Below are 55927 nucleotides of genomic sequence, written 5' to 3' on the forward strand. Positions count from 1 at the left end.
GGTGCCCGGGGGTGTCGATCAGGTTGACCGTGACGTCGCCGCCCGTGGCCTCGGGGGCGTCGACGACGAAGGAGACGACCGCGGACTTGATCGTGATGCCGCGCTGCCGCTCCAGGGCGAGCGAGTCGGTGAGGGTGCTGCCGTCGTCGACGCGGCCGACCTCGTCGATCACGCCCGCGCGGTGCAGGAGCCGCTCGGTGAGGCTGGTCTTGCCCGCGTCGATGTGGGCGAGGATACCGAGGTTCAGATACCTCGTGCCGGGTCCGGCGGCCGGCTTCGGGTCAGCCTTGGCTTCGGTCCTCGGATTCGGGGTCGGAGCAGGTGAATGCGATGGCACGTAGCGTCATGTCCTTAGAAGAGGGGGTGTTTCCTTCCGGGTGGGACATGCGCGAACGCCGCATTTCTTCTCCTTGGTGATACTTGGCGGTGCTTGGTGAGGTCGGGTGACGCTGGGTGGGCTCTGGCGGCGCTGGTGGCGGTGGGGGACCTGGCGCCCTTGGTGAGGCACGCGTGGGCCGCGTCGGCTGCCCGCCGGTTCCGTGTTCCGTGCTTCGTGCCCCGTCAGTGGAGCAGGGCGCCGCCACTCGCGGCAACCGATTAAGGGCGGGGGCCGGGCACTCGCGAGGTCACCCCCGCGGGCCCGTCGGTCCCTCGGCCGGCGTCGCCGAGCGCGCCCGCGGCCACCGCGTCCTGCGCAGTCGCGGGGCGACTGCCGTGCGGGGCCCCCGCTTCAGCGGTCGTCGCCGTCGTCGGCGGTCCTTCCCGTCCCCACCGCTTCGACCTTCCGGCGCCCGGCCCACCACAGCACGAGCGCCGCGTAGCCGCAGATCATCACGACGTCCACGCAGACCGACACCGCGTCCATGTCGGCGGCCGTCTCGTCGGAGGCGAGCGCTCCGGCGATGGCGGCCGACAGGCCCATGGCGAGGAGGTTGCTGATCACGTGCAGTCCGATGGCGGCCTCAAGACCACCCGTACGCAGCGTCAGAACGCCCGTGACCAGCGCGAACACCACCAGGTCCAGGAACCCCCACGGAGTGCCCCAGCCATGGGCCGCCGCGAACAGCGGCGCCTGCGGCAGGATCGCCACCCACGGCGAGCGGCACCAGGCGCCGACCGCCTGGGTGAGCCAGCCCCGGAACACGTACTCCTCGGCCGCCGCCTGGAACGGCACCAGCACGCAGACCATCGCGAGGCCGAGCAGGAAGTCGGGGAGGCCCGCCCAGACCATGTCGTCCGTGCCGTCCCCCGAGGCTCCGGGGAGCAGCAGCATGACCCCGAGCGACGCGGCGACCAGCGGCAGCGCCAGGAGCAGACAGCGCACCAGCCAGTCCCAGCGCAGCCGCCCGACCACCGAGGACACCGTCCCGCCCGGACGCCGCTGGACCCAGCGGGCGGCGAGGAACACCACCGGCAGCAGCAGGGCCAGGGAGAGCAGGCCCTGTGCCATCTGCCCGATGCCGCCCCAGACGCGCAACCCGTCCTTGTCCACGGGCTTGCCGAGGGCCGCGCCCGCGATCTCCGCGCCGAGCAGCACGAGCAGCGCGGCGGCGACCGCGCCACCCAGCACCAGCGCGGTCCCGGCCACCGGCCGCCACCAGCGGTGCCTGCCGGTGACCAGGGCGAGACGGTGGTAGGGGAGCGGCGGTGACACGTACGGGGGTTCGGGCTCGTACGGATACGGGGCGTACGGCGGGTACGGTCCGGCGGGCGGGGCCGCCCAGGGGTCCGACGGCGTGGAGGCGGCGGGCGGGGCCGCCCAAGGGTCCGACGGTGTGGAGGGGGAGTGCGGGGACGTCATGCGTCCAGGATTCCGGCGGCCCGGCCTTCGCGCGTCGGCCGCTCGTACCATCATCGTCTCCGACTTGGGGCAGACGTGGGGACCTGGACATGCCGTTCTCGGGCACCGGGGCGCGGACGGCGGGCCGTTCGGCTGACGGCTCGGCGACCTGGGACGCGTAGGCCGTCCGTATCATCGAAGGCTGCGGGGGCCGCTTCATCGAGGGGCCGCTGCGCGGCGCCGCCAGGGAAGCGGCTCGGCGGCAGCCCGTCGTCCCCTGACGCCCCGACGCGCCCGTCCCCCTCCAGGAGCCCAGCCATCAGCACCGACACCCCATCAGGCGGCCCCGGCGGACCCCGGGCCACCCGTGTCCTGGTCGTCGACGACCAGGCCATCGTCCGGGCCGGGTTCGCCGCGGTCGTCGACGCCGAGCCGGACCTCGACGTGGTCGGGGAGGCCGGGGACGGTGCGGAGGCCGTGCGGCTCGCCGCCGAGCTGCGCCCCGACGTGGTCCTCATGGACATCCGCATGCCGGGGATGGACGGCCTGACGGCGACCCGGCTGCTCATGGGCGGGCCCGAGCCCGTACCGCGTGTCCTCGTGCTGACCACCTTCGACCAGGACGCCTACGTGCACGACGCCCTGCGCGCCGGGGCCTCCGGGTTCCTGCTGAAGGACGCCCTTCCGCAGGACCTCCTGGCGGGCATCCGGGTCGTCGCCTCGGGCGAGGCGATGCTCGCGCCCACCGTCACGCGCCGCCTGATCGACGCCTTCGCCGACACCGCGCCCGCCCCGGACCCCGCCCTCCTGGAAACCCTGACGCCCCGCGAGGGCGAGGTGCTGGCCCTGGTCGCCGCGGGCCACACCAACGCGGAGATCGCAGAGGCGCTGGGCGTCACCACCGGCACGGTGAAGTCGCACGTCAACGCCCTGCTCGGCAAGCTGGACCTGCGGGACCGGGTCCAGGCGACGATCCTCGCGTACGACGTCGGGCTCGCACGGCCCCGGCGAGCGGCGGGCTAGCCGGCGGGGCGGCGGGACACACCGCCCTGCCGGGAGGGCGGCCGCAAGGCAGACTGCACCGCATGGAGTTGATCGCGCGGGGACGGTCCGCCGATGTGTACGCCCTGGACGACTCCAGGGTGCTGCGGCGATACCGGCACGGGGGATGCACCGGTCTGGAGTCACGCCTGATGACGCATCTGGCGGCATGTGGGTATCCGGTGCCGCGGGTGTACGAGGCCACCGGCGCCGACATGGTCCTTGAGCGGCTGGCCGGGCCGACGATGCTGGATGAACTGGTCCGGCGCCCGTGGCGGGTGAGTTCTCTCGGCCGGGAGCTGGGCCGCCTGCACGACCGGCTGCACGCGCTGCCGGCACCGGAGTGGCTGCCCCAGCGGTTCAGCACGACAGATGACGACCGGGTGCTGCACATGGACCTGCACCCGGGCAACGTCATCCTGACCGGGCGGGGCCCGGTAGTGATCGACTGGTGCAACGCGGGAGCCGGGGATCCGGCTGCCGATGTGGCGATGACCATGGTGACCGTGGGCAGCGCGGACGTGCCGGGACTCGCCGCCCGTTTCGGACGGGGGCTGTTGCTGCGCGGTATACGCGGCGGCTGCCGGACCGACCCGGCAGGACGGATGCGGGAGGCCGCCCGGGCGAAACTGGGGGACCCGCACCTGACGCCCGCGGAGGCGGCGTGGCTGCGGCGGCACGCCCACGGCGGTGGGGGGCCCGGCGGGGGCCGCCGGGCGGACCGGTCAGGAGGCTGATCCGCGGCGGCGCGGGCGCGGCCCGCGAGACCCGACAGCCGGCCCCGCCCCGCCCTCGGCCGTCGACGGCGTGGCCGTGGAAGAAGACCGCACCCGGACCGTCATGGACGCCGTGCTCGGCGGGCTGCGGGCCGGGTGCGGGCAGGTAGGCAGCCAGACCCGCGAGAGTGCGGGTCAGGCCGCCTGGCCAGAGATCAGGCCTTCTTCGTCTCCCAGAAGATCTTGTCGATCTGGGCGATGTAGTCCAGCGCCTTCTGGCCCGTCGCCGGGTCCGTCGACGCCTTGGCGGCCGAGAGGGCCTTCAGGGTGTCGTTGACCAGCTGGTGCAGCTCCGGGTACTTCTCGAAGTGCGGGGGCTTGAAGTAGTCGCTCCAGAGCACCGACACGTGGTGCTTGGCGAGCTCGGCACGCTGCTCCTTGATGACCGTGGCGCGCGCCTGGTAGTGCGCGTCGTCGTTGCCGGCCATCTTCTCCTGCACGGCCTTGACCGACTCGGCCTCGATCCGGGCCTGGGCGGGGTCGTACACGCCGCAGGGCAGGTCGCAGTGCGCGCTGACCTTTACCGTGGGGGCAAACAGGCGGGAAAGCATGGAGCGGTCCTCCTCGTGATCGTCTTCTCAGGTGGGACATTACTCCGTGAGAGGCCGGATTTCGCGAGTGCCCCCATGGGCTTAGGACGAAAGTCCAGGGTCAGACTGGGACTGGTGGACGATGGGACCGGGGAGGTGCCGGCGATGCCGGAGCTGTCGCAGGAGACCGGACGTGGGAGGGCCGCCCTGCCGTGGGGCGCGGCCGAGGTGACGGGCCCCTCGATGGTGCCCACGCTGCGCCACGGGGACCGGCTGCTCGTGCGGTGGGGCGCACGCGTCCGCCCGGGTGACGTGGTGATCCTGCGTCATCCGTTCCAGCAGGACCTGCTGGTCGTCAAGCGGGCCAAGGAGCGCCGTGAGGGCGGCTGGTGGGTGCGCGGCGACAACACGTTCGCGGGCGGTGACAGCACCGACTACGGGGTGGTCCCCGAGGACCTCGTCCTCGGAAAGGTGTGGTTCCGCTACCGCCCGCCCACGCCGGGGCGCCGCTCACCGCTCGCGCTGGTGCGCTGGACGGTCTCGGCGGTGCGTCCCGTGCTCGCCGAGCGCTCGGTCTCCAGGCGCTTGCGGGCGCGGTAGGCGGCGACGTTGGCCCGGGTCGCGCAGCGGTCCGAGCAGTAGCGCCGGGAGCGGTTGGTCGAGGTGTCGAGATAGGCGTTGCGGCACGGCGCCGCCTCGCACAGTCCGAGGCGCTCCACGCCGTGCTCCGTGAGGTGGAAGGCGAGGCCCATCGCGGCGATCGCCGCGTACCCGGCGGTGGCGTTCGAGGGGTGGTCCGCCAGGTGCATGTGCCACAGCGGGCGCCCGTCGTCGTCCCTGTGGTCGTGCCCGGAGATCTGCGGGCTGACGGGGAACTCCAGGAGCAGGGAGTTCAGCAGGTCGACCGCGAGCGTCTCGTCGCCGCCGTCCGCCGCCTCGAACACCGCGCGCAGCCGCGCCCGGACCGACCGGAAGCGCGTGACGTCCGCGTCCGTGGCGCGGCGGGCCATCTGCGTGCTCGGCCCGAACAGCTCCCTGATCACTTCGACCGAGGTGAGCGTGTCCTTGTTGCGGCCCGGCTCCTCGCTGTTGACCAGGCGTACGGCGTAGTCCGAGTAATAGGCCAGTTCCACTTGTAGTCCTTACGAGGGCGGGCTATGGTCGACTCGTCGGCAAGTAATAGCCGTCTGCGGTACCAGGGTATTACGGAGCGGAGGGGTTTCGATGACGGAGACCGGTACGGAGACCGGTACGGGGACTGGTTCGGGGACGGGGACCGGCGCCGGGCCCGGCACCGACTGGCGCGCCTGGCAGGACAGCTGGGACCGGCAGCAGCAGTGGTACCTGCCCGACCGCGAGGAGCGGTTCACGATCATGCTCGACATGGTCGAGGCCGTGGTCGGGACCGCACCGCGCGTCCTGGATCTCGCGTGCGGTACGGGAAGTATTACGGACCGGCTGCTCAAGAGGTTCCCCGAAGCCACCAGCGTCGGCGTCGACCTCGACCCCGCGCTGCTGACCATCGCCGAGGGCACGTTCGCCGGGGACGAGAGGGTCACCTTCGTCACCGCGGACCTCAAGGACCCCGACTGGGCCGCCGCGCTCCCGCACGACAGCTACGACGCCGTGCTCACCGCGACCGCCCTGCACTGGCTCTACAGCGAACCGCTCGCGGCGCTGTACGGGCAGGTCGCCGGGCTCGTACGGGACGGCGGCGTCTTCATGAACGCCGACCACATGCCCGACCCGGCCACCCCGCGGCTGAACGCCGCCGAGAGCGCGTACCGCCACCGGCGGATGGACCGCGCCAAGGCCGAGGGCGTCCTGGACTGGAAGGAGTGGTGGCAGCTCGCCGCCCAGGACCCGGTCCTCGCCGGGCCCACCGCCAAGCGGTTCGAGATCTACGGGGAGCACGCGGACGGGGACATGCCTTCGGTCGAGTGGCACGCGCGGACGCTGCGCGAGGCCGGGTTCGCCGAGGCCCGTCCTGTGTGGGCCTCGCCCTCCGACGCGGTGGTCCTGGGTCTGAAGTAGCCGTCCACGGCGAGGGGCGGTACGGATCACCGATCCGTACCGCCCCTTTCGCGCGTTCTCACGTGCGGGTCCGCCGCCGTGGTCGCTCGCGCGGTTCCCCGCGTCCCCTGCGGGGAGCGGTTGCAACACCTGCGACAGGAACGGCTACAGCACCTTCGACAGGAACGACTGCGTGCGCTCCTGCCGCGGGTTCGTCAGGACGTCCCGGGGGTGGCCCGATTCGACCACCACGCCCTCGTCCATGAAGACGAGGCTGTCGCCGACCTCGCGCGCGAAGCCCATCTCGTGCGTGACGACGACCATCGTCATGCCGGATTCCGCGAGGTCGCGCATCACGTCGAGGACGTCGCCGACCAGCTCGGGGTCGAGCGCCGACGTCGGCTCGTCGAACAGCATCAGCTTCGGGTCCATCGCGAGCGCGCGGGCGATCGCCACGCGCTGCTGCTGGCCGCCGGAGAGCTGCGAGGGGTAGTTGCCCGCCTTGTCGGCGAGGCCCACGCGGTCGAGGAGCTGCCCGGCGCGCTCCCGGGCCTCGGCCTTGGCGACGCCCTTGACCTGGACCGGCGCCTCCATGACGTTCTCCAGCGCCGTCATGTGCGGAAAGAGGTTGAAGCGCTGGAAGACCATGCCGATGTCGCGGCGCTTGAGGGCGACTTCGCTGTCCTTGAGCTCGTACAGCTTGTCCCCCTTCTGCCGGTAGCCGACCAGGTCGCCGTCGACGTAGAGACGGCCGGCGTTGATCTTCTCCAGGTGGTTGATGCAGCGCAGGAACGTCGACTTGCCGGAGCCCGAGGGGCCGATGAGGCAGAAGACCTCACCGGTCTCGACCTCCAGGTCGATGCCCTTGAGCACCTCTACGTTGCCGAACGACTTGTGGACGTTCTCGGCCGTCACCATGGCGGTCATTGGGGCACACCTCCCGTGCCGCGGTTGCTCAGCGACAGCATGTTGGCCTTGATCTTCTGGAAGGGAGTGGCCGGCAGTGAGCGCGACGAACCGCGCGCGTAGTACCGCTCCAGGTAGAACTGCCCGACGCTGAGGACCGACGTCATGATCAGGTACCAGCAGGCGGCGAGCAGCAGCGCCTCCACGGTCGCGCCCGACGAGGTGCCGATGTCCTGCGCGTACTTGAGGAGCTCGTAGTACTGGACGGCGGCGACCAGCGACGTCGTCTTCAGCATGTTGATGAACTCGTTGCCCGTCGGCGGCACGACCACGCGCATCGCCTGCGGCAGGACCACGCGGCGCAGCGTCTTGTTGTGGCTCATGCCGAGCGCGTGCGCCGCCTCGGTCTGGCCCTCGTCGACCGAGAGCAGACCGGCACGGCAGATCTCCGCCATGTACGCGGCCTCGTTGAGGCCGAGGCCGAGCAGTGCCGTCAGGAACGGCGTCATGAAGTCCGACCACTCGTCCTTGTAGACGGGGCCGAGGTTCACGTAGTCGAAGACGAAGCCGAGGTTGAACCAGACGAAGAGCTGGACCAGCACCGGCGTTCCGCGGAAGAACCAGATGTAGAACCAGGCGATCGACGAGGTCACCGGGTTCTTCGACAGGCGCATCACGGCGAGGACGACGCCGCCGACGACGCCGATGAGCATCGAGAGGAACGTCAGGATCAGGGTCTCGCGGACGCCCCGGAGAATGCGGTCGTCGAAGAAGTTGTCGGGGATCGCGCCCCAGTTGATGTCGCCCTGCGAGAAGGCGTAGACGATCGTGGCGAGGACGCCGATCGCGAGGACCGCGGCGACGTAGCGGCCGAAGTGGCGGACCGGGATGGCCTTGATGGCCTCCGCCGGTCGCACCTTCGGGACGTCGTCCCCGGGGCCCTTCTTGGAGATGTCGGTGGTCACGTCAGTGGCCTTTCAGCGACTGGTTGCGGCGACTGGTTGCAGCGGTCATACAGCGATCACGTACAGCGGTCAGGGGGGGGCGACCCGCTGAGGTGATCGGTTGCGGTGATCCGTTGCGGTGACCAGTCGCGGCGACTGGGAGGGACTCGGTCACTTGCCGCCGTTGACGGCGGCCTTCTCGACCGCGCCGTCCTTGACACCCCACTTCGCGATGATCTTGCCGTACTCGCCGTTCTTGATGATCGCGTCGAGCGCGGCCTTGAGCGCGTCGCGCAGCTCCGGGTTCTCCTTCGACACGGCGATGCCGTACGGGGCCGCCTCGACCTGCTCGCCGACCAGCTCGAAGTCCTTGCCGCCGCCCGAGGTCTTCACCGCGTACGCGGCGACGGGGAAGTCCGACGAACCGGCGTCGGCGCCGCCGGAGCGCAGCCGGGCCTGGGCCTGCTGGTCGTTGTCGAACTGCTCGATCGAGATCTTCTTGCCGCCCTCGCACTTCTTCGACTCGGCCTTGGCCAGGTCGTGCGAGACGGTGCCGCGCTGGACCACGATCTTCTTGCCGCAGAGGTCCGCCCAGGTCTTGATCCCCTGGTCGTCGCCCTTCTTGGTGTAGATCGAGACGCCGGCGGTGAAGTAGTCGACGAAGTCGACGCCGCTGCCCACCTTCTTGCCGGTCTCCTCGTCGATGCCCTCCTGGCGGTTCTTGGTGTCCGTCATGGCCGACATCGCGATCTGGTAGCGCTTGGAGCGCAGACCGCCGAGGAGGGTGTCGAACGTGCCGTTCTCGAACTCGAACTCCACGCCGAGCTGCTTGCCGAGCGCCTCGCCCAGGTCCGGGTCGATGCCGACGGTCTTGCCGGACTTGTCCTTGAACTCGACCGGCGGGTAGGCGATGTCGGACCCGACCTTGATGACGCCCTTGTCGCGTATGTCCTTGGGGAGCTTGTCGGCGAGCGGAGCGTTGCTGACCGAGTCGCTGCTCTTGTCCTTGGTCTGGTCGCCGCAGCCGGACAGCAGCAGCGTGCCGGCGACCGCGATCGCGCCGACCGTCGCGATCCGGGACTTCGCGGACTTCGCTGCGGTCTTACGACAAAGGGAGCTTGCGGTCATGGTGGGTCCTCCGGCGGATGAGGGAGTTGCGGCGGATGAGGGGGTTGCCGATGAGTCGGGCACACACCTTCGGGTGTCGCGACCTCGTGTGATGACGGCATCTTGCCATTCGGACCGTCCGATTCTGGGTGCTCGCGATGTCAAAATCGGATAACGGGAAGAGTCCGAATCCCAACAGGCCGGTGCAGCGGGGATGAAAAGACCGCGGAGCGAATGAGCGCCAACCGGCCGATAAGCGGTGAATCTCGCCATGTGGACTTCGTGCGGGCGTGATTCCGGTCAATTGGGACGCTTAATATGGCGGCTTCCGGCCTCCGAGCCCCTCTTCGCCGGGCTGCAACCAATGTCACTCGCCCCTGCCCGCCGCTGTCAGGTAGAAAGAGTGGTTACACCCCTCATCCGGGGCTCAGGGCGCGTGTGCGGCGCGCCCGCGTGTCCGTACCTCCCCCCGCCGACAGGCAGGGAACGGACGCGGTGCCCGCCCGCTTCTCAACCAGGAGCGGACACCCTCAACGAATGATTAAGACTTAAGGGGTCAGACAAGTGGCAGCGGAGATCGTCAATCCTCGCAGCGACAGCAGTACGGATCACGAGGGCCCCGCGGGTGCTGCGGAACCCTTCGATCCGGCGTTTGCGCTGCACCGTGGCGGCAAGATGGCCGTGCAGGCCACCGTGCCGGTCCGCGACAAGGACGACCTGTCCCTCGCGTACACGCCCGGCGTCGCCAAGGTGTGCAGCGCCATCGCCGAGCAGCCGGAGCTCGTCAACGACTACACGTGGAAGTCGAACGTGGTCGCCGTCGTGACCGACGGGACCGCCGTGCTCGGCCTCGGGGACATCGGGGCCGAGGCCTCCCTCCCCGTCATGGAGGGCAAGGCCATCCTCTTCAAGCAGTTCGGCGGCGTGGACGCGGTGCCGATCGCGCTCGCGACCACCGACGCCGACGAGATCGTCGAGACCGTGGTGCGGCTCGCCCCGTCCTTCGGCGGCGTGAACCTGGAGGACATCTCGGCGCCCCGGTGCTTCGAGATCGAGCGCAAGCTCCAGGAGCGGCTCGACATCCCGGTCTTCCACGACGACCAGCACGGCACGGCCGTGGTGACGCTGGCCGCGCTGCGCAACGCGGCGAAGCTGACCGGGCGCACGCTCGGCGACCTGCGCGCCGTGATCTCCGGGGCCGGCGCCGCCGGTGTCGCCATCGCCAAGTTCCTCCTGGAGGCGGGGCTCGGCGACGTGGCGGTCGCGGACCGCAAGGGCGTCGTGAGCCGGGACCGAGAGGACCTCACCCCGGTCAAGCGGGAGCTGGCCGAGCTCACGAACAAGGCCGGGCTGAGCGGCTCCCTGGAGTCCGCGCTCGCCGGGGCCGACGTGTTCATCGGCGTCTCGGGCGGCACCGTCCCCGAGGCGGCCGTCGCGTCCATGGCCCCCGACGCCTTCGTCTTCGCCATGGCCAACCCGAACCCGGAGGTCCACCCCGACGTCGCGCACAAGTACGCGGCCGTGGTGGCGACCGGCCGGTCGGACTACCCCAACCAGATCAACAACGTGCTCGCCTTCCCCGGCATCTTCGCCGGCGCCCTCCAGGTCCGCGCCTCGCGGATCACCGAGGGCATGAAGATCGCCGCCGCCGACGCCCTCGCGGCCGTCGTGGGGGACGAGCTCGCCGCGGAGTACGTGATCCCGTCGCCGTTCGACGAGCGGGTCGCCCCGGCCGTGACGGCCGCCGTCGCCGCCGCCGCCCGCGCGGAGGGCGTCGCCCGCCGCTGAGCGCCCCCGCAGCGCCGTCCGCGCCCCCTGCCGTGGTCCTCGCGGCGGGGGGCGCGGCGCGTCCGGGCGCCACGGTGATGCCGTACGAGGTGCAGCGCGGCGCGTGTCACAGTCGTACGAGGTTCCGCCGTGGCCCGGCGGCGGCCTAGGGTCGGCGGCATGTTCGCTGCCTATGCCGCCCGAATCGACCGTGACCAGCCGCTCTCCGGCCTGGAGTTGGGGGAGCGCCCGGCCCCCGAGCCCCGCCCCGGCTGGTCGACCGTGAACGTCCGAGCCGCCTCCCTCAACCACCACGACCTCTGGTCGCTGCGCGGGGTCGGACTCGGCGAGGAGAAGCTGCCGATGATCCTCGGCTGCGACGCCGCCGGGATCGACGAGGACGGCAACGAGGTCGTCCTGCACTCCGTCGTCGGCCAGTCCGGGCACGGGGTCGGCCCGCGGGAGAGCCGCTCCATCCTGACGGAGAAGTACCAGGGGACGTTCGCCGAGCAGGTCGCCGTCCCCACCTGGAACGTGCTGCCCAAGCCCAAGGAACTCTCCTTCGCGGAGGCGGCCTGCCTGCCGACCGCGTGGCTCACCGCCTACCGGATGCTGTTCACCAACGCCGGCGTACGGCCCGGTGACTCGGTCCTCGTGCAGGGCGCGGGCGGCGGTGTCGCCACGGCCGCGATCGTGCTCGGCAAGGCGGCGGGCCTGCGGGTCTTCGCCACGAGCCGCGACGAGGCCAAGCGGAAGCGGGCCCTTGAGCTGGGCGCGGTCGAGGCGGTCGAGTCGGGCGCGCGGCTGCCCGAGCGGGTGGACGCGGTGATCGAGACGGTCGGCGCGGCGACGTGGTCCCACTCGGTGAAGTCCCTGAAGCCCGGCGGCACGCTGGTCATCTCGGGGGCCACGAGCGGTGACCGGCCCTCGCACGCGGAGCTCACCCGGATCTTCTTCCTGGAACTGAGGATCGTCGGCTCGACGATGGGCGCCAAGGACGAACTGGAGGACCTCCTCGCCTTCTGCGCGGCCACGGGGGTGCGCCCTGTGATCGACGAGGTGCTGCCCCTCGACCGGGCGCGCGAGGGCTTCGAACGCCTCGCCTCCGGTGACCTCTTCGGCAAGATCGTCCTGGAGGTCTGAGAACCGCCCCTCATCACCGCCCCCCTGGGGTCCCTTCTCCTCCCGCACCGCCCCTTCGTGTCAACTATGGTTGACGGAGGGGTGATGTCAACGTAGGTTGACGTGTATGAGCAGAGCAACGGATCTCGCCGAGCGTGCGGGCGATCGCGACCCCCGGGTAGGACTGCGGGCCGTGACCGCGCTGCGGAAGCTGGTGGAGCAGTTGGAGGCCGTGCAGGTGCGCAGTGCGCGCGGGCAGGGCTGGTCGTGGCAGGAGATCGCCGCGGAACTCGGAGTGAGCAGGCAGGCCGTCCACAAGAAGTACGGGAGGCAGTGATGTTCGAGCGGTTCACCGAAGACGCCCGCGCCGCAGTGCTCGGCGCGGTGGAACAGGCGGAGCGGGCGGGGGCGGCGGCGGTCGACGACGGCCATATGCTCCTCGCCCTGCTGGCACAGTCGGCCGAGGGGACCGGCAGCCGTGCCGCCTTCGCGCTGACGGCGCTGGGGGCCGTGGACCGGCGGGAGTCGATCGCGGCGGCCCTCGCCGAGGCGCGGCGCAGGGGAGGTCTCTCCCAGGCCGACACCGAGGCGCTGGCCGGGCTCGGCATCGACGTCGACGAGATCGTCTCCCGGGTCGAGGAGGCGCACGGCGCCGGAGTGCTCGCCGGTGCGGGCCGGCGGGGGAGCGGGGCCGGGGGTGCGCGGCGGGGCCGGGGCCTCCGCGCCTGGGCGAGCCACCTGCCGTTCACACGCGACGCCAAGGATGTGCTCACGAAGTCCCTTCGGATGGCCATGGCCCGCCGCGACCGCTCCATCGGCGCCCACCACCTTCTCCTCGCCCTCACGGCCCGCCCCGGGGCGACCTCCGAGACCCTGGCGGAACACGGGGTCACCTACGGGGAACTGGAGCGGGTGCTGTTCGCCGGGGGTGGCGAGGGCTAGGCGGCGGCCGGGGCTGCGCCCCCCCGGGCCGGGAGCTTCGGTGGCTGACCCTCCCCGGCCGGGAGCTTCGGCGTCCGTCCGCCCTGCCCCCGGCTTCGCGCCTCGGTCGACCGGGCCCCGTCAGGGCTTCGGCGTGCGCAGGGCCGCTCCGATGTGGGCCGCCGCGGTGCTCAGATGGCGGCGGGCGTCGCGGAACTGGTCGCTCGTCACGCCGTGGTCCCGCGCCGCGTCACGGATGTCGTCCCGGAAGCGGTCCAGGAGCCGGTCCAGGTCGCGGGCGGGGTCGCCGGTCGGGTCCTCCTTGGCCCAGTCGGGGAGATAGCCCACCGGCACGTCATCGGGAGCCGTGCTGAACGCGGCCTCGGCCTCGCGTCCCGCATCGGGCGTGGGTCCTGCCTCAGCCTCGGGTCCCGCATCGGTCGGTGCGGCGCTCGCGGTGTCCTTCGGCTCGGCCGGGTCCCGCGTGGCGTCGGCGTCCTTGGGCTCGGAGCGTGAGCCGGACGTGCGGGACCCCGGCCAGACGCCGAACTCCTTGCCCAGATCCATGCCGAACTGGCCGAACTCCTTGGCCAGCTTCGTCAGGCCCTCCTCGACGCCCGTCGGCCACTCCTCGCGGGGATAGTGGCCCTCGACCTGCTCGCGGATGCGCCGCGCGATGCGCTGGACCTCCTCCTGGGCCAGGGTCCGCGCCCGGTCCTGGGCCTCCTTGGCCTCGCGGCGCGCCCGCTGGGCCTCGTCACGGGCCCGGCGGCTCTCGTCCTTGGCCCGCCGCGCCTGCTCCTTCCACTCCTGCTTGGCGCGCTTGAACTCCTCCTTGGCCTGCTGCCAGCCGTCCTTGTCGCCCCAGGCGGCGTCGAGGAAGTCGGACGCGTCGGGGAAGGCGCCCGCCGCCGCCCCGCTCGCGCCGCGCGCCTCCTTGGCGGCCGCCCGCATCTCGCGGCGCAGGTCTCCCGCCACACCCTGGACGCCGTCCCGGATCTCCGCGGCCAGTTCGGCGACCGACTCGCGGATCTCCAGCTCCAGGTCGGCCAGCTCGCCGCTGCGCGCGGCCAGCTCGGCGCGGCCCGCGTCCGTGATGGCGTACACCTTTCTGCCGCCCTCGGTGGTGTGTCTGACCAGGCCCTCGGCCTCCAGCTTCGCCAGGCGGGGGTAGACGGTGCCGGCCGAAGGCGCGTACAGCCCGTGGAAGCGCTCCTCCAGGAGGCGGATCACCTCGTAACCATGGCGGGGGGCCTCGTCCAGCAGCTTGAGCAGGTACAGGCGCAGGCGGCCGTGGGCGAACACGGGAGGCATCTCAGAGCACCTTCTTGTCGGTCGGGCCGTCGAGCGGGCCGTCGGTCGGGCCAGTGGCGGGGCCATGGGAGGGGCCGTCGGTCGGACCGTCGGCCCCGGGGAATTCTTCCTCCACGGGCGGCCTGCGCAGGAGCGCGACCGAACCGGAGACCGTGGTCGCCTTGAGACGGCCGCTGCCCGCCCCGAGCCGGCCCGTGACGCGCTTGGCGCCCCACTGGCCGCTCACCCGCAGGTCCTCGAAGGCGTTCGACACCGCGCCGGACGTGGTGTCCACCTCCACCTCCGCGTCCGCGGGGTGCGGCAGTCGCACGGCGATCTCCCCCGTGACGTTGGTCAGGGCCACCTGGGGCGCCTCGCCCGCCGGGGTGAGGTCCACGATCATCGAGCCGCTGACCGAATCGGCCCGAACGGAGGACCCCGCGGCCTCGACCACGGTCAGATCACCCGAGACGGAGACGCACCGCAGCTCGCCGGTGAGGCCCTGCGCCTCGATGCTCCCCGAGACCGTCTCGGCGTGGACCGGCCCGGAGAGGCCCACCAGTGTCGTGCCGCCGGTGACGCCTCTGACCTCCGTGCGTCCCTCGATGCCGGAGACCATGGTGGCCGCGCCGACCGCGCCCACCTCGACACGCGCCCCGGCCGGCACGGCAAGCGTGACCGCGGCGCTGCGACGCCACCCCTTGAAGTCGAAGCGCTTGAGGAAGCCCTTCCACTGGAGGTCGTCATAGGCGACGGTGACCACGCCGTCCTGCTGGCTGACCGTCAGGGGAGGGCCCTCGACGTCGGACACCTCAAGGCGGGCGGAGTCCTCGCCCGTGCCCACCACGTTCACCGTGCCGTTGACCACGCGCACCCGGAGGGTGGTCACGGGGGCGTCAAACGTGAGCTTCTGCGGCTCGGCGACGGACCACTCAGGCATGGAGCTGACCTCCTCGACGACGGGTCGACCTCGACGCGCCATATCGTGTCTTCTGTTATTCACGATATATCGCGGATGGCGGAAGTCAAGACATGCGAAGAGTGAAGCCCTCGTATGAGGTGAATGGACGGTTATGTCCTAGCGTAGGACCATGTCGTCCGAAGCCTCCGCGCGCACGAGCACCGCCGGTGCGCTGCTGCTCTGCCGGGCAGATCCCGACGCGGTCGGGTCCGTCGCCCCACTGCTCCGTGAGCGGATGCTGCTCGCGCCCGCGGGCCGCGGCTGGACCGTGCTGGTCCCCGAGGGCCGCCCGTGGCAGCAGGGCGGGGAGCCCGTCGACCGGGTGCTCACCGGCTGGGCCACGGCGCTCGCCGTGGGTTCGAGCTGGCCCGTGCTCGCCCTGTGGTGGGACACCGACCGCTCCGGATACACCCTCGCCGCCGGCTTCCGGCGCACCGTCGGCTACGAGTGGCTGACCAGCGGCACGCCCGTCGGGGAGGACGAGGCGATGCGGACGTTCGCCGCGCGGCTCGGCCTCGACCCCGTCCTGGACATGCAGTCACTCGACGCGCTGACCAGGCCCGACGTCGGGTCCGACGCGCGCGCGAGGATGCGCGGGCTGCTTGCCGTCCTGACCCGCACCGGCCTCGGACTCCCGCCGGGCCTCGACCCCGGCGCGCCCGCCGACCGGTTGCGCGAGGCGGCGCGGGCCCACCAGGACGCGCGGCCGGTCGAGTGGACCGGATGGCGGGACGCGGCGCGCGCGGAGTTCGACGTGGTCGAGAGCGGGCCGCTCGGCCCCTGGATGCGTGGCCCCAGGGCGCGGAAGCTCGCCGCGGCGCAGGTGGCGGCGGCGCTCCCGCTGGCGGCATGGGCGGTACGGCGGCGCAGCGGCGGCTGGGCCACGGCCGCCGGAATCCTGCTGGCACAGGGCGCGCTGGGCCTCGCGTACGACAGGATGCGCGCGCACGACTAGACGCTCACGCCCGGCCGCGCACGAACGAGACGCTCACGCCCGCCCGCGCGCCCGGAGATGCGGACGCCATCCCGCGGCTGCCCGCACCCAGACGCCGGCCAGGGCCGCCCGCGCTCGAAGAGCGGCCCAGGCCGCCCGTACGCGGGACGCCTGCTCGTCCTCGTCCTTCTAACTCGTCCTCGTCCTCTACTCGTCCTCGTCCTCGTCGTCGAGGCGCGCCAGCCACGTCGCCAGGCGCTCGACCGGGACCTCGAAGTCGGGATTGAGGTCCACGAAGGTGCGGAGCTGCTCGGCGAGCCACTCGAAGGTGACCTCCTCCTCGCCGCGCCGCTTCTCCAGCTCCTCGATGCCACGGTCGGTGAAGTACAAGGCGATCTCCGTCGGGGGTGTGGTGAATGTGCCTGCTCAGATTATCCGCCGCCCGGGAGACGCCGAAGGGCCCGGCCCTCGGGTGACGAGCACTCGGGGGCCGGGCCCAGCAGGTCGGACCGTGGGGGCCTAGGCCTCGAAGACCTCGCTCAGAAGCTGCTCCTGCTCCTGCTCGTGGCGCTTCTTCGAGCCGACCGCCGGCGACGAGCCGTGCGGCCGCGAGATGCGGCGCAGACGCTCACCGTGCGGGATGTCGGCGCCGACCGCCAGGTCCAGGTGGTCGATGAGGTTGAGGGCGATGAAGGGCCACGCGCCCTGATTCGCCGGCTCCTCCTGCGCCCACAGGTACTTTTCGGCGTTCGGGAACTTGGAGATCTCCTCCTGGAGCTCCGCACCCGGCAGCGGGTACAGGCGCTCGATGCGGATGATCGCCGTGTCCGTGACACCGCGCTTCTGCCGCTCGGCCTCCAGCTCGTAGTAGAGCTTGCCCGCGCAGAAGACGACCTTGCGGACCGCGTTCGGGTCCACGGTGGCGTCGCCGATGACCGGGCGGAAGCCGCCCGACGTGAACTCCTCCGTCTTGGAGGCCGCGGCCTTGAGGCGCAGCATCCACTTCGGGGTGAAGACCACCAGCGGCTTGTGGTGCGGGTTGTGCACCTGCCACCGCAGGAGGTGGAAGTAGTTCGACGGCAGGGTCGGCATCGCGACCGTCATGTTGTTCTGCGCGCAGAGCTGGAGGAACCGCTCGGGACGGGCCGAGGAGTGGTCCGGGCCCTGGCCCTCGTAGCCGTGCGGGAGCAGGAGCGTGACGCCGGACGTCTGGCCCCACTTCTGCTCGGCGGAGGAGATGAACTCGTCGACGACGGTCTGCGCGCCGTTGACGAAGTCACCGAACTGCGCCTCCCACATCACGAGGGACTCGGGACGGGCCAGGGAGTAACCGTACTCGAAGCCCATCGCCGCGTACTCCGAGAGGAGCGAGTCGTAGGCGTTGAAGCGCGCCTGGTCCTCGGAGAGGTAGAGCAGCGGGGTGTAGTCGTCGCCGGTCTCGCGGTCGATGAGGACCGCGTGGCGCTGGCCGAACGTGCCGCGGCGCGAGTCCTGGCCCGCGAGGCGCACCGGGGTGCCCTCCATCAGCAGCGAGCCGATGGCGAGGGTCTCGCCCATGCCCCAGTCGATCGTGCCGTCCTCGACCATGGCCGCGCGGCGCTGGAGCTGCGGGAGCAGTCGCGGGTGCACGGTGACGCGGTCGGGGATGTTGACCTGGGACTCGGCGATGCGCTTGACGACCTCCTGGGAGATCGCGGTGTTCACCGTGACGGGGAACTCGGCCTCGGGACCCGGGACCTCCACCGGCGAGGGCTGCGAGGTGGCCTCGCGGACCTCGGTGAAGACCTTCTCCAGCTGGCCCTGGTAGTCCTGGAGGGCCTGCTCGGCCTCTTCCAGGGTGATGTCGCCGCGACCGATGAGGGACTCGGTGTAGAGCTTGCGCACCGAGCGCTTCTTGTCGATCAGGTCGTACATCAGCGGCTGGGTGAACGCCGGGTTGTCCGACTCGTTGTGACCGCGGCGGCGGTAGCAGATGAGGTCGATCACGACGTCCTTGTTGAACGCCTGACGGAACTCGAAGGCCAGGCGGGCCACGCGGACCACGGCCTCCGGGTCGTCGCCGTTCACGTGGAAGATCGGCGCCTCGATCATCCGCGCCACGTCCGTCGAGTACATCGACGAGCGGGACGACTCCGGGGCGGCGGTGAAGCCGACCTGGTTGTTGATGACGATGTGGACCGTGCCGCCCGTGCGGTAACCGCGCAGCTGCGACATGTTCAGGGTCTCGGCCACCACGCCCTGGCCCGCGAAGGCCGCGTCGCCGTGGAGGGCCACCGGCAGGACCGTGAAGTCCGTGCCGCCCTTGTTGATGATGTCCTGCTTGGCGCGGACGATGCCTTCGAGGACCGGGTCGACCGCCTCCAGGTGCGAGGGGTTGGCGGCCAGCGAGACCTTGATCTGCTCGCCGTCCAGACCGGTGAAGGTGCCCTCGGCGCCCAGGTGGTACTTCACGTCGCCGGAGCCGTGCATCGACTTCGGGTCGAGGTTGCCCTCGAACTCGCGGAAGATCTGCGCGTACGACTTGCCGACGATGTTCGCGAGGACGTTCAGGCGGCCGCGGTGGGCCATGCCGATGACGACCTCGTCCAGGCGCGACTCGGCGGCGGAGTCGATGACCGCGTCGAGCAGCGGGATGACGGACTCGCCGCCCTCCAGGGAGAAGCGCTTCTGGCCGACGTACTTCGTCTGCAGGAACGTCTCGAAGGCCTCGGCGGCGTTCAGCCGGCGCAGGATGCGCAGCTGCTCCTCGCGCTCCGGCTTCGTGGCGTGCTGGCGCTCGATGCGGTCCTGGAGCCACTTGCGCTGCTTGGGGTCCTGGATGTGCATGAACTCGACGCCGGTGGTGCGGCAGTACGAGTCGCGCAGCACGCCGAGGACGTCGCGCAGCTTCATCATCGACTTGCCGGCGAAACCGCCGACCGCGAACTCCCGCTCCAGGTCCCACAGGGTGAGGCCGTGCTCGGTGATGTCCAGGTCGGGGTGCTTGCGCTGCTTGTACTCCAGCGGGTCGGTGTCGGCCATGACGTGGCCGCGCACGCGGTAGGAGTGGATCAGCTCGAAGACGCGGGCGGCCTTCGTGACGTCGTCGTCGTGCGAGGCGTCGATGTCCTTGAACCAGCGGACCGGCTCGTAGGGGATGCGCAGCGCCTTGAAGATCTCGTCGTAGAAGTCCTGCTCGCCGAGGAGGAGGTTCGCGACGATCCGCAGGAACTCGCCGGAGGCGGCGCCCTGGATGACCCGGTGGTCGTAGGTCGACGTGAGCGTCATGACCTTCGAGATGCCGAGCTTGTTCAGGGTGTCCTGGGAGGTGCCCTGGAACTCCGCGGGGTAGTCCATGGAGCCGACGCCCATGATGACCGACTGGCCGGGCATCAGACGCGGCACGGAGTGGACGGTGCCGAGGCCGCCGGGGTTGGTCAGGGAGACCGTGACGCCGGTGAAGTCGTCCATGCCGAGCTTGCCGTCGCGGGCGCGGCGGACGATGTCCTCGTAGGCCTGCCAGAACTCGAAGAAGTTCAGCGTCTCGGCCTTCTTGATGCCCGCGACCACGAGCTGGCGGTCGCCGTTGGGCTTCACCAGGTCGATGGCGAGGCCGAAGTTGATGTGCTCCGGCTTGACCAGGGTGGGCTTGCCGTCCTTCTCCACGAAGGAGTAGTTCATCGACGGCATGGCCTTGATGGCCTGGACCATCGCGTACCCGATGAGGTGCGTGAAGGAGATCTTCCCGCCGCGGGCGCGCTTGAGGTGGTTGTTGATGACGATGCGGTTGTCGAAGAGCAGCTTCACCGGGACCGCGCGGACCGACGTCGCCGTCGGGACCTCGATCGAGGCGTTCATGTTCTTCGCGACGGCGGCGCTCGGGCCGCGCAGCGTCACGTACTCGGGACCGGCCGGGGCCTCCTTGGCGGGGGCCTCCTTCGCGGGCTCCGCCTTGGCGGCGGGCTTCGCGGCGGCCGGCTTGGCCGCGGGAGCCGGAGCGGCCGCGGCGGGCTTCGCCGCGGGGGCGGGCGCGGGCGCGGCCTGCTGCGCGGCGGGAGCCTTGGCGGCGGGCGCGGCCGGGGCGGCCTGGGCGGCGGGAGCACTGGGGGCCGCGGCCCCCGCGGCCACGTCACCCGCCGGCTTCGCCGGGGCGGCGGCCACGGAGGCGCCCACCCCTGGCTTGTAGTCGGCAAAGAAGTCCCACCAGGCTCGGTCGACCGAATTCGGGTCCTGGAGGTACTGCTGATAGATCTCGTCGACGAGCCACTCATTGGGACCGAAGGCGGCGGCAGGGTCCTTGCCCTGCCCGTCTTGGTCGGTCGAGATGCTCGAGTTACTGGGGGACTCTGGCGACACGGCGGTAACCGCCCTCTTCCGCTTCACAAGGTGATGGACAGCGGAAATAAAGGCTACGCCTCCATCGGCGCGAGGTGCAGGCCGGGCCGGTCATCCGTCGCGTAAGTCACACCGGAAAGATGGTTTCGGCGCTGCGAATGGCGGGAAACAAGCGAGGTTCCGCAACGCGAGATGGCCGCGCGGGTACGCCCGGAGGTCGTCTACGCGCGGCGGCGGCTTCCCGGGTACCCCGACGGGGCCCGACGAATCGCTTCCGCTTCGAACCCTACGTCAACTTCAGCTGTCGGGCAGGCCCGGAAGAGTGACCTGGATGCGGCAGCCGCGAGGAGATTCGGCCACCCCTATGTGCCCGCCGTGCAGGTCCACCGCCCAGCGCGCGATGGCGAGGCCGAGCCCCGTGCCACCGTCGTTGCCCGCGTTCTGCGCGGGGGCGCCCCCGTGGCTGCCGCGGTTGAAGCGCTCGAAGACGCGGTGCCGCTCCGCCTCGGGGATGCCGGGGCCCTCGTCGAGGACCTCCAGGTCCAGGGACTCGGGGTAGGGGCCGCGCCGGGCGCGGACCGTCACGCGGCCGTGCGGCGGGCTGTGCTTGACCGCGTTGTCGATGAGGTTCGCCACGACCTGGTGCAGGCGCTCCGCGTCCGCGTGGGCCGTCAGTTCCGGGGGTGACACGTCCAGGTGCAGGTGGACGTCCGTCCGCGTGTGGCTGCCCGAGCCGGAGGCGATGCCCGCGCGCGCGGAGGCGACCATGTTGGCCTCCTTGAGCACGCCGGACAGGTACGGCCACACCTCGAAGCGGCGGGCCTTCAGCGGGACGACGCCGTTGTCGAGGCGGGAGAGGTCGAGCAGGGTCTCGACGAGCCGCCCCAGGCGCTCGGTCTGCTTCAGGGCGGTGCGCATCGTCTCGGGGTCGGCGGCGGAGACGCCGTCGACGACGTTCTCCAGGACCGCGCGCAGACCGGCGATGGGGGTGCGCAGCTCGTGGCTGACGTTGGCCACCAGTTCCTTGCGCTGGGTGTCCTGCGCCTCCAGGTCGTCGGCCATGGCGTTGATCGTGGTGGCCACGTCGCCCAGCTCGTCGCGCCGGTCGGCGCCGCGCACCCGGCGCGTGTAGTCGCCGTGGCTGACGGCGCGGGCCACCGCGTTCATCTCGTCCAGCGGCGCGGTGAGGCTGTGCGCGACGAACTGCGTGATCAGCAGCGTGGCGATCACCGAGAAGACGGTGATGAAGCGCAGCTCGGTCTCGGTCTTCATCGCCACGAGGAGCAGGCCCGTGGTGATGAACACCGAGACGACCACGAGGGCGCCCAGCTTGGTCTTGATGGAGAACGGCCGCATCTCGCCGAAGAGCCCGCTCATGGCGAGGCCGGCCTCATGGCGTGGGGGTCTCAAGGGCGTAGCCCACGCCGTGCACGGTGCGGATGCGCTCGGCCCCGATCTTGCGGCGCAGCGCCTTGATGTGGCTGTCGACCGTGCGGGTGCCGGACGCGTCGGCCCAGTCCCACACCTCGGCGAGGAGCTGCTCGCGGGAGAGGACCGCGCGGGGAGTGTTGGCCAGGCAGACGAGCAGGTCGAACTCCGTGGGCGTCAGGTGGACGTCCTCGCTGCGCACCCGCACACGCCGCTGGGCGTGGTCGATCTCCAGCTCGCCCAGGCGCAGGATGCCGCTGCGGGGCGTGGTGGCGGCCAGCGCGGCCCGCTCGACCCTGCGCAGCAGGACGTGCACGCGGGCCGCGAGCTCCCGCATGGAGAACGGCTTGGTCATGTAGTCGTCCGCGCCGACGCCGAGCCCGACCAGCATGTCCGTCTCGTCGTCGCGCGCGGTGAGCATGAGGACCGGGACGGGGCGCTGGGCCTGGACCCGGCGGCACACCTCCAGGCCGTCGAAGCCGGGCAGCATGATGTCGAGAATCAGCAGGTCCGGTTGCCAGGCCTGGGCGGTGTCGACGGCCGAGGGGCCGTCCACCGCCGTTTGCACCACGAAACCCTCGGCGCGCAGCCGGGCCGCGATGGCGTCGACGATCGTCGGGTCGTCCTCGACCACCAGCACCCGGCGCTGGGCGCCCGGCGTCGCCGCCGTCGCACCGTTCTGGGAGGTGTGTGTCTGCTCCATCGCCCGCCCCTTGACACTGATCGCTTGTGTTCGGTCAGCAGCGTACGGGGCGCGAAGGGGCCTCGGCTACGCAGCCCTGACGCCGAGATGCACCACGTCGGGGACGCCTCGGGCAACGGGGATCTCTTGGGTGGTTACCTGACGGAACCCGGCATTCCGTAGAGCGTCGTCGAAAGTGGACGAGGGTTTCGCGGACCACACGGCGAGCACTCCGCCCGGGGTCAGCCGGGCTTTGCAGGCGGCCAGACCGGCAGGGGAGTAAAGGGAGTTGTTGCCCTCCGTGACGGTCCAGTCGGGGCCGTTGTCGATGTCGAGACAGAGCGCGTCGTACGTCTCGGCGGGCCCGCCGCCGGGCTCCGCGCCCTCGGAGACGTACGTCACGAGGTCCGTGTGAAGAATTCGCGTACGCGAGTCGGCGAGCGCCGCGCGGGAGAGTTCCGCGAGCGGTCCCTCGCGGTGCCAGTCGATGATGGCCGCCTCGCGCTCGACCACGGTGACGCGTCCCCAGCGGGGGTCGGCGGCGGCGTGGGCCAGGGAGAACCCGACGCCGAGTCCGCCGATCAGGACGCTGGGCGCGGGCCTGTCGTCGAGGGCGTCGCGCGCCGCGTCGACGAGCAGCCGCTCGGAGCGGCCGTCGGAGGTGTCCATCAGGAAGCAGCCGTTGGCGATGATCTGCAGCAGCTCACCGTGGCGCCGCAGCACGACCTCGCCGTACGGGCCCTCGCGCCGGTCGAGGACGACGGGGGCGGTGGTGTCGGTCAGCATGGCCCTCAGCGTATGGAAGGCTTCGTGCGGGCACGAGGACAACGCGGAACTCGCCCCCGGGGTTGCTGTGAATCGCGTCGCACGTGGCGTCGGTCATAGACAGCCGCGCGAAAAAGAGCCAAGGGTGGGGCGGGACCGCCGGAAGGAGCCCCTGAGCCGTGAACCAGAGCGTCGAGCCCGTGCACGAGGGGCCGGAGCGGGCCGCGGACGCCGCCCCCGTCGGCGGGGAGCCGGAGCGGGCCGTGCTGAACGCGATCCCGGCCCAGCCGGACCACCGGCCCGCGGGCCCGGGTTCGGGCGCGGCGATCCCGGCCCAGCCGGGTCACCGGCCTGCGGACTCGCGCGCGGCGATCCCGGCCCAGTCGGACCACCGCCCCCCGGGCCCGGGTTCGGGCGCGGCGGTGCGGGGCGAGGCGTGTCCGCCGGCCGTGAACACCCCCGCGCGGCGCGCGATCCGGCCCCGCAAGCTCCTGAAGCTGCTGCCGTCCCCCCGGAGCACGCCCTTCACCTTCGGGTACGCCCTGGTCCTCACCGTCACGTCGCTGCTCGCCCGGTACGCGGACCCGCAGCTCGTCTCCTCGCTGCTGCGCGGTTCCAGCACCGATGTCGCCCACCTGGTGCACAGCCCCGCCCTCGTGCTGGTCGCCAGCGCCCTGTGGATCGCGGGCGGGATCGCCTCGCCGTACGCGATCGGCTTCCTGCTGGTCCTGACCGCGCTCGAACGCCGCATCGGCGGGCTGCGCACGGCCGGGGTGTTCCTGCTCGGCCATGTCGTCGCCACGCTCGCCACGGAGGTCCCGGTGGGGCTCTCGGTCCTCGCGGGGCACCTGCCGGACAGCTCGCTGCACCGCCTGGACTACGGGATCAGCTTCGGCGTGGCCGCCAGCGCCGGGGCGCTCGCGGGGCTGCTGCCGCGCTGGGCGGGATGGACGGCCCTCGCGGGCTTCGGCTGGGTCCTGGTGGACGACCTGATCGCGTTCGAGGACCCGATGACCAACTGGGGCCACCTGCTCGCCCTCGCCATCGGCGTCGCCACCTGGCCGCTGCTGCGGCGGGCCCGCAGGTCGCCCAGGGGCCCGCGTGCTCAGGCCGCCACCGCCTCGACGACCGAGGGGAACGCGGCCGTCGGCAGCACCCGCGTCAGCCTCAGCTCCGCCGCGGCGAGCAGCGCGGCGAACTCCTCCCGCGTGCGCTCCTGACCGTTCACCACGGCGGCCATGGCGAGGTCCATGGCCTTGCCGGGGTGGGGGGGCGTTGCCCCCGGGCAGCACGGACTCGACGATGACGACGCGGGCGCCGGGGGCCATCGCCGCGCGGCAGTTGCGCAGGACGCGCAGGCAGCCCTCGTCCGGCCAGTCGTGCAGGACGTGCTTGAGGACGTAGACGTCGCCGCCCTCCGGCACCTCGGTGAAGAAGTCGCCCGACTCGGCGCTCCACCGGCCCCGCACCGCTTCCTCGCCGCTCAGGACGTGCGTGCTGATCGCGGGCGTCTGGTCGAAGAGCACCCCCGAGAGGCCGGGGCGCCCGCGCAGGACCGCGAGGAGCAGGCCGCCGCGCCCGCCGCCGACGTCCACGATCCGGCCGTGCTCGGGGAAGGGGTACGTCCCCGCGACCACCGCGTCGACCCGCGCCGAGAGCGACGTCATCCCGGAGTCGAACACCTCCCGCAGCTCCGGGTCCCCGGCCAGGTACGTGAAGAACGGCTCGCCGAACAGCCGCTCGAAGGAGGGGCCCGCCTTGCGCACCGTCTCCTCAAGGGCGGCCGAGGACCGCTGGAACGTCGGGTCGGTCAGCATCAGGACCGCCGCGTGCTGGGAGTGCGGCACGTCCGTGCGCAGGGCCTCGCCGGTCGGAGTCAGGTGGAAGGCCCCCGCCCGGTCCTCGCGGAAGACGCCGCGCGTGGCGAGGTAGCGCAGGACGCGCCGCAGGTGCCCGGCGTCGGCGCCGGTCGCCCCTGCCAGTTCGCGCGCGGTGCGCGGGCCCGCCGCCAGGTGGTCGGCCACGCGGCAGCGCGCGGCGGTGCGCAGGGCCGCGGAGAAGAGGTGGCCGAGCGCGTGCTCGACGAGCTGACCGGTGACGTCCTGGGTCTCGGGTGTGTCCACCGCGGGTGTCCTCCGTACGTGGCGGGTGCGGGCCGGGGGACCACCGTCCCGGCGGAGGGCCGATCCGTACAGAGGTGTGGTGGCGACGCCTGACCGATTTCGGTTGATCGCTCAGAGCGAACACCGGTTGGGGAACACCAGGGCGCTCATAAGCATTGAGCCGGTATAGCTCAACTTGAATGCCGAAGGGGAGATCATGGCTACTGAGTCCACCTCGTACACACCGCTCACTCTGCCTGTGCTGCCGCTCGATGACGAGGTGGTCCTGCCCGGCATGGTGGTCCCGTTCGACCTCTCCGACGCCGATGTGCGCGCCGCCGTGGAGGCCGCGCAGGCCGCCGCGCGCTCCGAGGGCGACAGCAAGCCGAAGGTGCTGCTTGTTCCGCGCATCGACGGGACGTACGCCGCCACCGGCGTGCTCGGCACCGTCGAGCAGGTCGGCCGGCTCGCCGACGGCGACCCGGGCGCGCTGATCCGCGGCCGGAGCCGCGTGCGCATCGGCGCGGGCACGACCGGCCCCGGCGCGGCCCTCTGGGTGGAGGGCACGAAGCTCGACGACGCCGTGCCCGATCCGCTGCCCGGCGCCGTCACCGAGCTCGTCAAGGAGTACAAGGCGCTCGCCACGAGCTGGCTGAAGAAGCGCGGCGCCTGGCAGGTCGTCGACCGCGTCACGCAGATCGACGACGTCGCCGCGCTCGCCGACAACTCCGGCTACTCGCCCTTCCTCACCACCCAGCAGAAGATCGAACTCCTGGAGACCGAGGACCCGGTCGCCCGTCTCAGGCTCGCCACCGAGCAGCTGCGCGAGCACCTCGCCGAGCAGGACGTGGCCGAGTCCATCGCCAAGGACGTGCAGGAGGGCGTGGACAAGCAGCAGCGCGAGTTCCTGCTCCGCCGCCAGCTGGACGCCGTGCGCAAGGAGCTGCGCGAGCTCAACGGCGACGGCAAGGACGCGGCCGAGGAGTCCGACGACTACCGCGCCCGCGTCGAGGCCGCCGACCTGCCGGAGAAGGTCCGCGAGGCCGCCCTCAAGGAGGTCGACAAGCTCGAGCGCGCGAGCGACCAGTCGCCCGAGGGCTCCTGGATCAGGACGTGGCTCGACACCGTCCTCGAACTGCCGTGGAACGAACGCACCGAGGACGAGTACGGCATCAAGGGCGCCCGGGAGATCCTGGACGCCGAGCACGCCGGGCTCCAGGACGTGAAGGAGCGCATCACCGAGTACCTCGCGGTGCGCAAGCGCCGGTCCGACCGCGGTCTCGGGGTCGTCGGGGGCCGTCGCGGCGGCGCCGTGCTCGCCCTCGTGGGCCCGCCCGGCGTCGGCAAGACCTCGCTCGGCGAGTCCGTCGCGCACGCCATGGGCCGCAAGTTCGTGCGGGTCGCGCTCGGCGGCGTACGCGACGAGGCGGAGATCCGCGGCCACCGGCGCACGTACGTGGGGGCGATGCCCGGACGGATCGTGCGGGCCGTCAAGGAGGCCGGGTCGATGAACCCGGTCGTGCTCCTCGACGAGATCGACAAGGTGGGCTCGGACTTCCGGGGCGACCCGGCCGCCGCCCTCCTCGAAGTCCTCGACCCGGCCCAGAACCACACCTTCCGGGACCATTACCTGGAGGTCGAGCTGGACCTCAGCGACGTCGTCTTCCTCGCCACGGCCAACGTCCTCGAAGCCATCCCCGAGGCTCTGCTCGACCGCATGGAACTGGTCAGGCTCGACGGCTACACCGAGGACGAGAAGGTCGTCATCGCCCGCGACCACCTGCTCCCGCGCCAGCTGGAGCGGGCGGGCCTGGACAAGGACGAGGTGGCCCTCGACGAGAGCGCGCTGCGCAAGCTCGCCGGCGAGTACACGCGCGAGGCGGGCGTACGCAACCTGGAACGCTCCGTGGCGCGGCTGCTCCGCAAGGTCGCGGCCCAGCACGAACTCGGCGAGCGGGAGCTGCCCTTCACCGTCACGGACGCGGACCTGCGCGGCCTGATCGGGCGCCCGCACCACGTGCCCGAGTCCGCCCAGGACCCGGCCGAGCGCCGCACCGCCGTGCCGGGCGTGGCGACCGGGCTCGCCGTCACCGGCGCGGGCGGCGACGTCCTCTACGTGGAGGCCTCGCTCGCGGACCCGGAGACCGGCGCGTCCGGGCTCACCCTCACGGGGCAGCTCGGCGACGTCATGAAGGAGTCGGCGCGGATCGCGCTGAGCTTCCTGCGCTCGCACGGCGCCGAACTGGAACTGCCCGTGGGCGACCTGAAGGACCGGGGCGTGCACATCCACTTCCCGGCGGGCGCGGTCCCCAAGGACGGGCCGAGCGCGGGCGTCACGATGACGACGGCCCTCGCGTCGCTGCTCAGCGGCCGGCAGGTCCGCACGGACGTGGCGATGACCGGTGAGCTGTCGCTGACCGGCCGGGTCCTGCCGATCGGCGGCGTCAAGCAGAAGCTGCTCGCCGCGCAGCGCGCCGGGATCACCACGGTGATCATCCCGAAGCGGAACGAGGCGGACCTGGACGACGTGCCCGCCGAGGTCCTGGAGAAGCTGGACGTGCACGCGGTCACCGATGTGCGCCAGGTGCTCGAACTGGCGCTCGCGGAGGCCGAGGTCAAGGTCGCCGTGGCGGCCTGACCGCCCGGCGCCGCGGTGGCCGGCCCCCGGAGCCCCGGGGACCGGCCACCGCCGCGTGCTCAGCCGTTGGCGAGCGCCCTGACCCGGTCGAGGGCGCCGTTGAACTTGTTGTGGTCGCCGACCGTCGGGCCCGACGAGGTGTACTGCCACATGGTGTGGAAGCCCCAGCCGGCCGGGAGTTCACCCGGGCTGGTGTTGTAGCGGGCGATCCACAGCGGGTTGCTCGCGCCGAAGCCGCTGTAGTTGCCGGTGCACTGCTTCCACCAGCTCGTGGCGGTGTAGATCACCGCGTCGCGCCCTGTGCGCGCCTTGTACGTGGTGAGGAAGTCACGGATCCAGCTCACCATGCCGGACTGCGACTTGCCGAAGCAGGCCGCCCCGTACGGGTTCCACTCGATGTCGAGCGCCCCCGGCAGCGTCCTGCCGTCCCGCGACCAGCCCCCGCCGTTGCTCGCGAAGAAGTTGGCCTGGGCGGCGCCGCTGGAGGTGTCGGGCGTGGCGAAGTGGTAGGCGCCGCGGATCATGCCCACGTTGTACGAGCCGTTGTACTGCTGGGCGAAGTACGGGTTCTCGTACGAGGTGCTCTCGGTGGCCTTGACGTAGGCCCACTTCACCCCGCTGTTCCAGAGGGTCTGCCAGGCGACGTTGCCCTGGTGGCTGCTGACGTCGACGCCCTCGGTCTGGGTGGCCTCACCGCCCGAGGGGCGGCCGCCCTGGCCGTCGTGCTCGATGACGCCCTGGCCGAGGCGGGCGGAGCCGCGCGGCGGGACGTCGTCCGCCCGGGCCGCCGTGGGGAGCGTCAGGAGGAGGGAGAGCGCGGAGAGTGCTGCGAGGAGTACCCCCGCCGGCGACAAGCGCGAGCGGCGGGCCGATCCGGGTCTGTGCACGGGCATGTGCGTGCCTCCGATGGCCTCGGTGGTGCTCGGTGGGGACCTGCCGACATGTCACGGCGGGACGCCATGGTGTGAACATGTCACTTGAAAAGCTACGCACGTAGACCGCCGCCAGGGAAGAGGGTCAAGCCGCTGCCGTTGGTCCACTCCTGTGGCGGAGGCACCGGAGCCGCACGGTTCCGACCTTGCGAAATACTGGTCAGGCCGCTGCCGCCAAGGCCGCGGCGGGGAAGCCTTCCGGCGGAAACTTTCAGAATCGGGAAAGCGGGACATGGGTGCTGCAGAAGAGGGTGTGACGGGCGGGGACCGCGCGTCCGCCGAACCGGGGGCGGACCGCGAGTTCCTGTCCCTGGAGCGCGAGTTGACCCTCCTGATGCGCCGGGCGCGGGCCTCGTCCGGCGAGATGGCGCGCCAGGTCCACCCCGACCTGGAACCCGCCGCGTACGGCCTGCTCGTCTGCCTGGACGACGCGGGGCCGCAGCGGGCCACCGACCTGGCCGCGTTCATCGGCGTCGGCAAGGCGACCATGAGCCGCCAGCTCAGGGCCCTGGAGGAGCTGGGCCTGGTCTCCCGCGAGCCCGACCCGGCGGACGGCCGCGCCTGGCTGATCCGGCTCACCCCCGACGGCCGCACCCGCTTCCGCACGGTGCGCGCCGCCCGCCGCGCCCAGTACGTGCGCCGGCTCCAGGGCTGGGACCGCGCCGAGGTCGCCGAGCTCGCCCGGCTGCTCGGCCGGCTCAACAGCAGCGCCGAGGGCTGAGGAGCCGGGCGTCATGGCCCGGGCCGCGCGCGGGCGACGGGCCGCTTCAGAACTCCGCGTAGACGACCGCCGCGTCGTCGTGCCGTTTGCCGCGCGGGAAGGCGAGGCCGTCGGGGTCGGCGAGCTCCAGCTCCCTGACCCGGTCGACCAGGCGCTGCGGGCCCTCCTTGCGGACGAGTGCGAGGCAGTCGGCCCAGCCGCCCTCACGGAACGTCTCCACCCAGCGCGACGCCCCGTCGGTCAGTGCCGCCACCGCCGTGACCTCCGCCCTCGGGGCCTCGCCGGTGACCGCGCGCAGGGCGGCCGAGGGGTCGGCGGCGGCGGTGTGGAAGCCGCCGTCGGCGTTGCGCAGGGCCTCGACCGCCGCCCCGTACGCGCGGCCCGCCGCCTCGCGCTCGGCCGAGCCGCGCGGCAGGGCGCGCACCTCGTCGCGCAGCGCCCGGACGGCGGGCGGCAGTTCGGCGAGGCGGCGGTCGAGGACCGCGGTCACCGCGCCGTCGGCCCCCGCGAGCAGGAGCGCCGAGTCGGACAGGACCAGATGCTCGACGCGCTCGGCGTCCCACCGCACGAGCACCACGGTTGCCTGGGGGGTCCGTGGGTGAGAAAGGTCACAGATTGAACCGTGCGCGTCGGCGGTACGCGTGATGGCCCCGGCCAACACATCAGGGAGCGTCAGATCTCGCCGCGAAACGGACAGTTCCCCCAGTGCGCCGCCCAGTCGCGCGGTGAACCAGGGGACGGAATGCAGACAGCCCACCGGTCCCTCGGGCGGTGTCACGCCGTCCAGGAGGACGAGCGAACCGCCCTGTCCGGACGCGGGAAGCGCTACCGACGCGTAGTCCTCGTTGGGGCGTGCGGGGTCTCCGGGCTCGGTGGCGAGTTCGATGCGCATTCGGCCAGTCTGCACGAGGCCTCCACGCGACCCTCCGGCGGTGGATCAGCGGCGCGTAGTGGCCCGTACCAGCAGGTCACGCGCCGGAATTGGGTCGGAATGATCAACTCCGCCGAGGTGTGGCGGCGAATACTGCCAAAGCCGCCGGGCGACGTCCAACCGGCGCTCCGTGCGGGCCCCGTGGCGGCCCCGCGAGGACTTGCCCGCCAACTCCTCGCCGATGTTCACTCCTTCGGGTGGCCAGGCAGACGATGCGCGTCCGCCACCCCATGGCACTGGAATGGTCTGGAGCCGTACCTGGGGCGCGCTCGTGCTGACACACCGTCATCCGGGCCCAGGTCAGCCGAGAACAGGAATGCGAGCACCGGTGCAGAAGATGCGGCCTCGGCGCAAAGGCAAGCAGACGGCCCCGGAAGGGACCACGCCGGACGCGACCACCCCGACCGAGCAGGCGCCGGAGCGCACCGCCACGGACTCCGCGACGGGGGCTGACCAGGTGACGCGGGCTCCCGCCGCCGAGTCCTCGACCGCGCCCAAGGCGTCCGCCGGGGGCACGTCCGCCGCGGCCGACGTCACCAGGCGGCCCACCGCCCGCGTGCGCAACCGGCTGGTCATCGCGGTGGCGGTCGTGGCCGCCGCGATCGTCGGGGCGGGCGCGCCCGCCGTCATCGCCGCCTCCGACCGGGTGCACGACACCCAGGGCCTGGTGACCCTCGCCGAACAGACCCAGCAGGCGGTCTCCCTCGGCCACTCGCTCGCCGACGAGCGCGACGAGGTCACGGCCTTCATCGCCGCGGGCCGCCCCGACGGCAAGGGCCTCTCCGAGAGCCGCAGCGCCCGCGTGGACCGGCAGATCGACGAGCTGCGGGGGGCCGACGCCCCGGCGGCCCTCCGCGACGACCTCGCCGACGTCGCCGCCGTCCGCAGGGCCGCGCTCACCGGCAAGAGCAGCGCCCTCGACGCCCACGAGGCGTACACGAAGGTCATCACCGAACTGCACGGCCTCACCCGCGACCTGGCCGAGCGGCTGCCGCCCGAGGCCAACAGGGGCGCCCTCGCCCTCGTCGACCTCGACCACGCCGTCGAGCAGGCCGCCGCCACCCGTGGCCTGCTCCTGGCCGCCTTCGCCGTGCCGCGGTCGACCTCCACCACCCCCGCCGTCGACCCCGTCACGGGGCTGCCGGGCGCCGTCACGGAGGAGTCGCCGCAGGCCGCCGAGCAGCGCGACGCGCTCACCGCCGCCGCCCAGCGGGCCCACACGCGGGAACTGGCGGCCCTCGCCGACTTCTCGGACACCGCGGACGACCCCGCGCGCTCCACGTACGAGTCCACCGTCACGGGCTCCGACGTCGCCTCGGCGGAGAAGTACCTCAAGCGCCTCACCGACCGGCCCGAGCTGTCCGACGCCGAGCTGCGCCACGACCCCAAGAAGCTCGACGCCGCCCTCTCCGCCCGCATCGAGCTGATGCGCGGCACCGAGTCCGCCCTCGGCGTCGAGCGCACCAAGGACCTCGCGGCCCTCCGCGACGACGACGTCACGGCCCTGGAGATCAGGATCGCGCTCATCGGCGTCTGCCTGCTCGCCGCGGTCGGCGTCTCCATGGCCATGGCCCGCTCGCTGACCAGGCCGCTCGCCGTCCTGCGCCTCGGCTCGGCCCGCCTCGCGACCGAGCCCGCGCCGCAGGAGCCGATTCGTTTCACCGGCCGCGACGACGAGTTCGCCCAGGTCGTCCGCTCCGTCAACGCCCTGCACGGCCACGCCGCCGCGCTCACCGAGCGGCTGACCACGCTCGAAGCGGACCGCAAGCACCTCATCGGCAAGCGCCAGGCCATGGCCGACGAGCGCGAGGCGCTGCGCGCCGAACTCGCCGAGGCCTCCGCCCACCTGGAGCGCGTGCGCCGGTCCATCCACGGCACGTTCGTGAACCTGGCCCTGCGCACCCTGGGCCTGGTCGAGCGCCAGCTCGCCGTCATCGAGAACCTGGAGGGCCGCGAGCAGGACCCGGAGCGCCTCGCGACGCTCTTCAAGCTCGACCACTTCGCCACGGTCATGCGCCGCCACAGCGAGAACCTCCTGGTCCTCGCGGGCGCCGAGCACGGCCACCAGCACCCCGGGGCGGTCCCGCTGGTCGACGTGGTGCGCGCCGCCGTCTCCGAGATCGAGCGGTACGAACGCGTCCGCATCGCCGCGCTGCCGCCGCACGCCCACATCGCGGGCTTCGCGGCGGACGACATCAGCCACCTCGTCGCCGAGCTCCTGGAGAACGCGACCTCGTTCTCGCCGCCGGACGCGGCCGTCGAGGTCTCCGGCTGGCTCCTGGAGAACGGCGAGGTCATGCTCTCCGTGCAGGACGAGGGCATCGGCGTCCCCCAGGACCGCATGCGCGGGCTCAACGCCCGGCTGACGGACTTCGACCCGGACGACGCCTACGACCAGGAGAGCGGCGACGGCCTCGGGCTCGGCCTCTACGTCGTGGCGCGGCTCGCCGCGCGGCACGGGGTCCGGGTGCGGCTGCGGGAGCAGAAGCAGGGCGGCACGGCGGCGGTCGTGGTGCTGCCGAAGCAGATCCTCGCGGCGGCGCCGGACCTGGCGGCGGGGCCCGGCGCGGCGGCCGGTCCCGGCGCGGCCGGGGAGGGCGTCGTCCATCTGCCGGGCTCGGAGGCCGAGGCCAACTCCAACGTCATCCCCGGCCGGCTGGCGGCCCTCTCGGAGGATGGCGCCGACCCGCTGATCGCTGCGGCCGAGCGGACCCTGGAGACGGCGTTCCCGCAGCCCGCCGCCGCGGAGCGGGAGCCGGAGCCGAAGCAGGCGCCGCGGGCCGACGCGGGCCAGCGCGAGCACGCGGCGGACGAGCCCGAGGCGGCGAAGCCCGGGTCCGAGGCGACGAAGCCCCAGGCCGAGGCGACGAAGCCCCAGGCGGAAGCCGAGCCGGAGCCCGAGCCCTCCCCCGAGACGACCATGGAGCTCGCACCGCCCCGCGCCCCGGACGCGGCCCCGCCGACCGAGCCCGAACCCGAGGCGGCCCCCGAGCCCCCGGCGGCCCCGAGGCCGCCCAAGTGGGAGCGCGTCACCGACAAGGGCCTGCCCAAGCGCACGCCCAAGGTCACCGCGCCCCCGGCCGCCGTGCCGGGGCCGCGCGGCGGCTCCGTGGACGCGGCGGCTCTCCGCCGCCGGCTCGGCGGCTTCCACCAGGGCGCGAAGAGCGGCCGCAGGGACGTGGAGGCCGAGATCGCGGGGGAGGAGCCGACAGAGACGCCGGCCGCGTCCGACCGAACGCGGCACGACGAACCCACGCAAGGTAACGAAAAGAACGCAAAAGCCGCAGACGTAATGGGGGACTCAGTCGAGGAGGCAAGCAGTTGACTGCGCCCATGCGCACGCCCGGTTCTTCCGCGGCACCCGCCACATCCACCGCACCCACCGCGTCCGGCGGCGCCTCGGGAGCCGGGCAGTACGGCCTGAGCCGTGAAGCCCGGAACCTGCACTGGCTGCTCACCAACCTCGTGGAGGAGGTGCCCGGCATCCTCTCCGTCGCGGTGGTCTCCTCCGACGGACTCCTGCTGCTCTCCTCCGACCCCGGGCAGCACGCCGAGCGCCCGGCAGAGGCCCCCAAAGGCCCCCGGGGTTCGAGCGCCGACCTCGCCACGATCGTGTCCGGGCTCGGCTCCCTCACCGTCGGCGCCGCCCGGCTCATGGACGGCGGCCCGGTCAAGCAGACCATGGTCGCGATGGAGGAGGGCAGCCTCTTCGTCATGACGGTCAGCGACGGCTCCCTGCTCGGCGTGCACGCCACCCCGGACTGCGACATGAGCGTCGTCGCCTACCACATGGCGCTCTTCGTGGGCCGTGCCGGACACGTCCTCACCCCTGAGCTGCGCAGCGAGCTGCGCCAGTCGCTGGAGGACGCCCGATGAGCGGAAGGCGCGGCGGCCGTGCCGCGGCGAAGCTGCCCCGGCGCGGCGGCGACCTCCCCCAAGCTCTCGGCTCCGCTCGACCAGGGAGGCGCCCCCATCCCGCCCGCGTGCGGCCCTACTCGCTGACCGGCGGACGGACCAGGTTCGGCCACGTCCTCCTCGTCGAGACCTTCGTGGCGAGCAACGCGGCGATCGAGGCCGCCGACGAGCGCCTGGAACTGACCAAGGGCACGGCCCGTGTCATGCCGGAGATGCGGGCGATCGTCGAGATCTGCCGCCGCATGCGTACGGTCGCGGAGATCGCGGCCCTCCTCAAGATGCCGCTCGGCGTGGTCCGCGTCCTCCTGAGCGACCTCGCCGACCAGGGAAAGATCCGCGTGTACGGAACGGGCCACGGCCCGGGTCAGCCCGACCGCGCACTGCTGGAAAGGGTGCTGAGTGGACTCCGCCGTCTCTGAACTCCTCGAGGACGAGGATCAGCTGCAGCCCTGGCAGACGGACAGGTCACGCGCCCCGATCGCCACGAAGATCGTGGTGGCCGGCGGCTTCGGCGTCGGCAAGACGACACTGGTGACCGCCGTCTCCGAGATCACGCCCCTCCAGACGGAGGCGCTGATGACGCAGGCGAGCGTCGGCACCGACGACCTGAGCGGCACACCGGAGAAGACGAGCACCACGGTCGCCATGGACTTCGGCCGCATCACGCTCGACAACGACCTGGTGCTCTACCTCTTCGGCACGCCGGGACAGCAGCGCTTCTGGTTCATGTGGGACGACCTGATGCGCGGCGCGATCGGCGCCGTGGTGCTCGCCGACACCCGCAGGCTGTCCGACTGCTTCCCGGCCCTGGACTACTTCGAGAGCTGCGGCCTGCCGTACATCGTGGCGGTGAACCACTTCGACGGCAGCGAGGAGTTCGAGGCCGACGACGTGCGCGAGGCGCTGACCGTCGGGGAGCACATACCGGTGCTGATCATGGACGCGCGCAAGCGTATCTCGGCGATCGAGTCCCTGCTCGCCCTGGTCGGCCACGCCCTCGACGTCGCCCCCGAGTGACCGACGCCCCCCACACCTTCCCCCAGCATTTGTGAACGTACGTAGGAGTAGTCCCCCCATGCGGAAGATACTTGTCGTGGGAGCCGGTCAGTCCGGTCTCCAGATAGCCCTCGGACTCCAGGCCCAGGGGTACGAGGTCACCCTGATGTCCAACCGGACGGCGGACGAGATCCGGTCCGGGCGGGTCATGTCCACCCAGTGCATGTTCCACACCGCGCTCCAGCACGAGCGGGACATCCAGGCGAACTTCTGGGAGGCGCAGGCCCCGAGGATCGAGGGCGTCGGCGTCTCCGTCGCGGGCCCCGACTCCTCCCCGGGTTCGAGCAGCGGATACCCCACGCGCGCCATCGACTGGGTCGGCAAGCTCGACGGGTACGCCCAGTCCGTCGACCAGCGCGTGAAGATGGCCGGCTGGATGGAGACCTTCGCCCAGCGCGGCGGCCAGCTCGTCATCCACGGTGCGGCCGTCTCCGACCTCGACTACTTCTCGCGCACCTACGACCTGGTGCTCGTCTCGGCGGGCAAGGGCGAGCTGGTCTCGATGTTCGAGCGTGACGCCGCCCGCTCCCCGTACAGCGAGCCGCAGCGCGCCCTTGCCGTGGCCTATGTGCACGGTCTCGGCCCGCGCCCCGAGCACCCCGAGTTCGACGCGGTGCGCTGCAACCTCGTGCCCGGCGTCGGCGAACTGTTCGTGATGCCGACGTTCACCCACACGGGCCGCGCCGACATCCTGTTCTGGGAGGGCGTGCCCGGCGGCCCGCTGGACGTCTTCCAGGGCGTCAAGGACCCCTCGGAGCACCTGGCGCTGACACTGGAACTCCTGGAGAAGTACCTGCCCTGGGAGTACGCGCGCGCCACGAAGGTCGAGCTGACCGACGCGGGCGGCACCCTCGCCGGGCGGTACGCGCCGACCGTCCGCAAGCCCGTCGGCCGGCTGCCCGGCGGCGGTCTGGTCCTCGGTGTCGCGGACGTCGTGGTCGCCAACGACCCGGTCACGGGCCAGGGCTCCAACTCGGCGTCCAAGTGCGCCGCCTCGTACATCTCCTCCATCGTCGAGCACGGCGACAAGCCGTTCGACGAGGCCTGGATGCAGTCGGCGTTCGACCGCTACTGGGACACCGCGCAGTGGGTCACCAAGTGGACGAACGCGATGCTGGGCGCCCCGCCGCAGCACGTCCTCGACATCCTCGGCGCGGGAAGCCGCCTCCAGCCGGTGGCCGACCGCTTCGCCAACGGCTTCAATGACCCGGCCGATTTCGAGCACTTCTTCTACGACCCGGAGAAGGCCGCCGCCTACCTGGAGTCCGTGGCGGCCGGCGCCTGACGGTCGCGGTACCCCAGGTCGCTGCCCGAGGCGGCGCCCTGGGGCAGCCTCGGCGGGGTGTAGCCCCGCATGGCCCGGCCCGCGGGGTCGGGCCGCACCGCGCCGAGCACCGGGTTGGCGGCGATGGGCGAGACCTTGATCCGGGTGCCGGGGCGCGGCGCCTGCACGACCTTGCCGTCGCCCAGATAGATCGCCACGTGTGTGGCCTTGGGGAAGTAGACGACGAGGTCGCCGGGGCGTAGTTCGGCCAGCGGGATGTGGCGCAGCCGCTTCCACTGCTCCTGGCTGGTGCGCGGGATGTCGCGTCCCGCGCGCTGCCAGGCCTGGGAGGTGAGCCCGGAGCAGTCGAACGCGTGCGGTCCCTCGGCGCCCCACTTGTAGGGCCGCCCGATCTGCTTCACCGCGAACGTGAGGGCCTTGTGGCCGCGGCGCGAGGGCGCCCGCACGGCCGGGCCGCCGCCGAGGGCCCCGGTGGCGAGGAACCGCTTCTGGTCGTTCCGCACGCCCTTGTCCTCGGCCCGCCGCAGGGACGTGAGCTGGTCGTCGGTGAGCGAGGCGAGCAGTTCCTCGACTTCCTTGAGCTGCCGGACGACCTTGTTCCGCTGTTTCTTCTGGCGGGCCGCCAGCGCGGCCCGCTCGTCCACGGCCCGCTTGGCCGCGTCGGCCAGCGTGTCCGCCCGCCGCGCGCCGCCGGCCATGCGTTCCACGGTCGCGGCCCGGTCCGCGGCGACCCTGCCGACCACGTGCCCCTGTTCGAGTGCGAGCCGCGGGTCGCGGGCGAGGAGCAGGCGGAGGTAGGGGGAGACCTCGGCGGCCGAGGCGTTCTGGTATTGCTGCCGGGCGAGGCGGCCCGCGTCGCCCCTGCTGTCCTTGAGCGACCTCCGCGCCCTCACCAGCTCGGCCCGCAGGTCAGCGGCGTGCGCACGCTGCTTCTTCAGCTTCTCCGCGGTCGCGTTGTACTTCTCGGTGGCCTCCTCCGCGTCCCGGTAGAGCCGCTGAAGCTCCGTCAGGAGCCGGTGGACGGAGCGCGCGTCGGGGTCCGGCGCCGGCGCCGGCAGCGCCTGGACCGGGGGAGCGGCCGTGAACAGGGAGCCGACCACGGCCCCCGTGCAGACCCAGCGCGGCAGCTTGCCTGACACCTCATCACCTCCGGTGCGCGGGCGGTCCTTCCGCCGCGCACCGCGAGCATCGGGCCGACTTCCCGGTTCCGCCTCCGGAGGCGTCCCGTCGGCCCAAGGAGATCACCCGTCCAGGGTGTGACGGCGTGTCGGCTTGCGGTCAGGCGGCCGGGCCGGAGGGCTTGGACCACGGCCATTTCAGGCCGCCGCCCTTGTCGCCGTCCGTGTCGTACTCGTACTGCCAGCGCGCCGTCAGCGAGAACCGCCGACCGGTCGCCGCGGGCGCCCTGCGGTAGACCAGGACGGTCGGGGGGCCGCCCGCGTCGTCGGGGACGGGCACGCGGTACACCTTCGGCGGGTGCCCGGTCGGCCCGAGCAGCACCGGGAGCACCCGGCCGTCCAGGGGGCCGCCCACGAAGGGGGTCTCTTCGCTCTTCACGCCACCAGTGTCACACCACGGCGGGCGCGGGCCTTCACAGCAGGTGGGCCGCGTCGGTGACCACGGGCAGCACCCGCCTCGCGAGCCCGCCCGCGGGGCCGTCGGGCGTCTCCATGGGGAGCGCCCACCGCACCACGCCGGCCGTCTGCGGGTCGCGTCCCGCCGTCGTGACGAGCACCGCCATGAACTGCTCGACGAGCATGTCCCGCAGCTCGTCCAGCGGCGGCTGCTTCCCCGCGTCCAGCCAGATCAGCGAGGCCGCCTCGACCGCGGTGATCCACATCCGCACGGTCATCCGGAGCGAGGGGCCCGGCTCCACCACGTCCAGGTGGGCCAGGATGTGCTCGGCCGCGGCCCGGCGGACCCCGTCCACGATGGCGGTGGTCCGGGAGGTCTCCACCACGCTGCCGCCCTGGAGCAGCGCGCTGAACCCGGCGTCGTGCCCGTCCACGAAGGCCAGGTACCGGTCGAGCGCCCGCGAGAGCCGCTGGGTGAGCGGGCCCCGCGGCGGCTCGGCGAAGCACTGCTCCAGCTCGTCGGCCGCGGAGCGCAGCGCGGCCTCGTACAACTGCTGCTTGCCGCCGGGGAAGTAGCGGTAGACGAGCGGCCGTGAGACCCCGGCGGCCTCCGCGACGTCGTCGAGGTTGACCTCTTCGGGCGCGCGGTGCGCGAAGAGGGACAGGGCTGACTCCAGGAGCTGCCGCCGCCGCGCTTCGACGCTGAGGCGGCGGTACGCGGGGGTGGTGGCCGGCGTCGTCATACCCCGCAGCGTAGCCGGGGGCCGCGGGCGGTCAGGCGAGCAGTCCCGAGGACCGCCAGAGCCGCCGGCCGAGGCCCTGCATGAGCCCGATGTCGTCGAGGAAGTCGGTGAGCCGCTTCGCCCCGGCCTGCATGATCTCCCTGCGGTGGCCGCTGGCCTTCACCTGGGCGACGGCCGCCCGCCGGTCGAGGCCGACGTTCGTGTACACCTCGGGGTTGACGAAGGCGACGGAGAAGACCCGCGCGGCCTCCCCGGCGCTGAGGCTGGTCAGCTGCCGCTCCCAGCGGGGCGCGGTCGCCATCTGCCGCCGCAGCTCCTCACGCGCGTACCGCACGTGCCTGGCCTCCTCGACCACATGGATACGGGTCACCCCGCGCACCAGCGTCTGGACGCGCTCGTCGGGGAAGGTGAGCCGCTGCATCCAGTCGAGGATCTCCTCGCCGAGGAGCGTGCAGGCGAAGGAGCCGGGCGTCGTGGAGACGGTCTTCAGGACCCGCGCGAGGTTGTGGTCGAGGCGCGAGACGGGGTACGCCGGCGCCCCGCCCTTGTGGATCATGCGCGCGAACATCATCGAGTGGCGGCACTCGTCGGCGATCTCGGTGAGCGCGTAGCGGACGTGCGCGCTGGTCAGCGACTTGTCGTAGATGTGGCGCACGAGGAGCTGCATCAGGATGACCTCGAACCAGATGCCCAGCGAGGCGAGGGACGCGGCCTCGTGACGGGCGAGGTCGAAGCGCTGCTCCTCGGACATCCGCTCCCACATCGGGGTGTCGTAGAGCGAGACGAGTTCCGGCGGCCAGAACCACTTGCCCTCTTCGAGCGGTGCGTCCCAGTCGAGGTCCCTGTCGGGGTCGAAGGAGTGCTTCGCGGACGACTCCAGGAGCCGGAGGGCGGTCTGTTCCCGGTCCCTGAGCGGGCCGAGCGCGTCCCGCAGCCCCTGGAGCGAGACGTCTTCCGGCACGGTCGTCATGGCGGGTACCTGCCTTGTCGTCGGTGAGGCGCCGGAGACGGGGGTTACCGGCGGTCATCTCTTATGAGACTGCCTGTCAGCAAGGGCGTCAATCCCTCGCGCGCGACTTGTTGACCCTGTGTCCAGGAGCGTGTGAGCCTGCCTGTATGGCGACGCATGAGCTCTACACCAAGCCACCCGGAGAGCCCAACTGGCAGATCCCGTCGGCCGGTTCGGCCCGGCTCAGCTGGGAGTACGACGAAGGGCGCGACCGCCTCCTCGCCCTCTACCAGAAGGGCAAGGACAAGCAGTGGGACGGCGCCACGCGCATCGACTGGGACCTGGAGGTCGACCCGCTCGACCCCCTCGGCGCCCCCGACGAGTCACTGGCGCTGCACGGCACCCCCCACTGGGCGAAGATGACGGAACGGGACAAGGGCGAGCTGCGCAAGCACTACGCCTCCTGGCAGTTCAGCCAGTTCCTCCACGGCGAGCAGGGCGCGATGGTGTGCGCGGCGCGCATCGTGGAGTCGGCGCCCGACCTGGACGCGAAGTTCTACTCCGCGACCCAGACCATGGACGAGGCCCGGCACGCCGAGATCTACGGCCGCTTCCTGCACGAGAAGATCGGCATGCTCTATCCCGTCGACGACAACCTCCGCTCGCTCCTCGACGACACCCTGCGCGACTCCCGCTGGGACATGCCCTACCTCGGCATGCAGGTCCTCATCGAGGGCCTCGCGCTCGCCGCGTTCGGCATGATCCGCGACACCACGACCAAGCCGCTGCCGCAGCAGATCCTCGCGTACGTGATGCAGGACGAGGCCCGGCACGTCGCCTTCGGGCGGATGGCGCTGCGCGACCACTACAAGCAGCTCACGGACGCGGAGCTGCGCGAGCGCGAGGAGTTCGTCATCGAGGGCTGCTCCCTCATGCGCGACCGGCTGCGCGGGGTCGAGGTCCTGGAGAACTTCGGCGTCCCCAGGGCGCAGGCCGAGGAGTACAGCGAGCAGTCCGAGTTCCTCGCGCTCTTCCGGCAGCTGCTCTTCAGCCGCATCGTGCCCTGCGTCAAGGACATCGGCCTGTGGGGCAAACGCCTCCAGCAGGCGTACGTGGACATGGGCGTCTTCGAGATGGGCGACCACAACCTCGACCAGCTCATGCTCCAGGACGAGGAGATCGCCGAGAAGCTGGACGCGGAGCGCTTCGCGGCCGAGGAGCACGCGCGCGTGACCGAGGTGGCAGAGACCATCGCCGCGGGCGGCGACGGATAGCGGCGACCGCGCGGACCGCTCAGGGACCGCCGTCCGCGTCCGCCGCCGCCTTCAGGGCCGCCTCCATCACGGCCCTGGCGATCGGCGCCGCGCTGCCGCCGCCGCTGATGTCACCGCGGTCCGCCGCCGCGTCCTCGATCACCACCGCCACCGCCACCGAGGGCTCGATGTCGCCCGGCGCCTGCGCCCAGGAGATGAACCACGCGTACGGCGTCCCGTTGTTGTCGACGCCGTGCTGCGCCGTGCCCGTCTTGCCGCCGACAACCACCCCGGGGATGGCGGCGTTGGCCCCCGTGCCCTTCTCGACGACGTCCGTCATCAGCTCCCGCAGCCGCATGGCGGTCGCCGGGTGCATCGCCTGGCGCAGGGTGCGCTGCCCCGTGGTGGCGACGAGGTCGCCGTCGTCCGTGGTCGTCCGGTCCACCAGGTGCGGGGCCCGGACCGAGCCGCCGTTCGCGACGGCCGCCGAGACCATCGCCATCTGCAGCGGCGTCGCCCGCGTGTCGTACTGCCCGATGGCCGAGAGCGCGAGCTGCGCCTTGTCCAGGGAGGTGTCGAAGTTACTGCGCGCCACGGCGGAGGGGATGCGCAGGTCCGCGTCGTTGAATCCGAAGTTCCGCGCGGTGCGGACCATCGGTTCGAGCCCCGTGTCCACCCCGAGCTTGGCGAAGACCGTGTTGCACGACCACTGGAACGCCTGCCGCAGCGAGGCGTCCGCGCAGCCGTCCCCCTCGTTCGTGAGCCGCGTACGGGTGCCGGGCAGCGTGTACGGGTCGGGGGACCTGGTCGGCGCGTCCAGATCCGTCACGGTCCCCGAGTCGAGCGCGGCGGCGGCCGTGACCACCTTGAACGTCGACCCCGGCGGATAGGTCCTGCGGATCGCGCGGTTCAGCATCGGCTTCTCACGGGCGCGGTTCAGCTCGGCCCAGGAGTCCGCCACCGCCGAGCCGGTGCCCGACAGCCGCTCCGGATCGTACGAGGGGGCGCTGACCAGGGCGAGGATCTTCCCCGTCGAGGGTTCGAGCGCGGCGACCGCGCCCCGCTTGCCGCCGAGACCGGAGAAGGCGGCGCGCTGCACCGCCGCCCTGATGGTGGTCCGCACCTCGCCGCCCGGACTCCGTGCCCGCGTCAGGTCGTTCCAGAGCGGCAGCGGGGCGAGCATCGGATCGGTGCCGGACAGGAGACCGTCCTCGGCTTCCTCGAGGAGGGAGGTGCCGTAGACCTGCGAGGCGAAGCCGGTCACGGGCGCGTACAACGGGCCGTTGGCGTAGGTGCGTTCGTAGCGGAGCTGCTCCCCGGTGTCCTTGGAGCCGGTGACCGGGCGCCCGTCGACCAGGATGTCGCCGCGCGGCTGGCCGAAGCGGGCGATGGGCACGCGCCGGTTGGCGGGGTTGGTCTCCAGGGACCCGGCCTCGACGAGCTGGACGCGGACGGCGTTGACGAGCAGGGCGGCGAGCAGCAGCGCGCAGAGCACGGCGGCGTGCCGGATGTGCCGGGTCACCCGCCCTCCCGGGCCGCGAGCCGTCCGCGGGCCGAGTCGCTGACCCGGATGAGCAGCGCCACGATGATCCAGTTGGTGACGACCGACGAACCGCCCTGCGCGAGGAACGGCATCGCCATGCCGGTGAGCGGGATGAGCCCCATCACGCCGCCCGCGATGACGAAGACCTGGAGGGCGATGATCGTGGCGAGCCCGATCGCGAGCAGCTGCCCGAAGGGGTCGCGCACGTCGAGCCCGGCGCGGTAGCCGCGCTCGACGAGCAGGGCGTAGAGGACGAAGACCGCGCAGAGGCCCGCGAGCCCCAGCTCCTCGCCCGCCGTGGCCAGGATGAAGTCGGACTTCGCGGCGAAGCCGATGAGGATGGAGTGGCCGCTGCCGAGCCCGGCGCCGAGCATCCCGCCGGCGGCGAACGCGAAGAGGGACTGGGCCAGTTGATTGGGCCCCGCGCCCGCGTCGATCGAGGCGAACGGGTCGAGCCAGTCCTGGACGCGGCCGTGCACGTGCGGTTCGAACGAGCCGACGGCGTACGCGCCGAGCGCCGCGAGCAGCAGGCCGACCGCGATCCAGCCGGTGCGGCCCGTGGCGACGTACAGGAGGGTCACGAAGAGGCCGAAGAAGAGCAGGGAGGTGCCGAGGTCGCGCTCCAGGACCAGGACGCCGACGCTCAGCAGCCAGATCGCGACGACGGGCCCGAGCACGCGTCCGGTGGGCAGGTGCAGGCGGGTGAACCGCAGGACGGTGCGGCCGGCGCCGGCGAGGGCGCCGCGGTTGGCCGCCAGGTAGCTGGCGAAGAAGACGGCGAGCAGGACCTTGGCGAACTCGCCCGGCTGGATGGAGAGTCCGCCGAACCTGATCCAGATGCGGGCGCCGTTCACGGCGGGGAAGAAGATCGGCACGATCATCAGGGCCAGCGCGGCGACGACGGAGACGTAGGCGTAGCGCTGGAGCAGCCGGTGGTCGCGCAGCAGGAGCACGACGGTAATGAAGAGCGCGACGCCGGCGGTGGACCAGATGAGCTGGGCGGGCGCGGCCTCGTCGTGCGGTGTCTCCAGGTCGAGACGGTAGATGAGCACCAGGCCGAGCCCGTTGAGGAGCACCGCGATGGGCAGCGGCAGCGGATCGGCGTACGGGGCGCGGAGCCGGACGGCGAGGTGCGCGAGGAGGGCGAGCAGTCCGAGCCCGGCGCCGTACCCCGCGGCGCCGGGTGGGACGGAGCCGTGTCTGGCCAGGCCGACGGCGCAGTAGCCGTACACGCAGAGCAGGACGGCGAGGACGAGCAGGGCCAGTTCGGCGCCGCGGCGCCGGGGGACACGGGCGGCGGGCACCGTGGGGGGTGCGGAGGCCACGCGTGTTCCGGTCATGCCGGGAACGTAGCAAGCGACGAGCCCTGAAGTCCGTTTATGTCGCCTATGTCGGCCAAGTGGGGCGGGCCGCTGTCAGCACCAGCGCGGCACCTTGCCGATGTTGACGATGTAGTGCGCGGAACCCCACGCCCAGGTGCCGTCGGTGAGCAGGTACCAGAGGTCGTTGTTGCCCACCCGGTCGCCCCGCGTCTTGCAGAAGATGGTGACGACCTTGCCGTACGGCACGCTGCGGATCACGCGGCTGCCGCGGTGGGGGGCGTTGCGGAGCAGCAGGCCGTTCTTGGCGATGACGCGGCCCTTGTAGACGGGGGCCTTGTTGCCGGCGGTGTCCGCGGCGGCGGCGGGTCCGGTGAGGGGGAGTGCGGCGAGGGCGCCGCCGGCGGCCAGTACGCCGAGCCGGGTGGCAGTGGTTCGCAGGGGCATGGGTTCTCCTCCGAGGGGCGAACGGGGCGGCCTCCGGCGCATGCGCGTGAGCCGCGGTGGGAGACGGCTTCCGGGAACTGCCCATAAGCCGCAACTCACAGTAAAAGCGGCACGGTGCGTGCGCAAAAGCTCACGCCCCGCTGCGGGGCCCGCCCTCGCCGGGGCCGCGCCCGTCCCTCTTCTCCGGCGGTCTCCCGCCGCCGTGGTCCGGGTCCGCCGCGCCCGCCTCGTCGGCCGACTCCTCGTAGGGCAGCCGCAGGGTCGCGACGGCGCCGCCGTCGGGGGCGTTGGCGAAGGTCAGCCGGGCGCCGAGGACCGCGGCCTGGCCGAGCGCGATGGTCAGCCCGAGGCCGTGCCCCTTGGTCGTGCCCTCCGTCCTGAAGCGCTGCGGGCCGTGCTCCACGAGGTAGCCGGGGTAGCCGCCGCCGTGGTCCCGCACGGTGACCACGGGCCCGTCGACCGAGACCCGCACCGGCGCCCTGCCGTGCTTGAGGGCGTTGCCGACGAGGTTGCCGAGGACCCGTTCCAGACGCCGCCGGTCCGTCTCCACGGTGACGTCGCGGACGACGGTGAACTCCACCCCCTCGCCCGAGGCCCGCGCCACGCGCTCCGCCAGTGGAGCGAGGCGGTGCGCGTCGAGGTCCACCCGCTCGCTCCTCGCGTCGAGCCGGGAGATCTCCAGGAGGTCCTCGGTCAGGACGCGCAGGGCGGCCACCCGGTCCCGCACCAGCTCCGTCGGCCGCCCCGGCGGCAGCAGCTCCGCCGCGGCGTGCAGGCCGGTCAGCGGCGTCCGCAGCTCGTGCGCCACGTCGGCGGTGAACCGCTGCTCGCTCAGGAGCTTGCCCTGGAGCGAGGAGGCCATGGTGTCGAGCGCCCCGGCGACCGCGGCGACCTCGTCCTGGCGGCGCGCCGGCTCCTTGGTGCGGGGGTCGTTGACGCGGGCGTCCAGGGCGCCCCTGCTGATCTTCCTCGCGACCTGCGCCGTCAGATGCAGCCGCCGGGTCACACGGGTCACGGCGAACGCCCCGACCAGCAGCGTCGCGCCGATCGCGAGCACGGAGGAGCCGAGGATCGCCCGGTCGAGCCCGTCGATGGTGCGGGCGCCCTGCGCGTAGTCCACCTGGACGGCGAGCGCCCGGCCCCCGTCCGCGGGCCCGGCCGCCCACATGGTCGGCCGCGACTCGTGGGCGGCGACCATCGTGCCGCGCTCACCGCCCACCGCGAGGTCCCGCAGCCGCTCGGGCAGCCCGTCCGGGTCGACGCCCGCGCCGGGCCCGAGCCGGTCGCCCGCCTCGTACCGCTCGGTGACCTCTTCGAGGCGCGAGAGCGCGCGCTCCCGTGCCTGGCCGACGGTCTGGTCGGTCACCGAGACGTGCACGAGCGCGCCGAGCAGGGCCGCGAGCGCGCAGCACATGACGGTGATGAAGACGGCGGCCTTCCAGGTGAGCGACGCCGTCCAGGCGGGGAACCGCGGTCCGCGCGGCCGCCGCCGGCTCATCGCCCGCCGCTCTCGGACGGCGTGGCCCCCGGGCTCGCCGAAGGGGAGGGGCGCGGGGTGCGCGGCCGTGGCGCGTCCGGCGCCCGCACGATCTCGTCGCTCGTCGGCAGCATCGCCTTCTGGTGGGCGTCCCAGGACCAGACCGTGTGGTACTCGTATCCCGGGAGGCTGGAGACGGCCCGGATGATCAGGTCGCGCCCGGCGAGCTCCACTCCGAGCACGGCGTCGCTCATCTCCATGATCTGCGTGAGCTGCCGCCCCTCCTCGGCGTACACACGGATGTCGAGGTTGTCGTCGGACGTGGAGACGCCGACGATCAGATCGTCCTTGTCGTCGCCCGTCAGATCCCGGTAGTACGCCTTGAGCACCGGGCACCGCTCCCGGGTGCCGGTGCTCTCCGCGGCGCAGTCCGCCAGGCGGTCGAGGGTCTTGCGGTAGGCGCTGTCGGAGGTCTCGTACATCCCCGGGTTCTCCTGGTAGTCCGCGCGGACGACGTCCACCGGGTCCACCTCGCGCAGGTCGCCGCCGGGCACCTCGACGCCCTCGACCTTCACCGCCTCTATGGCGCCGTAGTCCTCCGCGGGCGCGGAAGGGGGCGGCAGGTCGGGCCAGAGGTGCGTGGGGCCCTGGGCGGTGGGCGTCGGCCCGGCGCCGCGCAGACCGCCCGGGTCGCCGCAGCCGCCGGCCAGCAGGACGACGGCAGCGGCGAGCGCGGTCGCGAGCGCGGGCCGGCTGCGGTTCACTGCACTCCTGCCTGCCGCGGGGCGCGGCCTGTCGTGGCGCCAGGCCTGTCGTCACGTCACCTGGTCGGCGTAGAGGACGATGGTGTCAGAGGTCTCCCGCCCACGATCGGCCCGCCACGGCCGAGCGGGCACGACACGGGTCGCACGGACGCCCCGTACACCTTATGGCGGGAGAAGTCCCCCTTGTCCACCTGCCGGTCCTCCGGCGGCCGTGCGCCGGTCTCCCCGCGTCCGGCGCGGCGCCGGCGCCCGACCGGCCACGACCGGCGTGAACGCGCCTCAACCGCGCCTGTGCGCCGCCGGGTTCTTGCACCGGCGGCGCACGGGCTGTTCCCATGGTCGGGGGGTGTTGCGGCATGAGCGGACTGCGCGTCCTACCGGCCTGGCGGCACGGGCAGGAGCGGTGGTACGTCCTCGGCGCGGACGGCGGGACCGTGGCGTGGTACGACCGCGACTCCGCCCGCGTCAACCTCATCGGCGAGCACCGCGAAGAGGACGTCCTGCGCGCCCTCGGCCCCTTCCTGACCGGCCATGTCACGGTCGGCCCGCCGCCGCTGCCGACCCCCGCCGAGATGACCCGCCTCGCGCTCCACCCCGACGACGACCTCGCGCCCAACCGCCCCGGCGAGGCACTGCACATCGCCCTGGAGCGCGAGGCTCCGCCCGCCCGGCGGCTGCGCTCCGACGCCCGCCACCGCGCGCTCACCGCGGAGCGTGCGGTCGGCGGCGCCCTCGAGGAGCTCGAAGGGGCGGGCTGGCGGGTGCTGCACTCGGTGCCGCTGCCCGGCGGCGCCCGCATCCACCACCTGCTGATCGGTCCCGGCGGCCTCTTCTGCGTGGCCGCGCTCGCCGTGCGCAGGCGCCGGGTCCGCATCGCCGACCCGATGGTCACCGTCGGCCGGGGCCGGCCCGCCCCGCTGCTGCGCACGCTCCGCTCCGACGCCGGACGCGCCTCCTTCGCGCTGACCGCCGAGGTGCGGCCCGTCCTGGCGCTCGCGGGCACGGGCGCGGCCGACCTCGGCGTGGCGGCGCCGCCACGCGACGTGCGGGTGCTGCGGGACGGCGACCTGGCCTCGCTCGCCCGCCTCGGCGGCCAGCTGAAGCCGGCCGACGTGGAGGCCCTGCACGCCCTGGCCAGGGACCGCCACACCTGGCGGCGCGTCTGAGGCGCCGCTCCCCCTCCGGTCAGCTCACAGGTTGTCCCCCCAGCCGCCCTGGATCATGGTCTGGAAGGCCCAGGAGCCGCCGCGCCTGATCAGGATGTCCGCGTAGCGCAGGCGCTGCGTCCCCTCGTCCGTCGTCATCACCGAGTCGGTGAACACGACGGCCATCGCGGGGGAGAGGAAGACCGGTGTGCGCGTGGACTCGAAGGTGATGTCCGCGCTGCCCTCCCCCATCACGTGCGTCATCGTCGCCACGAACTGCTCCCGGTCCCACTGCGCCGCCCGTCCGTCGCCCGCGGAGTCGTCGCTGACGAGGTTGAGCGGGAAGGCGGCCAGGTCGGCCATGCGCTCCACGTCGCGCTTCGCGCTGTGGGCGTCGTACTCGGCGAACCAGGCGTCCAGGCTCGCGCGGTCCTCGTCGGTCGGGATGTATCCGGTCTCGGGCAGAACGGTCATGCGGTCTCCTTCGTTCGGCTGTCGCGGTGTCGCGGCGTGCTGTCGTCAAGTTTGACTACTGACGCAGAAGGTATGCCTCGCAAGGCGTCTAGTCAAACTTGATTAAGCGTGACGCCCGTCACACGGGTGTTCCCTGGGTGGCTGCCCGTCAGCGGAAGCGGACCACGACCGCCGTCGCGTGCCGTGTGGTGTTCTGCCGGACCTCGGCCATGACCGCCGGCTCCTCCGGCAGTGCCGCGTACGTGATCTCGCCGATGCCGATCGCCGTCGCCACCCCCTCGCCCGCCGGGTCCGGCAGCACCCGGGAGGCCTCCGCGCGCACCTCGGGGGAGAGCGGCGACGACACCACCGGGGCGCCGTCGCCGGGCAGGGCGAGGACGAGCGCCTGGGGACGCCCCGGAGGTCCCGTGCAGCCGATCACCACGGCGTCCCGGGTGTCGCTGTGCCGCAGCTTCAGCCACGCGCGCGTGCCGCTCCGGTACGCCCCGTCGAGCCGCTTCGCCACCAGCCCCTCGACACCGGTCTCCGGCAGCGTCTCGTACCAGGTCAGCGCGGTGTCCCGGTCGGTCGTCGACGGAACCGCCTGGAGCGGCGGCCCCCAGGGCGCGAGCAGCCGTACGAGGCGGGCGCGCCGTTCCGCGTACGGCAGCCGGCGGCAGTCGTCGCCGCCCTCCGCGAGCAGGTCGAACGCCGCGTACGACGCGGGCAGGGCGCGCGCGAGGGCGCCCGCGCGCAGCGGGGTCGCCGCTGCCCGCTGCTGCACGGCGGCGAAGTCGATGCGCCCGCCGGACCAGACCACGACCTCGCCGTCGAGGACGGCGCCCGCGGGCAGCCGGGCCGCGGCGCGCTCCAGGTCCGGGAAGGCCGCGGTGACGTCGCGCCCGGAGCGGGCCTGGAGCGTCACCTGCCCGGCCTCGTCCAGGAGGATGACCATGCGGTGACCGTCGAACTTGGGTTCGTACGCCCAGCCGTCCCCCTCCGGCAGCGCGGTCACGCTCTCCGCCAGGGCGACCCGCACCGGCTGCCGCAGGGTCATCGCGCGCTCCCCGTCGGCAGCGCCCTGGCCAGCCCGCGGTCGAAGAGGGGGGCCAGCAGGTCGCCGCCGTGTTCCGCGACGCGGGGCGCGATGTCGCCCGCGGTGAAGACGAGCTGCCCCGGCTCCTCGCACGCCTCGATCTCCTTCCACGTCACGGGCGCGGAGACGGTCGGCTCGCTGCGGGCCCGCAGGGTGTAGGGGGTGGCGGTCGTCTTGGCGGCGGCGTTCTGGCTGAAGTCGACGAAGACCTTGCCCGGACGCAGGCTCCGCGTCATGCGGTGCACGACCAGCTCGGGGAACTCCTGCTCGGCCTCGACGGCGAGGGCCTTCGCGTACGCCGTGACCCGTTCGGAGGGCGTCGGCTCCAGCGGGGCGAGCAGATGGAGGCCCTTGCTCCCGGACGTCTTCGCGTACACGTGGAACCCGTCGGCCCGCAGCCGGTCCCGCAGCCAGAGCGCGGCCCGGCAGCACTCCACGACGGTGGCCGGTGGGCCCGGGTCGAGGTCGAGCACCAGCCGGTCCGCCCGCGCCGGAGCCTCGGCCCGCCACTGCGGGGTGTGGAACTCCGTCACCGTGTTGGCCGCCCACATCAGCGAGGCCAGATCCTGCACGAGGACCTGGCGGGTGGCGCCGTCGGAGCGCGTCACCTCGGCGGTCGGCAGCCAGTCGGGGGCGCCCGGCGGCACGTTCTTGGCGAAGAAGCTCTGGCCTTCGGGCCCGTCGGGGTAGCGCAGGAAGGAGACGGGACGGTCGCGGAGGTGGGGGAGGAGGACCTCGGCCGTGGCCGCGTAGTAGTGCAGCACCTCGCCCTTGGTGAAGCCGCTCGCGGGATAGATGACCTTGTCCAGGTTGCTGAGCGAGAGCCTTCGCCCCTCCACCTCTGTGATCGGCGTCATACGATGAGAGTCGCACAAATCGCCACAAACTCCTCGACGCGAAATGAGAGGTGCCGGACGTGCGGTCGATCTGGAACGGCGCGATCTCCTTCGGCCTGGTCAGCATCCCCGTCAAACTGGTGAACGCCACCGAGAACCACTCGGTCTCCTTCCGCCAGGTCCACATGGAGGACGGCGGACGCATCCGCTACCGCAAGGTGTGCGAGGCGGAGGACCGCGAGGTGGATTCGGCGGAGATCGGCAAGGGGTACCAGGACGCGGACGGCTCGATCATCCCGATCACGGACGAGGACCTGGCCTCGCTGCCGATCCCCACGGCCAAGACGATCGAGATCGTCGCGTTCGTCCCCGCGGACCGCGTCGACCCGCTCCAGATGGACACCGCGTACTACCTCTCGGCCAACGGGGTGCCCGCCACCAAGCCGTACACGCTGCTGCGCGAGGCGCTCAGGCGGACCGACAAGGTGGCCCTCGCGCGGTACGCGCTCCGGGGCCGGGAACGGCTCGGCATGCTGCGCGTGGTCGACGACGTGATCGCCATGCACGGGCTGCTGTGGCCCGACGAGATCCGGGAGCCGGAAGGGGCGGCGCCCGACGCGCGCGTCACGGTCCGCGACGCCGAACTCGACCTGGCGGACGCCCTGATGGACACGCTCGGCGAGGTCGACATCGCCACGCTCCACGACGACTACCGCTCGGCGGTCGAGGAACTGGTCGCCGCGAAGGTGCAGGGCGGTACGACGACGGAGCGGGCCCCCGCCGCCGATACGGGCGGCGGCAAGGTCATCGACCTCATGGCCGCCCTGGAGAACAGCGTCCGGGCGGCGCGCTCGGCGCGGGGCGGGGAGGCGGAAGCCGGGCAGGCCGCCGAGGAGGGCCCGGTCGCGGAGGTGACCCGGCTGTCCTCGCGGGGCGCGAAGCGGGCAGGGAGCGAGGCCGCCCCCGCCAAGGCGCGGGCCCGGGGCGGGGCGGCGGGCAAGGCCGCCCCGACCGGAGCCGCCGCCCGAGGCAGGGCTCCCGCGAGCAAGGCTTCCTCGGGCGGGGCGTCCTCGGGCAAGGCTCCTGCGGGCAGGGCTTCTGCCGCCAAGCCGGCCGCTGCGGGCAGCGCTTCCTCCGCCAAGTCGGCCTCCGCGGCCAAGGATTCACCGGCCGAAGCGGGCGGCGCCGGCTCTCGGGACGGCTCCGCCAAGCGGGCCGGCGCCAAGAAGGCGGCCGCCAAGAAGGCGGCCGCCAAGAAGACGACCACGGGGCGGACCGCCGGAGGGAAGGCGGCCGGAGGGAAGGCCGCCGCAGGGAAGGCGGCTCCGGCTGAGGCGGCTCGGGCCAAGGCGGCTCCGGCTAAGGGCGGAAAGAGCGCGGCCCCGGCGAAGAAGGGCGCCGCCAAGCGCCGCGCGTCGGCGTGATTCCGCCGGGGCGGCGAGACCGGCCCCGGCGGCGCGGTTTACGCGGAGGGGCAAATTGCAAACCGCAGCCGCGACACCTGCGGCCCTCCGGGCGTGAAGCGATGCGCGGCCCGGATTCCCCCCTCACGTAATCCGGTCAAATCACACACTTACCCCCTCGGTGACCCTGTGATCAATGTCACAAAGCCTTGATGGAATTAGGCCTCCGCGCAAGGATTCCTGCGGACGTAAAGGGATTCTTTGAGATTACCGGGGGGTTCAAGGTAAATGGCGGGGAATCCATTCGAAGATGAGAGTGGTCAATATCTGGTGCTCGTCAACGACGAGAACCAGCACGCCCTCTGGCCCGCGCCGCTCGACGTGCCGGCGGGCTGGGAGGTGGCACAAGAGGCGAGTTCACGGGCCGATTCACTGGCCTATGTGGAGCGGAGCTGGACGGACATGCGTCCGGCGAGCCTGATATCCGGTTCCTGACGTGGCCGAACGCGCCGGAGAAGAACGAAATGCGAAAGCGGCGGCAGGAGTAAAGGGGCAGTCAGGGCGTTTCAGTGACGCGGGCCCCTTGCTGCTCGTCTGGTCCGGACAGGCCGTCTCACTGGTCGGAAGCGCCGTTCTCAGATTCGCTTTCATTATCGAGGTCTGGTCGAGCGGCGAGCAGGCGACCGCCGTCACCGCGCTGTCTCTCTGCGCCCTGCTCCCGCAGGCGCTGTTCAGCCCGTTCGCAGGCGCGATAATCGACCGTATCCGCAAACGGTCGGCCCTGCAGATCGCCGACATCGGCGGACTCCTCACCGTCGGAGCCCTCACCCTCGTCCACTTCTTCGGCGGCGGGCTCGAACCGTGGCAGGTCTATCCGGCCACCGTCCTGCTCGGCGTCTCCGCGGCGTTCCAGCTCCCCGCGCTCACCGCCGCCGTGCCGCTCCTGGTGCGCAAGGACCAACTGGGCCGTGCCAACGGCCTGCTGGCCGGGGCCAGGAGCGCCGCGGGCATCTGCGGCCCCGCGCTCGGCGGCGTCATGGTCGCCCTCTCCGGCATCGGCGCCGTCCTCGTCATCGACCTGGCCAGCTACGCCTTCGCGCTGATCGGCGTGCGCATCGTCCGCATGAGGGGCGACAAGGTCCCCGAGGGCGCGGGAGCACCCCGTACGAAGATCACCGCGGAGGCCGTCGACGGGCTCCGCTACCTCTTCCGGCACGCGAGCCTGCGCGACATGACCGTGAACTTCTGCACGGTCAACCTCGTCATGGTCTTCGGCTTCGCCGTCATCCAGCCCATGGTCCTGCTGAAGTCGGGCAACGGCGCGCTCGCCGCGGTGAACAGCGCGATCGGCGTCGGCGGTGTCGTCGGCGGACTGCTGATGGCCGCCTGGGGCGGGCCGAAGAACCGCGGCAGGGGCATGATGCTCGGCATCGTCGGCATGTGCCTGACGGCGCAGCTCGCGATGTCCCTGGCCGGCGGCGTCGCCGGCTGGTGCGCGGCCATGCTGCTCGGCTCGCTGCTCATGACGCTCGTCAACGCCTCGATGCAGGCGATCGTGCAGACCAAGGTGCCCCACGAGTGGCAGGGCAGGGTCTTCGGCGCGGTCATGTTTCTCTCGCAGATCTCCGTGCCGGTGGCCACGGCGGTCTCCGGGCCGCTCGCCGACCACGTCTTCGAACCGCAGGCCGCCGACGGGGCGGGGGTCTTCGTGCTCATCGGCCCCCTGTTCGGCGACGGCCCCGGCAGCGGCATGGCCGGGATGCTCTTCCTCGCGGGCGTGGCGGGGCTCGCGGTGGCGCTGTGGGGTCTCGCGAGCCGTTCGATCAGAGACATCGACGTCCTGCTGCCGGACATCGACGACACCCCCGCCGAGCCGGGCGGGCCGACGGCCGAGGGGGGTGAGAAGGATGACGACGCGGTGCGTGCATGAGCTCTTCGAGGAGCGGGCGGCACGGACGCCCGACGCGACCGCCCTCGTGTACGGGGAGGAAAGGCTGAGTTACGCCGGACTCGACGCGGCGGCGGCCCGGCTGGCGGGCCTGCTCGTGGCGCGCGGCGTGACGCGCGGAGACACCGTGGGCGTCTGTCTGGAGCGCTCCGCGGAACTGGCCGTCGCGGTCCTCGCCACGCTCAAGGCCGGGGCCGGGTACGTGATGCTCGACCCCGGTTTCCCCCCGGCGCGGCTGCGTGACATGGCCGCGGACGCGGGGGTGACGGCGGTCCTCGCCCGGCGGGACGCGCCGCCGGGGCTGTGGACCGAAGCGGCGCCCTCGCCCGAAGCGGCTCCCGCACCCGAAGCCGTGGCTTCGCCCGAAGTTGTGCCCGGCCCCGAAGCGGCTTCCGCACGCGAAGCCGTGCCCGCGCCCGAAGCGGTGCCCGGCCCCGATGCGGTGGCTTCGCCCGAAGCGGCTCCCGCACCCGAAGCCGTGGCCTCGCCCGCAGCCGTGCCCGGTCCCGCAGTCGTGCCCGTGCCCGCGCCCGAAGCGGTGCCCGGCCCCGATGCGGTGGCTTCGCCCGAAGCGGCTCCCGCACCCGAAGCCGTGGCCTCGCCCGCAGCCGTGCCCGGCCCTCACGTCGTGCCCGCGCCCTCGGCCGAAGCCTCGCCCCCGGGCGAAGTCGCCCCCGTCCTCATCCTCGTAGAGGACGCCGCCCAGGCGGACCCGTTGCCTCGCGGGGCCGTCGCCGTGGCGGGGGACGACGTGGCCTGCGTGATGTTCACCTCCGGGTCGACCGGGCGGCCCAAGGGCATCGTCGCCCCGCACCGCGCGGTGACCGCCACGCTGACGGGGCAGGGCTTCGCCTCGTTCGGGCCCGGCGCGGTCTGGCTGCAGTGCGCGCCCGTGTCGTGGGACGCGTTCGCGCTGGAGCTGTGGGGGCCGCTGCTCGGCGGCGGCGCCTGCGTGCTGCACCCGGGGCGCCGCCCCGACCCCGTGGTGATCGCCCGGCTCGTCGCGGCGCACGGCGTGACGTCGATGTACCTGTCCGGGTCGCTGTTCAACGTCGTGGTCGACGAGTACCCACAGGCCATCGCCGGGCTGCGGGAGCTGATCGTCGGCGGCGAGGCGCTCTCGCCCCCGCACGTGGCCCGCGCCCTGGAGCGGCATCCGGGCCTCCGGCTGAGCAACGGCTACGGCCCCGTCGAGTGCATGGTCTTCCTCACCGTCCACCGGATCACCCCCGAAGACGTCCGCGACGGCCGCCCCGTGCCGATCGGCGAGCCGCTGAACGGCAAGCGCCTCCACGTGCTCGACGAGCGGCTGCGGCCGGTCCCCGACGGCGAGCGGGGCGAGCTGTACGCGGCCGGGGCGGGTGTCGCCCGCGGCTACTGCGACGCCGCCCTGACCGCCGAACGCTTCGTGGCCGCGCCTTCCGCGACCGGTGAACGCCTCTACCGCACGGGGGACATGGCCCGCCGCCGCCCCGACGGAGTCCTCGAGTACCTCGGCCGCGCCGACGACCAGGTCAAGATCCGCGGCTTCCGCGTGGAGCCCGGCGAGGTCGAGGCCGTGCTCACCGGCCACCCCGCGGTCGACCGTGCCGCCGTGGTGGCCGCCCGCGCCGACACGGACGGGGAGCGGCGGCTCGTCGCGTACGTGGTGCCCGGCGGCGACCGCTCCCGGCCGCCCACGGAGGCCGGGCTGCGGGCCCACGCGGAGCAGCGGCTCGCCGAGTACCTGGTGCCCGCGGCCTTCGTCGTCCTGGACGCCCTGCCGCTGACCCCGAGCGGCAAGCTGGACCGCGCCGCGCTCCCTGAGCCGCCCCGCGCCCGCCCGGCCACGACCACCGCAGGAGCCGGCACCGGGCACGCCCACGGCGAGACGGTCCGCGCGCTGTGCGCCCTGTTCGCCGACGTCCTGCACGTCCCGGAGGCCGGCGCCGACGACGACTTCTTCGCCCTGGGCGGCCACTCCCTGCTGGCCGCCCGGGTACTCGGCCGCGTCCGCGCCACGCTCGGCGCCGAGCTGGACCTGCGTACGCTCTTCGACGCGCCGACCCCCGCCGCGCTCGCCCCGCACGTCGACGCGGCGGCCAGGATGCCGAAGGCCCCCGAGGCCCCGCCG

Annotated in this window: 51 protein-coding genes and 1 pseudogene (2 of these 52 cut by a window edge); 23 read left to right on the forward strand and 29 right to left on the reverse strand. The window is 72.6% G+C overall.

The annotated features are described in order from the left end of the window. Together DCW30_RS19170 and DCW30_RS37930 are read right to left on the reverse strand one after the other, a co-directional pair. On the reverse strand, positions 1–247 hold the beginning of the coding sequence (locus tag DCW30_RS19170; RefSeq protein ID WP_076688896.1) for an elongation factor G. 1814 nt of this gene lie to the left of the window's left edge; the window shows 247 of its 2061 coding nt (coding positions 1–247); it begins with the start codon at positions 245–247; its stop codon lies beyond the left edge, outside the window. A 483-nt stretch (positions 248–730) separates the two neighbouring features. Beyond that, positions 731–1801 carry a CPBP family intramembrane glutamic endopeptidase gene (locus DCW30_RS37930; RefSeq protein WP_079250006.1) on the reverse strand — a complete coding sequence of 357 codons (1071 nt, stop codon included), beginning with the start codon at positions 1799–1801 and terminating at the stop codon, positions 731–733. Between the two features lie 297 nt (positions 1802–2098). Here DCW30_RS37930 and DCW30_RS19180 point away from each other — a divergent pair, with 297 nt between their 5' ends. Together DCW30_RS19180 and DCW30_RS19185 are read left to right on the forward strand one after the other, a co-directional pair. Next, positions 2099–2803 (forward strand): response regulator, encoded by a 705-nt coding sequence (locus DCW30_RS19180; RefSeq protein WP_076688892.1) that lies wholly within the window; start codon positions 2099–2101, stop codon positions 2801–2803. A 62-nt stretch (positions 2804–2865) separates the two neighbouring features. Next, a complete protein-coding gene (locus tag DCW30_RS19185) occupies positions 2866–3558 on the forward strand; it encodes a phosphotransferase (protein WP_076684568.1) in 693 nt (230 codons plus the stop codon). Positions 3559–3752: 194 nt separating this feature from the next. Here the strand turns inward: DCW30_RS19185 and sodN are convergent, their stop codons facing one another. Further along, the gene (sodN, locus tag DCW30_RS19190; RefSeq protein WP_062782141.1) at positions 3753–4148 is read right to left on the reverse strand and encodes a superoxide dismutase, Ni; all 396 of its coding nucleotides are present in this window, start codon (positions 4146–4148) and stop codon (positions 3753–3755) included. Between the two features lie 144 nt (positions 4149–4292). Here sodN and sodX point away from each other — a divergent pair, with 144 nt between their 5' ends. Beyond that, on the forward strand, positions 4293–4727 hold the full coding sequence (gene sodX, locus DCW30_RS19195; protein ID WP_076684566.1) for a nickel-type superoxide dismutase maturation protease: 435 nt from the start codon (positions 4293–4295) through the stop codon (positions 4725–4727). Here sodX and DCW30_RS19200 read toward each other — a convergent pair. After that, the gene (locus tag DCW30_RS19200; RefSeq protein ID WP_062782138.1) at positions 4610–5260 is read right to left on the reverse strand and encodes a CGNR zinc finger domain-containing protein; all 651 of its coding nucleotides are present in this window, start codon (positions 5258–5260) and stop codon (positions 4610–4612) included. The genes sodX and DCW30_RS19200 overlap by 118 nt on opposite strands. 91 nt (positions 5261–5351) lie before the next feature. On the opposite strand from DCW30_RS19200, the gene DCW30_RS19205 reads away from it, so the two are divergent. After that, complete coding sequence (locus DCW30_RS19205) at positions 5352–6161, forward strand: class I SAM-dependent methyltransferase (protein ID WP_076684564.1); 810 nt, start codon at positions 5352–5354, stop codon at positions 6159–6161. Between the two features lie 144 nt (positions 6162–6305). On the opposite strand, the gene DCW30_RS19210 is transcribed toward DCW30_RS19205, so the two are convergent. The 3 genes from DCW30_RS19210 to DCW30_RS19220 form a co-directional block, all read right to left on the reverse strand. Beyond that, the gene (locus tag DCW30_RS19210) at positions 6306–7067 is read right to left on the reverse strand and encodes an amino acid ABC transporter ATP-binding protein (RefSeq protein ID WP_076684561.1); all 762 of its coding nucleotides are present in this window, start codon (positions 7065–7067) and stop codon (positions 6306–6308) included. Then, positions 7064–8011: an amino acid ABC transporter permease gene (locus tag DCW30_RS19215; RefSeq protein ID WP_062782129.1), complete on the reverse strand. Its 948-nt coding sequence runs from the start codon at positions 8009–8011 to the stop codon at positions 7064–7066. Before DCW30_RS19215 ends, DCW30_RS19210 begins: the two co-directional genes overlap by 4 nt. Positions 8012–8161: 150 nt before the next feature. After that, positions 8162–9118 (reverse strand): ABC transporter substrate-binding protein, encoded by a 957-nt coding sequence (locus tag DCW30_RS19220; protein WP_062782126.1) that lies wholly within the window; start codon positions 9116–9118, stop codon positions 8162–8164. Positions 9119–9661: 543 nt separating this feature from the next. Here DCW30_RS19220 and DCW30_RS19225 point away from each other — a divergent pair. The 4 genes from DCW30_RS19225 (at position 9662) to DCW30_RS19240 (ending at position 12928) form a co-directional block, all read left to right on the forward strand. Then, a complete protein-coding gene (locus tag DCW30_RS19225) occupies positions 9662–10885 on the forward strand; it encodes an NAD(P)-dependent malic enzyme (RefSeq protein WP_062782123.1) in 1224 nt (407 codons plus the stop codon). Between the two features lie 159 nt (positions 10886–11044). After that, entirely contained in the window at positions 11045–12007 is a 963-nt protein-coding gene (locus tag DCW30_RS19230) for a zinc-binding dehydrogenase (protein ID WP_076684560.1), read from the forward strand. Positions 12008–12113: 106 nt separating this feature from the next. Then, entirely contained in the window at positions 12114–12323 is a 210-nt protein-coding gene (locus DCW30_RS19235; RefSeq protein WP_062782117.1) for a helix-turn-helix domain-containing protein, read from the forward strand. Beyond that, positions 12323–12928, forward strand: coding sequence for a Clp protease N-terminal domain-containing protein (locus DCW30_RS19240; protein ID WP_076684558.1), 606 nt, complete (start codon positions 12323–12325; stop codon positions 12926–12928). The genes DCW30_RS19235 and DCW30_RS19240 overlap by 1 nt, the downstream gene beginning before the upstream one ends. 120 nt (positions 12929–13048) lie before the next feature. Here the strand turns inward: DCW30_RS19240 and DCW30_RS19245 are convergent, their stop codons facing one another. Then, the gene (locus tag DCW30_RS19245) at positions 13049–14221 is read right to left on the reverse strand and encodes a helix-turn-helix transcriptional regulator (RefSeq protein WP_076684556.1); all 1173 of its coding nucleotides are present in this window, start codon (positions 14219–14221) and stop codon (positions 13049–13051) included. Position 14222: 1 nt separating this feature from the next. After that, entirely contained in the window at positions 14223–15140 is a 918-nt protein-coding gene (locus DCW30_RS19250; RefSeq protein ID WP_079250005.1) for a DUF4097 family beta strand repeat-containing protein, read from the reverse strand. A 151-nt stretch (positions 15141–15291) separates the two neighbouring features. Here DCW30_RS19250 and DCW30_RS19255 point away from each other — a divergent pair, with 151 nt between their 5' ends. Then, on the forward strand, positions 15292–16116 hold the full coding sequence (locus DCW30_RS19255; RefSeq protein ID WP_076684551.1) for a hypothetical protein: 825 nt from the start codon (positions 15292–15294) through the stop codon (positions 16114–16116). Positions 16117–16302: 186 nt separating this feature from the next. On the opposite strand, the gene DCW30_RS19260 is transcribed toward DCW30_RS19255, so the two are convergent. From DCW30_RS19260 to DCW30_RS19280, 5 genes are all read right to left on the reverse strand, one after another. Next, positions 16303–16485 carry a DUF6104 family protein gene (locus tag DCW30_RS19260; RefSeq protein WP_003961784.1) on the reverse strand — a complete coding sequence of 61 codons (183 nt, stop codon included), beginning with the start codon at positions 16483–16485 and terminating at the stop codon, positions 16303–16305. 129 nt (positions 16486–16614) lie between these two features. Continuing rightward, complete coding sequence (locus DCW30_RS19265) at positions 16615–20430, reverse strand: multifunctional oxoglutarate decarboxylase/oxoglutarate dehydrogenase thiamine pyrophosphate-binding subunit/dihydrolipoyllysine-residue succinyltransferase subunit (RefSeq protein WP_076684549.1); 3816 nt, start codon at positions 20428–20430, stop codon at positions 16615–16617. Positions 20431–20706: 276 nt separating this feature from the next. Then, positions 20707–21786 carry a HAMP domain-containing sensor histidine kinase gene (locus DCW30_RS19270; RefSeq protein ID WP_373569021.1) on the reverse strand — a complete coding sequence of 360 codons (1080 nt, stop codon included), beginning with the start codon at positions 21784–21786 and terminating at the stop codon, positions 20707–20709. A 13-nt stretch (positions 21787–21799) separates the two neighbouring features. Continuing rightward, a complete protein-coding gene (locus DCW30_RS19275; RefSeq protein ID WP_062782102.1) occupies positions 21800–22540 on the reverse strand; it encodes a response regulator transcription factor in 741 nt (246 codons plus the stop codon). A 66-nt stretch (positions 22541–22606) separates the two neighbouring features. Beyond that, complete coding sequence (locus DCW30_RS19280) at positions 22607–23305, reverse strand: spermidine synthase family protein (RefSeq protein ID WP_062782099.1); 699 nt, start codon at positions 23303–23305, stop codon at positions 22607–22609. 305 nt (positions 23306–23610) lie between these two features. Here DCW30_RS19280 and DCW30_RS19285 point away from each other — a divergent pair, with 305 nt between their 5' ends. After that, a complete protein-coding gene (locus DCW30_RS19285) occupies positions 23611–24504 on the forward strand; it encodes a rhomboid-like protein (RefSeq protein WP_418347330.1) in 894 nt (297 codons plus the stop codon). Between the two features lie 114 nt (positions 24505–24618). Here DCW30_RS19285 and DCW30_RS38245 read toward each other — a convergent pair. After that, positions 24619–25407 (reverse strand): annotated as a pseudogene (locus tag DCW30_RS38245) (methyltransferase); the annotation flags it as partial. Between the two features lie 196 nt (positions 25408–25603). Here DCW30_RS38245 and lon point away from each other — a divergent pair. Then, the gene (gene lon, locus DCW30_RS19295; RefSeq protein ID WP_076684547.1) at positions 25604–28024 is read left to right on the forward strand and encodes an endopeptidase La; all 2421 of its coding nucleotides are present in this window, start codon (positions 25604–25606) and stop codon (positions 28022–28024) included. Positions 28025–28083: 59 nt separating this feature from the next. Here lon and DCW30_RS19300 read toward each other — a convergent pair whose 3' ends face one another. Beyond that, positions 28084–28917, reverse strand: coding sequence for a lysozyme (locus DCW30_RS19300; RefSeq protein ID WP_076684545.1), 834 nt, complete (start codon positions 28915–28917; stop codon positions 28084–28086). A 271-nt stretch (positions 28918–29188) separates the two neighbouring features. Here DCW30_RS19300 and DCW30_RS19305 point away from each other — a divergent pair, with 271 nt between their 5' ends. Continuing rightward, positions 29189–29677 (forward strand): MarR family winged helix-turn-helix transcriptional regulator, encoded by a 489-nt coding sequence (locus DCW30_RS19305; RefSeq protein ID WP_062782087.1) that lies wholly within the window; start codon positions 29189–29191, stop codon positions 29675–29677. A 46-nt stretch (positions 29678–29723) separates the two neighbouring features. On the opposite strand, the gene DCW30_RS19310 is transcribed toward DCW30_RS19305, so the two are convergent. Further along, positions 29724–30569 (reverse strand): protein phosphatase 2C domain-containing protein, encoded by an 846-nt coding sequence (locus DCW30_RS19310; RefSeq protein WP_107419629.1) that lies wholly within the window; start codon positions 30567–30569, stop codon positions 29724–29726. A gap of 355 nt (positions 30570–30924) precedes the next feature. On the opposite strand from DCW30_RS19310, the gene DCW30_RS19315 reads away from it, so the two are divergent. Genes DCW30_RS19315 through DCW30_RS19335 form a run of 5 tightly spaced genes read left to right on the forward strand, consistent with a single transcriptional unit; the run spans position 30925 to position 36864 of the window. After that, positions 30925–33933, forward strand: a complete 3009-nt coding sequence (locus DCW30_RS19315; protein ID WP_373569022.1) for a sensor histidine kinase — start codon at positions 30925–30927, stop codon at positions 33931–33933. 8 nt (positions 33934–33941) lie between these two features. Then, positions 33942–34484, forward strand: coding sequence for a roadblock/LC7 domain-containing protein (locus tag DCW30_RS19320; protein WP_079250004.1), 543 nt, complete (start codon positions 33942–33944; stop codon positions 34482–34484). Continuing rightward, a complete protein-coding gene (locus tag DCW30_RS19325; protein ID WP_232626837.1) occupies positions 34481–34942 on the forward strand; it encodes a DUF742 domain-containing protein in 462 nt (153 codons plus the stop codon). Before DCW30_RS19320 ends, DCW30_RS19325 begins: the two co-directional genes overlap by 4 nt. Then, positions 34923–35540, forward strand: coding sequence for a GTP-binding protein (locus tag DCW30_RS19330; protein WP_062782072.1), 618 nt, complete (start codon positions 34923–34925; stop codon positions 35538–35540). Before DCW30_RS19325 ends, DCW30_RS19330 begins: the two co-directional genes overlap by 20 nt. A gap of 58 nt (positions 35541–35598) precedes the next feature. Continuing rightward, the gene (locus tag DCW30_RS19335) at positions 35599–36864 is read left to right on the forward strand and encodes a styrene monooxygenase/indole monooxygenase family protein (RefSeq protein ID WP_076684538.1); all 1266 of its coding nucleotides are present in this window, start codon (positions 35599–35601) and stop codon (positions 36862–36864) included. Here the strand turns inward: DCW30_RS19335 and DCW30_RS19340 are convergent. The 4 genes from DCW30_RS19340 to DCW30_RS19355 form a co-directional block, all read right to left on the reverse strand. After that, the gene (locus DCW30_RS19340; RefSeq protein WP_076684536.1) at positions 36834–38003 is read right to left on the reverse strand and encodes a C40 family peptidase; all 1170 of its coding nucleotides are present in this window, start codon (positions 38001–38003) and stop codon (positions 36834–36836) included. The two genes, DCW30_RS19335 and DCW30_RS19340, sit on opposite strands and share 31 nt — an antisense overlap. Positions 38004–38142: 139 nt before the next feature. Next, positions 38143–38421, reverse strand: a complete 279-nt coding sequence (locus DCW30_RS19345; protein ID WP_062782063.1) for a hypothetical protein — start codon at positions 38419–38421, stop codon at positions 38143–38145. Positions 38422–38455: 34 nt separating this feature from the next. After that, complete coding sequence (locus DCW30_RS19350; protein ID WP_076684534.1) at positions 38456–39181, reverse strand: TetR/AcrR family transcriptional regulator; 726 nt, start codon at positions 39179–39181, stop codon at positions 38456–38458. 31 nt (positions 39182–39212) lie between these two features. After that, entirely contained in the window at positions 39213–40151 is a 939-nt protein-coding gene (locus DCW30_RS19355) for an AurF N-oxygenase family protein (protein ID WP_076684532.1), read from the reverse strand. Positions 40152–40297: 146 nt separating this feature from the next. Between DCW30_RS19355 and DCW30_RS19360 the strand changes: the two genes are divergently transcribed. Beyond that, on the forward strand, positions 40298–41404 hold the full coding sequence (locus DCW30_RS19360; protein WP_076684529.1) for a ferritin-like domain-containing protein: 1107 nt from the start codon (positions 40298–40300) through the stop codon (positions 41402–41404). A 19-nt stretch (positions 41405–41423) separates the two neighbouring features. On the opposite strand, the gene DCW30_RS19365 is transcribed toward DCW30_RS19360, so the two are convergent. From DCW30_RS19365 to DCW30_RS19385, 5 genes are all read right to left on the reverse strand, one after another. Further along, the gene (locus tag DCW30_RS19365) at positions 41424–42905 is read right to left on the reverse strand and encodes a peptidoglycan D,D-transpeptidase FtsI family protein (protein ID WP_076684527.1); all 1482 of its coding nucleotides are present in this window, start codon (positions 42903–42905) and stop codon (positions 41424–41426) included. Continuing rightward, on the reverse strand, positions 42902–44266 hold the full coding sequence (locus tag DCW30_RS19370; RefSeq protein WP_062782048.1) for an FtsW/RodA/SpoVE family cell cycle protein: 1365 nt from the start codon (positions 44264–44266) through the stop codon (positions 42902–42904). The genes DCW30_RS19365 and DCW30_RS19370 overlap by 4 nt, the downstream gene beginning before the upstream one ends. 75 nt (positions 44267–44341) lie before the next feature. Continuing rightward, a complete protein-coding gene (locus tag DCW30_RS19375) occupies positions 44342–44692 on the reverse strand; it encodes an SH3 domain-containing protein (protein WP_076684525.1) in 351 nt (116 codons plus the stop codon). Positions 44693–44822: 130 nt separating this feature from the next. Beyond that, entirely contained in the window at positions 44823–46190 is a 1368-nt protein-coding gene (locus tag DCW30_RS19380; protein WP_079250003.1) for an ATP-binding protein, read from the reverse strand. Beyond that, positions 46187–46933 carry a hypothetical protein gene (locus DCW30_RS19385; protein ID WP_076684523.1) on the reverse strand — a complete coding sequence of 249 codons (747 nt, stop codon included), beginning with the start codon at positions 46931–46933 and terminating at the stop codon, positions 46187–46189. The genes DCW30_RS19380 and DCW30_RS19385 overlap by 4 nt, the downstream gene beginning before the upstream one ends. Before the next feature lie 356 nt (positions 46934–47289). On the opposite strand from DCW30_RS19385, the gene DCW30_RS19390 reads away from it, so the two are divergent. Then, positions 47290–48099: a nuclease-related domain-containing protein gene (locus tag DCW30_RS19390; RefSeq protein WP_076684520.1), complete on the forward strand. Its 810-nt coding sequence runs from the start codon at positions 47290–47292 to the stop codon at positions 48097–48099. A gap of 24 nt (positions 48100–48123) precedes the next feature. On the opposite strand, the gene DCW30_RS19395 is transcribed toward DCW30_RS19390, so the two are convergent. From DCW30_RS19395 to ligD, 3 genes are all read right to left on the reverse strand, one after another. Beyond that, positions 48124–48552: a DUF4440 domain-containing protein gene (locus DCW30_RS19395; protein ID WP_076684518.1), complete on the reverse strand. Its 429-nt coding sequence runs from the start codon at positions 48550–48552 to the stop codon at positions 48124–48126. 148 nt (positions 48553–48700) lie between these two features. Next, the gene (locus tag DCW30_RS19400) at positions 48701–49588 is read right to left on the reverse strand and encodes an ATP-dependent DNA ligase (protein ID WP_198503612.1); all 888 of its coding nucleotides are present in this window, start codon (positions 49586–49588) and stop codon (positions 48701–48703) included. Continuing rightward, complete coding sequence (gene ligD, locus DCW30_RS19405; protein WP_076684515.1) at positions 49585–50484, reverse strand: non-homologous end-joining DNA ligase; 900 nt, start codon at positions 50482–50484, stop codon at positions 49585–49587. Before ligD ends, DCW30_RS19400 begins: the two co-directional genes overlap by 4 nt. Positions 50485–50543: 59 nt before the next feature. Here ligD and ku point away from each other — a divergent pair, with 59 nt between their 5' ends. The 4 genes from ku to DCW30_RS19425 form a co-directional block, all read left to right on the forward strand. After that, a complete protein-coding gene (gene ku / locus DCW30_RS19410) occupies positions 50544–51887 on the forward strand; it encodes a non-homologous end joining protein Ku (protein ID WP_079250360.1) in 1344 nt (447 codons plus the stop codon). 267 nt (positions 51888–52154) lie between these two features. Continuing rightward, positions 52155–52361: an MbtH family protein gene (locus tag DCW30_RS19415; protein WP_076684510.1), complete on the forward strand. Its 207-nt coding sequence runs from the start codon at positions 52155–52157 to the stop codon at positions 52359–52361. A gap of 88 nt (positions 52362–52449) precedes the next feature. Continuing rightward, positions 52450–53796, forward strand: coding sequence for an MFS transporter (locus DCW30_RS19420; RefSeq protein WP_076684508.1), 1347 nt, complete (start codon positions 52450–52452; stop codon positions 53794–53796). Then, positions 53789–55927 carry the 5' portion of an AMP-binding protein gene (locus DCW30_RS19425; protein WP_076684506.1) on the forward strand. It continues 1779 nt past the right edge of the window, so 2139 of the gene's 3918 nt are visible here — the first part of the coding sequence; the start codon lies at positions 53789–53791; its stop codon lies off the right edge, out of view. The genes DCW30_RS19420 and DCW30_RS19425 overlap by 8 nt, the downstream gene beginning before the upstream one ends.

Source organism: Streptomyces alfalfae, from assembly GCF_004127445.1.
Lineage (GTDB): Bacteria > Actinomycetota > Actinomycetes > Streptomycetales > Streptomycetaceae > Streptomyces > Streptomyces alfalfae.

What these genes read in the sequence shown, in the direction of transcription:
- DCW30_RS19320 (WP_079250004.1), top strand. Translation starts at nt 33,942, where the DNA reads ATGCGCACGCCCGGTTCTTCCGCGGCACCCGCCACATCCACCGCACCC.
- DCW30_RS19255 (WP_076684551.1), top strand. Translation starts at nt 15,292, where the DNA reads ATGTCGTCCGAAGCCTCCGCGCGCACGAGCACCGCCGGTGCGCTGCTG.
- DCW30_RS19380 (WP_079250003.1), bottom strand. Translation starts at nt 46,190, where the DNA reads ATGAGCCGGCGGCGGCCGCGCGGACCGCGGTTCCCCGCCTGGACGGCG.
- ligD (WP_076684515.1), bottom strand. Translation starts at nt 50,484, where the DNA reads ATGACGCCGATCACAGAGGTGGAGGGGCGAAGGCTCTCGCTCAGCAAC.
- DCW30_RS19335 (WP_076684538.1), top strand. Translation starts at nt 35,599, where the DNA reads ATGCGGAAGATACTTGTCGTGGGAGCCGGTCAGTCCGGTCTCCAGATA.
- DCW30_RS37930 (WP_079250006.1), bottom strand. Translation starts at nt 1,801, where the DNA reads ATGACGTCCCCGCACTCCCCCTCCACACCGTCGGACCCTTGGGCGGCC.
- sodN (WP_062782141.1), bottom strand. Translation starts at nt 4,148, where the DNA reads ATGCTTTCCCGCCTGTTTGCCCCCACGGTAAAGGTCAGCGCGCACTGC.
- sodX (WP_076684566.1), top strand. Translation starts at nt 4,293, where the DNA reads ATGCCGGAGCTGTCGCAGGAGACCGGACGTGGGAGGGCCGCCCTGCCG.
- DCW30_RS19310 (WP_107419629.1), bottom strand. Translation starts at nt 30,569, where the DNA reads ATGCGCATCGAACTCGCCACCGAGCCCGGAGACCCCGCACGCCCCAAC.
- DCW30_RS19235 (WP_062782117.1), top strand. Translation starts at nt 12,114, where the DNA reads ATGAGCAGAGCAACGGATCTCGCCGAGCGTGCGGGCGATCGCGACCCC.
- DCW30_RS19415 (WP_076684510.1), top strand. Translation starts at nt 52,155, where the DNA reads ATGGCGGGGAATCCATTCGAAGATGAGAGTGGTCAATATCTGGTGCTC.
- DCW30_RS19245 (WP_076684556.1), bottom strand. Translation starts at nt 14,221, where the DNA reads ATGCCTCCCGTGTTCGCCCACGGCCGCCTGCGCCTGTACCTGCTCAAG.
- DCW30_RS19205 (WP_076684564.1), top strand. Translation starts at nt 5,352, where the DNA reads ATGACGGAGACCGGTACGGAGACCGGTACGGGGACTGGTTCGGGGACG.
- DCW30_RS19370 (WP_062782048.1), bottom strand. Translation starts at nt 44,266, where the DNA reads ATGACCGGAACACGCGTGGCCTCCGCACCCCCCACGGTGCCCGCCGCC.
- DCW30_RS19390 (WP_076684520.1), top strand. Translation starts at nt 47,290, where the DNA reads ATGAGCGGACTGCGCGTCCTACCGGCCTGGCGGCACGGGCAGGAGCGG.
- DCW30_RS19250 (WP_079250005.1), bottom strand. Translation starts at nt 15,140, where the DNA reads ATGCCTGAGTGGTCCGTCGCCGAGCCGCAGAAGCTCACGTTTGACGCC.
- DCW30_RS19315 (WP_373569022.1), top strand. Translation starts at nt 30,925, where the DNA reads ATGCGAGCACCGGTGCAGAAGATGCGGCCTCGGCGCAAAGGCAAGCAG.
- DCW30_RS19395 (WP_076684518.1), bottom strand. Translation starts at nt 48,552, where the DNA reads ATGACCGTTCTGCCCGAGACCGGATACATCCCGACCGACGAGGACCGC.
- DCW30_RS19300 (WP_076684545.1), bottom strand. Translation starts at nt 28,917, where the DNA reads ATGCCCGTGCACAGACCCGGATCGGCCCGCCGCTCGCGCTTGTCGCCG.
- DCW30_RS19400 (WP_198503612.1), bottom strand. Translation starts at nt 49,588, where the DNA reads ATGACCCTGCGGCAGCCGGTGCGGGTCGCCCTGGCGGAGAGCGTGACC.
- DCW30_RS19375 (WP_076684525.1), bottom strand. Translation starts at nt 44,692, where the DNA reads ATGCCCCTGCGAACCACTGCCACCCGGCTCGGCGTACTGGCCGCCGGC.
- DCW30_RS19240 (WP_076684558.1), top strand. Translation starts at nt 12,323, where the DNA reads ATGTTCGAGCGGTTCACCGAAGACGCCCGCGCCGCAGTGCTCGGCGCG.
- DCW30_RS19185 (WP_076684568.1), top strand. Translation starts at nt 2,866, where the DNA reads ATGGAGTTGATCGCGCGGGGACGGTCCGCCGATGTGTACGCCCTGGAC.
- DCW30_RS19270 (WP_373569021.1), bottom strand. Translation starts at nt 21,786, where the DNA reads ATGAGCGGGCTCTTCGGCGAGATGCGGCCGTTCTCCATCAAGACCAAG.
- DCW30_RS19325 (WP_232626837.1), top strand. Translation starts at nt 34,481, where the DNA reads ATGAGCGGAAGGCGCGGCGGCCGTGCCGCGGCGAAGCTGCCCCGGCGC.
- DCW30_RS19280 (WP_062782099.1), bottom strand. Translation starts at nt 23,305, where the DNA reads ATGCTGACCGACACCACCGCCCCCGTCGTCCTCGACCGGCGCGAGGGC.
- DCW30_RS19210 (WP_076684561.1), bottom strand. Translation starts at nt 7,067, where the DNA reads ATGACCGCCATGGTGACGGCCGAGAACGTCCACAAGTCGTTCGGCAAC.
- DCW30_RS19355 (WP_076684532.1), bottom strand. Translation starts at nt 40,151, where the DNA reads ATGACGACCGTGCCGGAAGACGTCTCGCTCCAGGGGCTGCGGGACGCG.
- DCW30_RS19360 (WP_076684529.1), top strand. Translation starts at nt 40,298, where the DNA reads ATGGCGACGCATGAGCTCTACACCAAGCCACCCGGAGAGCCCAACTGG.
- DCW30_RS19305 (WP_062782087.1), top strand. Translation starts at nt 29,189, where the DNA reads ATGGGTGCTGCAGAAGAGGGTGTGACGGGCGGGGACCGCGCGTCCGCC.
- lon (WP_076684547.1), top strand. Translation starts at nt 25,604, where the DNA reads ATGGCTACTGAGTCCACCTCGTACACACCGCTCACTCTGCCTGTGCTG.
- DCW30_RS19350 (WP_076684534.1), bottom strand. Translation starts at nt 39,181, where the DNA reads ATGACGACGCCGGCCACCACCCCCGCGTACCGCCGCCTCAGCGTCGAA.
- DCW30_RS19275 (WP_062782102.1), bottom strand. Translation starts at nt 22,540, where the DNA reads ATGGAGCAGACACACACCTCCCAGAACGGTGCGACGGCGGCGACGCCG.
- DCW30_RS19230 (WP_076684560.1), top strand. Translation starts at nt 11,045, where the DNA reads ATGTTCGCTGCCTATGCCGCCCGAATCGACCGTGACCAGCCGCTCTCC.
- DCW30_RS19220 (WP_062782126.1), bottom strand. Translation starts at nt 9,118, where the DNA reads ATGACCGCAAGCTCCCTTTGTCGTAAGACCGCAGCGAAGTCCGCGAAG.